The organism is Gordonia jacobaea (genome assembly GCF_965344965.1).
In the GTDB taxonomy this organism is placed as follows: Bacteria; Actinomycetota; Actinomycetes; order Mycobacteriales; family Mycobacteriaceae; genus Gordonia; species Gordonia jacobaea.
Genome location: NZ_CBDRLS010000002.1, coordinates 860,198 through 917,407, shown reverse-complemented (window position 1 = coordinate 917,407; position 57,210 = coordinate 860,198). Strand labels below are relative to the sequence as shown.

At 65.3% G+C, this 57,210-nt stretch carries 51 protein-coding genes and 1 tRNA gene (2 of these 52 only partly in view); 29 read left to right on the top strand and 23 right to left on the bottom strand.

The features are described 5' to 3' along the window. Window positions 1-164: the 3' end of an acyl-CoA dehydrogenase family protein gene (locus tag ACRVY7_RS10295; RefSeq protein ID WP_431816980.1), read on the top strand. It extends 1,054 nt beyond the left edge of the window; only the last 164 of its 1,218 coding nucleotides appear in the window; the start codon falls outside the window, past its left edge; its stop codon occupies window positions 162-164. Continuing rightward, complete coding sequence (locus tag ACRVY7_RS10290; RefSeq protein WP_049700381.1) at window positions 161-403, top strand: hypothetical protein; 243 nt, start codon at window positions 161-163, stop codon at window positions 401-403. Before ACRVY7_RS10295 ends, ACRVY7_RS10290 begins: the two co-directional genes overlap by 4 nt. Before the next feature lie 216 nt (window positions 404-619). Here the strand turns inward: ACRVY7_RS10290 and ACRVY7_RS10285 are convergent, their stop codons facing one another. Then, window positions 620-2,539, bottom strand: a complete 1,920-nt coding sequence (locus tag ACRVY7_RS10285) for an ABC transporter ATP-binding protein (RefSeq protein WP_431816979.1) — start codon at window positions 2,537-2,539, stop codon at window positions 620-622. A gap of 123 nt (window positions 2,540-2,662) precedes the next feature. On the opposite strand from ACRVY7_RS10285, the gene ACRVY7_RS10280 reads away from it, so the two are divergent. Next, entirely contained in the window at window positions 2,663-3,178 is a 516-nt protein-coding gene (locus tag ACRVY7_RS10280; protein WP_431816978.1) for a hypothetical protein, read from the top strand. A 127-nt stretch (window positions 3,179-3,305) separates the two neighbouring features. Then, window positions 3,306-4,328 (top strand): glucose-6-phosphate dehydrogenase (coenzyme-F420), encoded by a 1,023-nt coding sequence (fgd, locus tag ACRVY7_RS10275; RefSeq protein WP_431816977.1) that lies wholly within the window; start codon window positions 3,306-3,308, stop codon window positions 4,326-4,328. Window positions 4,329-4,429: 101 nt separating this feature from the next. Here the strand turns inward: fgd and ACRVY7_RS10270 are convergent, their stop codons facing one another. After that, entirely contained in the window at window positions 4,430-5,350 is a 921-nt protein-coding gene (locus tag ACRVY7_RS10270; RefSeq protein WP_431816976.1) for a LysR family transcriptional regulator, read from the bottom strand. A gap of 74 nt (window positions 5,351-5,424) precedes the next feature. On the opposite strand from ACRVY7_RS10270, the gene ACRVY7_RS10265 reads away from it, so the two are divergent. Then, a complete protein-coding gene (locus ACRVY7_RS10265; RefSeq protein WP_431816975.1) occupies window positions 5,425-6,450 on the top strand; it encodes a DMT family transporter in 1,026 nt (341 codons plus the stop codon). Here the strand turns inward: ACRVY7_RS10265 and ACRVY7_RS10260 are convergent. Continuing rightward, window positions 6,352-6,912, bottom strand: a complete 561-nt coding sequence (locus ACRVY7_RS10260; protein ID WP_431816974.1) for a GNAT family N-acetyltransferase — start codon at window positions 6,910-6,912, stop codon at window positions 6,352-6,354. The two genes, ACRVY7_RS10265 and ACRVY7_RS10260, sit on opposite strands and share 99 nt — an antisense overlap. Window positions 6,913-7,023: 111 nt before the next feature. Between ACRVY7_RS10260 and ACRVY7_RS10255 the strand changes: the two genes are divergently transcribed. From ACRVY7_RS10255 to ACRVY7_RS10245, 3 genes are read left to right on the top strand one after another with little or no spacing between them, the layout of a single operon-like run. Then, the gene (locus ACRVY7_RS10255) at window positions 7,024-7,572 is read left to right on the top strand and encodes a TetR/AcrR family transcriptional regulator (protein WP_049700388.1); all 549 of its coding nucleotides are present in this window, start codon (window positions 7,024-7,026) and stop codon (window positions 7,570-7,572) included. 54 nt (window positions 7,573-7,626) lie between these two features. Beyond that, window positions 7,627-9,729 carry a phosphate acetyltransferase gene (gene pta, locus ACRVY7_RS10250; protein ID WP_431816973.1) on the top strand — a complete coding sequence of 701 codons (2,103 nt, stop codon included), beginning with the start codon at window positions 7,627-7,629 and terminating at the stop codon, window positions 9,727-9,729. Then, window positions 9,726-10,943, top strand: coding sequence for an acetate kinase (locus ACRVY7_RS10245; RefSeq protein ID WP_431816972.1), 1,218 nt, complete (start codon window positions 9,726-9,728; stop codon window positions 10,941-10,943). The genes pta and ACRVY7_RS10245 overlap by 4 nt, the downstream gene beginning before the upstream one ends. Window positions 10,944-10,984: 41 nt before the next feature. Here the strand turns inward: ACRVY7_RS10245 and ACRVY7_RS10240 are convergent, their stop codons facing one another. From ACRVY7_RS10240 to ACRVY7_RS10230, 3 genes are read right to left on the bottom strand one after another with little or no spacing between them, the layout of a single operon-like run. Beyond that, window positions 10,985-13,495 carry a serine/threonine-protein kinase gene (locus tag ACRVY7_RS10240; protein ID WP_431816971.1) on the bottom strand — a complete coding sequence of 837 codons (2,511 nt, stop codon included), beginning with the start codon at window positions 13,493-13,495 and terminating at the stop codon, window positions 10,985-10,987. An 11-nt stretch (window positions 13,496-13,506) separates the two neighbouring features. Further along, on the bottom strand, window positions 13,507-14,562 hold the full coding sequence (locus ACRVY7_RS10235) for a glutamate ABC transporter substrate-binding protein (RefSeq protein WP_431816970.1): 1,056 nt from the start codon (window positions 14,560-14,562) through the stop codon (window positions 13,507-13,509). Further along, the gene (locus ACRVY7_RS10230) at window positions 14,559-16,001 is read right to left on the bottom strand and encodes a GlnX family signal transduction membrane protein (protein ID WP_064866150.1); all 1,443 of its coding nucleotides are present in this window, start codon (window positions 15,999-16,001) and stop codon (window positions 14,559-14,561) included. Before ACRVY7_RS10230 ends, ACRVY7_RS10235 begins: the two co-directional genes overlap by 4 nt. A gap of 248 nt (window positions 16,002-16,249) precedes the next feature. Here ACRVY7_RS10230 and ACRVY7_RS10225 point away from each other — a divergent pair, with 248 nt between their 5' ends. Further along, on the top strand, window positions 16,250-16,729 hold the full coding sequence (locus ACRVY7_RS10225; RefSeq protein WP_049700394.1) for an NUDIX hydrolase: 480 nt from the start codon (window positions 16,250-16,252) through the stop codon (window positions 16,727-16,729). Window positions 16,730-16,777: 48 nt separating this feature from the next. On the opposite strand, the gene ACRVY7_RS10220 is transcribed toward ACRVY7_RS10225, so the two are convergent. After that, complete coding sequence (locus tag ACRVY7_RS10220) at window positions 16,778-17,161, bottom strand: hypothetical protein (protein WP_049700395.1); 384 nt, start codon at window positions 17,159-17,161, stop codon at window positions 16,778-16,780. Window positions 17,162-17,472: 311 nt separating this feature from the next. Continuing rightward, window positions 17,473-18,165, bottom strand: coding sequence for a thiamine phosphate synthase (gene thiE, locus ACRVY7_RS10215; RefSeq protein ID WP_431816969.1), 693 nt, complete (start codon window positions 18,163-18,165; stop codon window positions 17,473-17,475). Window positions 18,166-18,346: 181 nt separating this feature from the next. On the opposite strand from thiE, the gene ACRVY7_RS10210 reads away from it, so the two are divergent. The 7 genes from ACRVY7_RS10210 to ACRVY7_RS10180 all read left to right on the top strand — a co-directional run bounded on the left by ACRVY7_RS10210 (window position 18,347) and on the right by ACRVY7_RS10180 (window position 26,155). Beyond that, a complete protein-coding gene (locus ACRVY7_RS10210; protein WP_431816968.1) occupies window positions 18,347-19,483 on the top strand; it encodes an FAD-dependent oxidoreductase in 1,137 nt (378 codons plus the stop codon). Continuing rightward, a complete protein-coding gene (gene thiS, locus ACRVY7_RS10205; RefSeq protein ID WP_431816967.1) occupies window positions 19,480-19,677 on the top strand; it encodes a sulfur carrier protein ThiS in 198 nt (65 codons plus the stop codon). Before ACRVY7_RS10210 ends, thiS begins: the two co-directional genes overlap by 4 nt. Window position 19,678: 1 nt before the next feature. Beyond that, entirely contained in the window at window positions 19,679-20,485 is an 807-nt protein-coding gene (locus ACRVY7_RS10200; RefSeq protein ID WP_431816966.1) for a thiazole synthase, read from the top strand. A 274-nt stretch (window positions 20,486-20,759) separates the two neighbouring features. Then, entirely contained in the window at window positions 20,760-21,677 is a 918-nt protein-coding gene (locus ACRVY7_RS10195; protein ID WP_064866243.1) for an ABC transporter ATP-binding protein, read from the top strand. Then, entirely contained in the window at window positions 21,677-22,465 is a 789-nt protein-coding gene (locus tag ACRVY7_RS10190) for an ABC-2 transporter permease (protein WP_431816965.1), read from the top strand. The genes ACRVY7_RS10195 and ACRVY7_RS10190 overlap by 1 nt, the downstream gene beginning before the upstream one ends. A 98-nt stretch (window positions 22,466-22,563) precedes the next feature. Continuing rightward, complete coding sequence (locus ACRVY7_RS10185) at window positions 22,564-25,179, top strand: helix-turn-helix transcriptional regulator (protein ID WP_431816964.1); 2,616 nt, start codon at window positions 22,564-22,566, stop codon at window positions 25,177-25,179. A 10-nt stretch (window positions 25,180-25,189) separates the two neighbouring features. Next, entirely contained in the window at window positions 25,190-26,155 is a 966-nt protein-coding gene (locus tag ACRVY7_RS10180; RefSeq protein ID WP_431816963.1) for a hypothetical protein, read from the top strand. Here ACRVY7_RS10180 and ACRVY7_RS10175 read toward each other — a convergent pair. Then, window positions 26,143-27,384, bottom strand: coding sequence for an EamA/RhaT family transporter (locus ACRVY7_RS10175; RefSeq protein ID WP_431816962.1), 1,242 nt, complete (start codon window positions 27,382-27,384; stop codon window positions 26,143-26,145). The genes ACRVY7_RS10180 and ACRVY7_RS10175 overlap by 13 nt on opposite strands. Window positions 27,385-27,657: 273 nt before the next feature. On the opposite strand from ACRVY7_RS10175, the gene ACRVY7_RS10170 reads away from it, so the two are divergent. Continuing rightward, window positions 27,658-28,824: an ATP-grasp domain-containing protein gene (locus tag ACRVY7_RS10170; protein ID WP_431816961.1), complete on the top strand. Its 1,167-nt coding sequence runs from the start codon at window positions 27,658-27,660 to the stop codon at window positions 28,822-28,824. A 34-nt stretch (window positions 28,825-28,858) separates the two neighbouring features. Here the strand turns inward: ACRVY7_RS10170 and ACRVY7_RS10165 are convergent, their stop codons facing one another. From ACRVY7_RS10165 to ACRVY7_RS10145, 5 genes are all read right to left on the bottom strand, one after another. Next, complete coding sequence (locus ACRVY7_RS10165) at window positions 28,859-30,256, bottom strand: amidohydrolase family protein (protein WP_431817074.1); 1,398 nt, start codon at window positions 30,254-30,256, stop codon at window positions 28,859-28,861. 115 nt (window positions 30,257-30,371) lie between these two features. Next, window positions 30,372-32,492, bottom strand: coding sequence for a neutral/alkaline ceramidase (locus tag ACRVY7_RS10160; protein ID WP_431816960.1), 2,121 nt, complete (start codon window positions 32,490-32,492; stop codon window positions 30,372-30,374). 110 nt (window positions 32,493-32,602) lie between these two features. Beyond that, window positions 32,603-33,883, bottom strand: coding sequence for an MFS transporter (locus ACRVY7_RS10155; RefSeq protein WP_431817073.1), 1,281 nt, complete (start codon window positions 33,881-33,883; stop codon window positions 32,603-32,605). Beyond that, complete coding sequence (locus ACRVY7_RS10150; RefSeq protein WP_431816959.1) at window positions 33,880-34,551, bottom strand: TetR/AcrR family transcriptional regulator; 672 nt, start codon at window positions 34,549-34,551, stop codon at window positions 33,880-33,882. Before ACRVY7_RS10150 ends, ACRVY7_RS10155 begins: the two co-directional genes overlap by 4 nt. A gap of 135 nt (window positions 34,552-34,686) precedes the next feature. Beyond that, window positions 34,687-36,312: a DUF222 domain-containing protein gene (locus ACRVY7_RS10145; RefSeq protein WP_431816958.1), complete on the bottom strand. Its 1,626-nt coding sequence runs from the start codon at window positions 36,310-36,312 to the stop codon at window positions 34,687-34,689. Window positions 36,313-36,473: 161 nt separating this feature from the next. Here ACRVY7_RS10145 and ACRVY7_RS10140 point away from each other — a divergent pair, with 161 nt between their 5' ends. Continuing rightward, entirely contained in the window at window positions 36,474-37,355 is an 882-nt protein-coding gene (locus ACRVY7_RS10140; RefSeq protein WP_431816957.1) for an SCO6745 family protein, read from the top strand. A 37-nt stretch (window positions 37,356-37,392) separates the two neighbouring features. On the opposite strand, the gene ACRVY7_RS10135 is transcribed toward ACRVY7_RS10140, so the two are convergent. Continuing rightward, the gene (locus tag ACRVY7_RS10135) at window positions 37,393-38,013 is read right to left on the bottom strand and encodes an acyl-CoA-like ligand-binding transcription factor (RefSeq protein WP_431816956.1); all 621 of its coding nucleotides are present in this window, start codon (window positions 38,011-38,013) and stop codon (window positions 37,393-37,395) included. 156 nt (window positions 38,014-38,169) lie between these two features. Here ACRVY7_RS10135 and ACRVY7_RS10130 point away from each other — a divergent pair, with 156 nt between their 5' ends. Further along, on the top strand, window positions 38,170-39,291 hold the full coding sequence (locus ACRVY7_RS10130; RefSeq protein WP_064866126.1) for an NDMA-dependent alcohol dehydrogenase: 1,122 nt from the start codon (window positions 38,170-38,172) through the stop codon (window positions 39,289-39,291). A gap of 102 nt (window positions 39,292-39,393) precedes the next feature. On the opposite strand, the gene ACRVY7_RS10125 is transcribed toward ACRVY7_RS10130, so the two are convergent. Continuing rightward, window positions 39,394-40,362 carry an ABC transporter substrate-binding protein gene (locus ACRVY7_RS10125; RefSeq protein ID WP_431816955.1) on the bottom strand — a complete coding sequence of 323 codons (969 nt, stop codon included), beginning with the start codon at window positions 40,360-40,362 and terminating at the stop codon, window positions 39,394-39,396. A 100-nt stretch (window positions 40,363-40,462) separates the two neighbouring features. On the opposite strand from ACRVY7_RS10125, the gene ACRVY7_RS10120 reads away from it, so the two are divergent. Beyond that, window positions 40,463-40,924 (top strand): nuclear transport factor 2 family protein, encoded by a 462-nt coding sequence (locus ACRVY7_RS10120; RefSeq protein ID WP_431816954.1) that lies wholly within the window; start codon window positions 40,463-40,465, stop codon window positions 40,922-40,924. Between the two features lie 16 nt (window positions 40,925-40,940). Further along, entirely contained in the window at window positions 40,941-41,606 is a 666-nt protein-coding gene (locus tag ACRVY7_RS10115) for a phosphoribosyltransferase (protein WP_431816953.1), read from the top strand. A 30-nt stretch (window positions 41,607-41,636) separates the two neighbouring features. Here ACRVY7_RS10115 and ACRVY7_RS10110 read toward each other — a convergent pair whose 3' ends face one another. Next, window positions 41,637-42,317 carry a YoaK family protein gene (locus tag ACRVY7_RS10110; RefSeq protein WP_049700409.1) on the bottom strand — a complete coding sequence of 227 codons (681 nt, stop codon included), beginning with the start codon at window positions 42,315-42,317 and terminating at the stop codon, window positions 41,637-41,639. A 237-nt stretch (window positions 42,318-42,554) separates the two neighbouring features. Between ACRVY7_RS10110 and ACRVY7_RS10105 the strand changes: the two genes are divergently transcribed. From ACRVY7_RS10105 to ACRVY7_RS10095, 3 genes are all read left to right on the top strand, one after another. Then, on the top strand, window positions 42,555-43,949 hold the full coding sequence (locus tag ACRVY7_RS10105; RefSeq protein WP_431816952.1) for a carotenoid oxygenase family protein: 1,395 nt from the start codon (window positions 42,555-42,557) through the stop codon (window positions 43,947-43,949). A gap of 120 nt (window positions 43,950-44,069) precedes the next feature. After that, on the top strand, window positions 44,070-46,694 hold the full coding sequence (gene mgtA / locus ACRVY7_RS10100) for a magnesium-translocating P-type ATPase (protein WP_431816951.1): 2,625 nt from the start codon (window positions 44,070-44,072) through the stop codon (window positions 46,692-46,694). 160 nt (window positions 46,695-46,854) lie between these two features. Next, window positions 46,855-49,032: an FUSC family protein gene (locus tag ACRVY7_RS10095; protein ID WP_431816950.1), complete on the top strand. Its 2,178-nt coding sequence runs from the start codon at window positions 46,855-46,857 to the stop codon at window positions 49,030-49,032. Window positions 49,033-49,041: 9 nt separating this feature from the next. Here ACRVY7_RS10095 and ACRVY7_RS10090 read toward each other — a convergent pair whose 3' ends face one another. The 4 genes from ACRVY7_RS10090 to ACRVY7_RS10075 form a co-directional block, all read right to left on the bottom strand. Beyond that, on the bottom strand, window positions 49,042-49,347 hold the full coding sequence (locus tag ACRVY7_RS10090) for a hypothetical protein (protein WP_431816949.1): 306 nt from the start codon (window positions 49,345-49,347) through the stop codon (window positions 49,042-49,044). 200 nt (window positions 49,348-49,547) lie between these two features. After that, window positions 49,548-49,976 carry a VOC family protein gene (locus tag ACRVY7_RS10085; protein WP_431816948.1) on the bottom strand — a complete coding sequence of 143 codons (429 nt, stop codon included), beginning with the start codon at window positions 49,974-49,976 and terminating at the stop codon, window positions 49,548-49,550. Between the two features lie 271 nt (window positions 49,977-50,247). Next, window positions 50,248-50,601 (bottom strand): VOC family protein, encoded by a 354-nt coding sequence (locus ACRVY7_RS10080; RefSeq protein WP_431816947.1) that lies wholly within the window; start codon window positions 50,599-50,601, stop codon window positions 50,248-50,250. A gap of 232 nt (window positions 50,602-50,833) precedes the next feature. Then, on the bottom strand, window positions 50,834-51,358 hold the full coding sequence (locus ACRVY7_RS10075) for an ester cyclase (protein WP_431816946.1): 525 nt from the start codon (window positions 51,356-51,358) through the stop codon (window positions 50,834-50,836). 59 nt (window positions 51,359-51,417) lie between these two features. On the opposite strand from ACRVY7_RS10075, the gene ACRVY7_RS10070 reads away from it, so the two are divergent. Beyond that, complete coding sequence (locus ACRVY7_RS10070) at window positions 51,418-52,056, top strand: TetR/AcrR family transcriptional regulator (RefSeq protein ID WP_431816945.1); 639 nt, start codon at window positions 51,418-51,420, stop codon at window positions 52,054-52,056. Window positions 52,057-52,097: 41 nt separating this feature from the next. Here ACRVY7_RS10070 and ACRVY7_RS10065 read toward each other — a convergent pair. After that, a tRNA-Gly gene (locus ACRVY7_RS10065) sits at window positions 52,098-52,168 on the bottom strand. A 168-nt stretch (window positions 52,169-52,336) separates the two neighbouring features. Here ACRVY7_RS10065 and ACRVY7_RS10060 point away from each other — a divergent pair. The 3 genes from ACRVY7_RS10060 (at window position 52,337) to dcd (ending at window position 54,410) form a co-directional block, all read left to right on the top strand. Next, a complete protein-coding gene (locus ACRVY7_RS10060) occupies window positions 52,337-53,107 on the top strand; it encodes an SDR family NAD(P)-dependent oxidoreductase (protein ID WP_431816944.1) in 771 nt (256 codons plus the stop codon). A 54-nt stretch (window positions 53,108-53,161) separates the two neighbouring features. Continuing rightward, window positions 53,162-53,731, top strand: coding sequence for a hypothetical protein (locus ACRVY7_RS10055; RefSeq protein WP_431816943.1), 570 nt, complete (start codon window positions 53,162-53,164; stop codon window positions 53,729-53,731). 100 nt (window positions 53,732-53,831) lie between these two features. Next, window positions 53,832-54,410, top strand: a complete 579-nt coding sequence (dcd, locus tag ACRVY7_RS10050; protein WP_431816942.1) for a dCTP deaminase — start codon at window positions 53,832-53,834, stop codon at window positions 54,408-54,410. Window positions 54,411-54,414: 4 nt separating this feature from the next. On the opposite strand, the gene ACRVY7_RS10045 is transcribed toward dcd, so the two are convergent. After that, a complete protein-coding gene (locus ACRVY7_RS10045) occupies window positions 54,415-55,701 on the bottom strand; it encodes a M20 metallopeptidase family protein (protein WP_431816941.1) in 1,287 nt (428 codons plus the stop codon). Window positions 55,702-55,923: 222 nt separating this feature from the next. Between ACRVY7_RS10045 and ACRVY7_RS10040 the strand changes: the two genes are divergently transcribed. Beyond that, window positions 55,924-57,210: the 5' portion of a UDP-glucose dehydrogenase family protein gene (locus ACRVY7_RS10040; protein ID WP_431816940.1), read on the top strand. The gene runs 135 nt beyond the window's last position; 1,287 of the gene's 1,422 nt are visible here — the first part of the coding sequence; the start codon lies at window positions 55,924-55,926; its stop codon lies beyond the right edge, outside the window.

Here is a 57,210-nt window from a genome sequence, read left to right as displayed (position 1 = left end):
CCCGCGAGTGTCGAACGCTGTTGGGCGCCAACGGAATCACACTCGAATACCCGGTGATGCGGCACGCCAACAACCTCGAATCCGTGCTCACCTATGAAGGCACAAGCGAGATGCATCAACTGATGATCGGCAAGGCGCTCACCGGACAGGATGCCTTCCGGTGACCAATCCCCAATTCCAGCGCGCCGCACAGGGTTTCTCCCGCGGCATGGTGATCTTCGGTTCCGTCGTACTGATGGTGTGCGTCGGGCTGCTTGTCGTCAACTGGTGGAACAACCAGCAGTGGCTGTGGGTCGTGCTCGGCATCGGGATCATCGTCGTGAACATCGCGATGGTCGGGCTGACGTTCCGCAAAGCCAAACTCGCCCCGCCCATTCCGGACCGCCACGACGACGAGGACTAGCCGCCGGCTGATCCACCCCGCTGGTTGAGCAGCCGTGTCGAAACCACTACGCGCCCAACCCGTTCACCCCGCTGGTCGCCATCCGGCTCGCTGTTGAGCGAGCTCACCCCGCTTGGCAGCCCGTCCCAGCCCGCTCGCCAGCCACCCCACCGGCAGGCCGTCCCCTCCCGCTGGTTGAGCAGGCCGCGAGCGCAGCGAGCAGCCGTGTCGAAACCACTACGCGCTCAACGTCTCCGGGCGGCACTCCGCCTGCTGCTCGGAGCTCGCGTCGGCGAACTGTGTGCGATAGAGCTGCGCGTATCGTCCGTTGGCCGCCAACAGCGTTCGGTGGTCACCACGTTCGACGACGCGCCCTGCTTCGATCACCACAATCTGGTCGGCGGCACGGATCGTCGACAACCGGTGCGCGATAACGATCGACGTGCGCCCCTCCAGCGCTTCGGCCAACGCTTCCTGAACCGCCGCTTCCGATGTCGAGTCCAGGTGCGCGGTCGCCTCGTCGAGGATCACGACGGCGGGGTGTGCCAACAGAAGTCGCGCGATGGTCATGCGTTGACGTTCGCCGCCCGACAATCGATACCCGCGTTCGCCGACGATCGTGTCCAGGCCGTCGGGCAGGCTCGCGACCAACTCGTCGAGCCGCGCTCTGCGCAGAGCGTCCCAGATGGCGTCATCGGATGCATCTGGTTGAGCCAGAACGAGATTCGCGCGGACGCTGTCGTGGAATAGGTGTCCGTCCTGGGTCACCAATCCGACATTCCGGTGCACCGATTCGCTGCGCAGGTCGCGCACGTCGACGCCGTTGAGGCGGATGGCGCCCTCGTCGACGTCGTACAGGCGGGTGGCAAGACTCGCGATCGTCGACTTGCCCGCGCCGGAACTCCCCACCAGCGCGACCATCGAGCCCGCTGGGACGTCGATGTCGACGTCGTGCAGCACCTGAGTCCCGCCCCGACTGTCCAGTTGCGCAACCTCTTCCAGCGAGGCCAGGGAGACCTTGTCGGCCGATGGATAGCCGAACGAAACGTGGTCGAATCGGACGCTCACACCGTCGTCGGCGTCGGGAACGTCGGTGGCGTCGGGCTTGTCGTCGATCAGGGGCGCGAGGTCGAGTACCTCGAAGACCCGCTCGAAACTGACCAGCGCACTCATGATTTCGACTCGCGCGTTCGCGAGCGCGGTGAGTGGCGCGTACATGCGGGTCAGCAAGAGTGCCAGTGCCACAACGGCTCCCGCGGAGAGATGTTGATATACCGCGAGCCAGCCGCCGAGTCCGTAGACGAGCGCGAGTGCCAACGCCGACACCAACGTCAGTGCGGTGATGAAGACGCCCTGCAGCATGGCGCGTCGCACACCGATGTCGCGGACTCGGTCTGCGCGCGTGGCGAATTCACGACTCTCCAACGTCGGACTGCCGAACAGCTTGACCAAGGTCGCGCCAGGTGCCGAGAAGCGTTCCGTCATCTGTGTCGACATCCGCGCGTTGTGCTCGGCTGCCTCATGGGAGAGGGCGGCCATCCGTCGAGCCATGCGTCGTGCGGGAATCACGAAGACAGGCAACAGAACCAACGCCAACAGAGTGATCTGCCAGCTGATCGCGAACATCACGCCGAGCGTCAACGCCAACGTCACGATGTTCGACACCACACCCGAGAGCGTGTCGCTGAACGCGCGTTGCGCGCCGATGACGTCGTTGTTGAGCCGGCTCACCAGCGCGCCGGTTCGGGTACGCGTGAAGAACGCGACGGGCATCTTCTGGACGTGGTCGAAGACCGAGCGTCGCAGATCCAGGATCAGCCCCTCACCGATGTGCGCCGACAACCAGCGCGTGCCGATTCCCGCAGCTGCCTCGGCGACGGCGATCAGCGCGATCAACACCGCGAGTCCGACGATCGTCCCGCCCGATCCGCCGTCGCTGATCAGATTGACCACACGCCCTGCCAGGATCGGGGTCACCACCGTCAGCACCGCGGTGCACACCGACAGCGCGAGGAACACCCCGATACGGGCGCGGTGTGGGCGCGCGAAGGTCATGATGCGACGCAGCGTGCTGCGCCGATCACCGCGCAGCCGCTTGCGCGACGGCGAGTTCGACGACTTGTACATCATGTCCCAGGCGACGGACTGCATACTCATGAGTTCAAGGGTAGAAGCTCAAGTAAGGTTTAAGTCCAGCCGTGCGTTGCGCTCGTAGCGGACGGGCCAAGTCGGCCCATCGCAGAGTGCTGCGTGTCATACCCACAGTCGAGAATGTGAGTCATGGCCAAGATTTATCCGATCAACGACTGGGACTCGATGCTTGCGTGGGTCGCCGAATCGCTCGATGACCAACCGCCCGGCCTCGAGTTCAGCCTCGGCCCCAACGATGTCCGATTGGCAGATGATTGGGACGAGCTGGAAGCCGAGGTCGAAGAGGACGATCTCGACATCGACGACGAGGCCGACTTCGCCGCGCCGGACGCCATCTGTGTGCAGGTCTACGTCCTCAATGACGGCATACTCCTGGTGCGGAGGTCGCGCACCGCTCTGCGGACACTGCGCTTCGTCGACCACGACGCATCATCGATGCCCGTAGACATCTGGCAGGACGACGATCCGTTCGACGACTGCACCGACGGGTACCTCTACACGCGCGACCGGCTACTCGCTGCGGAGGCGTGCATCAGTTGGTTTCGTGACAACTCCGACGCGCCTGATCGGACCGACCTCGGCTGTCACTACAGCTACGCCGTCGAACTTCCTCGCGGGCGATCCGCCGACGCGATCAACCCGTGAGCCTCGCGGGCCGAGTTGCGTGGGACGCACGGGTACAAAAATGCACCCCTGGATCCCACGCAACTGTCGGCCCTGCTGCCTGAGTACGTTGGATCACATAGACGGTCGTCGGCAGTGAGGTGAAGGCATGGCACAGCAACTCAAGCTCGGATACAAGGCCTCGGCGGAGCAGTTCGCGCCGCGTGAACTGGTGGAGATCGCCGTCGCGGCCGACGAGCACGGCATGGACTCGGTGGCCGTCAGCGACCACTTCCAACCGTGGCGGCACAACGGTGGCCACGCGCCGTTCTCGTTGTCGTGGATGGCCGCGGTCGGGGAGCGCACCAACCGCGTACAGATCGGCACGTCTGTCCTGACCCCGACCTTCCGCTACAACCCCGCGGTCATCGCGCAGGCGTTCGCGACGATGGGCTGCCTGTATCCCGACCGCATCATGCTCGGTGTCGGCACGGGCGAGGCGCTCAACGAGTACGCCACCGGATTCCAGGGCGAGTGGCCCGACTTCAAGGAGCGCTTCGCTCGTCTGCGCGAGGCCATCAAGCTCATGCGCGAGCTGTGGACCGGCGAGGAGGTGACCTTCGAGGGGGAGTACTACCACACCAAGGGCGCCTACATGTACGACCTGCCCGAGCATCAGATCCCGGTGTATGTGGCCGCGGGCGGACCGGTCGTCGCACGGTATGCGGGCCGCTCGGGCGACGGCTTCATCTGTACGTCCGGCAAGGGGCCCGAGCTCTACACCGAGAAGCTCATCCCGGCCGTTCGGGAGGGTGCGGAGAAGGTCGACCGGAACTTCGCCGAGATCGACCGCATGATCGAGATCAAGATCTCGTACGACCCCGATCCTGAACTCGCACTGGAGAATTGCCGCTTCTGGGCGCCGCTGTCGCTGACCGCCGACCAGAAGAACAGCGTCAACAGCTCGACCGAGATGGAACGCCTTGCCGACGAACTGCCCATCGAGCAGGTCGCCAAGCGGTGGATCGTCGCATCCGACCCCGACGAGGCCGTCGAGAAGGTCAAGTTCTACACCGACGCCGGCCTGAACCACCTGGTCTTCCACGCGCCCGGCCACGATCAGCAGCGCTTCCTCGACAACTTCGAGAAGGACCTCGCCCCGCGGCTGCGTAAGCTGTCCGTCGCCGACTAGAAAGCCTCCGCGCAGAAACCTACGCGCCCTGGGCCGTTGACCTGTACCGGTACACGTCAACGGCCCAGGGCGTGTACTTTTCTGCGCCCCGGGGCCGCGCCTCACACCCCGACCAGCGCGCCGTGCGTCCGGCGCGCCTGCTCCCGCACCAGTTCGACGACGCGGTCGGCGGCGCGGTGCTCGCGGATCGTGTGGCGGCGTCGAATCGAAATCGCCCGGCGCGGAGTCGGTTCGGCGATCGGCACCACGCGGACCGAGTCCGGAACGTCGACGAGCGCCAGCGCGGGCACCACGGTGAGCCCGACCCCGGCGGCGACGAAGTTGATCGCGGTCAGGTAGTCGTGCGTCTCCACGCCGAAGCACGGGCTGAAACCCGCTGCGGTGCAGGCGCGCAGCAGCGCTGCGCGGCAGGGGCCGCGCGCGATGTCGTTGTCGATCCAGACCTCGTCGGCAAGCTCGCGCAGCAACACGTGATCCCTTGTCGCAAAAGGGGAGTCGGGTGTGACCACCACGTGGTAGGCATCCGAGACGAGTGGCATGACTTCGAAATCGTTCGACGACGAACTGCCGATCACGGGCGTCGGGTCGTCGATGCCGATCTCCACATCCGGTGGCGCGACGAGGGGATCGGTGATCTCGAGGAGTCGAAGGTCGAGCCGCAGCGCGGGGAATTCGCGCCGGATCTGCGCCACGACCGTCGGCATCCACGCCGCCCCGGCGGACCCGAAGTAGGTGACACGCAGCGTGCCCGCCCGGCCCTGCCGCAAATCGGCGACGAGCCCCTCGAGCCGCGCGAAGTGGTCGAAGATGCCCTCGGACTCGGCCGCCAACGTTCGACCCGCTTCGGTCGCGACGATCCCGCGACCATCGCGCTCGACAAGCGTGAGTCCTGTCTCGCGCTGCAGCGTCGCCAGATGCTGGCTCACCGCAGACGGGGTGTAGCCGAGAGCCGACGCCGCGCCGCCGACGGAGCCCTCCGCGACGACAGCTCGGAACACTCTCAGACGATGTGGATCGATCATGCCCTTGAATATACAGCCGTACTCAAGAGTCGTGAAGAAATATGAACTTGTGCTGAATTATTCTCGGGCAGATCATGAAAGGCATGACGCGTCGAACCCCCGACCTTGCCGCCATCGCAGCCACGGTCACCGTGATCCTGTGGGCGTCGGCCTTCATCGCCATCCGGTCGGCGGGCGAGTCGTTCTCGCCCGGTGCGCTGGCATTCGGCCGACTGGCGACCGCCCTGGTCGCCCTCGTGCCGATCGTGGTGGTGATGCGACGCCGCAACGGGCTCGGGCGCGGACTGCCGCCGCTCCCGCGCGGCCGGGGACTGGTGCTGGTCCTCGTGTACGGCGTCGCGTGGTTCGCGCTCTACACCGTGACGCTCAACTGGGCCGAGCAGCATCTCGACGCCGGCACTGCGGCACTTCTCGTCAACTTCGCACCGATCCTTGTCGCGGTGTTCGCCGGGCTGTTCCTCGGTGAGGGATTCTCACGCCGACTGCTCGTCGGCATCGGGGTGGCATTCGCAGGCGTCGTGCTGATCACGGCCGGCGGCTCGGGGCCGCATGCGGACTGGCTCGGTATCGCGCTCGGAGTGGCGGCCGCGGTGCTCTATGCCACGGGCGTGCTCGTGCAGAAGGTGGCGCTCAGCCACATCGACGCCCTCTCGGCGACGTTCTGGGGAGTCATGGCCGGTGTGCTCGCGACGGTGCCGTTCGCTCCCGCCGCCGCGCGGGAGGTTGCCGCGGCACCTGCCTCCGACATTGCCGCGATGATCTTCCTCGGCGTCGGCCCAACCGCCATAGCCTTCACAACCTGGGCGTATGCGCTCTCGCGTACGAGTGCAGGTGCACTGGCGGCGACGTCACTCGTCGTGCCCGCTCTGGTGATCGTGCTGTCGTGGCTGGTCCTCAGCGAGGTGCCGACGCCGCTGCGGATCGTCGGAGGTGTCCTCTGCCTCGCGGGCGTGGCGATGACGCGCGGGTTGATCCGCCTTCCGCGGCGCAGGGCGCGCGCCTCAGCCGTGCGCGTCGCGAGCGGCCCCGTCATCCAGAGCAGGCCCGTCCAGAGCAGGCCCGTCGAGAGTGAGCTGGAGAAGTGCGAGGTCAAGCCATGAGCCGAACTTCGTTCCGACCTGCGGCAGCAGCCCGACGCGCGTGAAGCCGAGCCGCTCGTGAATGCGGATCGACCCCTCGTTGGCGGCGTCGATCGCAGCGACCATCACATGGAATCCCTCGCTGCGTGCGCGGTCGATCAGTGCGTGCATCAGCGCCTGCCCGGTACCCTTTCCGCGCTGGTCGGAACGCACGTACACCGAATGTTCGACGGTGTGCCGGTAGCCGTCGTGCGGACGCCACGGCCCGTACGTCGCGTAGCCGACGACCGACCCATCCGCCGACGAGTCCTCGACCGCGACGAGCACCGGGAAACCAGCCTCCTGGCGCTGCGTCAACCACGTGAGCCGGTTCGCGTCGTCGACGATCTGTTCGTTCCAGATGGCGGTGGTGTTCTCGACGGCGTCGTTGTAGATGGGCGTGATGCCGGGGACGTCGCCTGCGCGCGCGTCGCGAATCTCCATGGGCGCCGAGCCTAGGGCATGAGGTCACGTGCCACCTCGCGCACTGCGCCGTGCAGCGAAAGTGACCGGTACCCTGCGCCGACGTCTGCCCGATTCGCTAACTTCTCAAGCATGGAATCGGATCGTCTTGTGGATGTGGGCGTCGCGCTGGTGTCGCGTTTCGGTGCGAAGGCACTCAGCCTGACGTCCGTGGCCCGTCACGCGGGGGTGGCTCGAGCGACGGCCTACCGCATGTTCGGCGGACGTGACGCTCTCGTCGCTGCCATGCTCGACCGCGAGATCGCGCTCCTGCGGGTGAAACTACGCGAATGGTCCGACACCGCACCCGACGCCGCGGGCAAGGTGCGGGCACAGGTGCTCGGCGTGCTGCCCCACATCCGCGAGCACGAGGCGCTGCAGTATGTCCTCCGTCAGGAGCCCGAGGAGATCGTGCGCGCGCTGGTCGCGACCAACGACGACGACGGACCCGACCTGATCGAGAAGATCGTCGATGCCACGCTGCCCGACGTCGCACCGCAGGTGCAGGCCGAACTGTTCCCCGATGCGCGTGGCGCCGCCGAGTTCATGGTCCGGACCATCTACTCGCTGATGCTGATTCCCGACAGCAGCCTCACCGATGAGCAGATCGCCGACCTGATCGTTCGGGCAATCGTGACCTGACCGGGGCCACCTCACCCGCGACGCGCAGTCGGAGCACCAACTACGCTGACCACTATGTCGCCCGACGCTGTGAGCGCAACGAAGATCTATATCGTGTCCGCGGAAGCGGAGACCGGAAAATCGGCGGTGGCGCTCGGTGTGCTGTCGCTGCTGACGGCAACCGGAGGCAGGGTCGGCGTGTTCCGGCCCATCTCGCGGGCCGCACACAATGAGCGTGACTACCTCCTCGAACTCCTGCTCGAACACACCTCGGCGGACATCAGCTACGACGACGCCATCGGCGTCACGTACGACCAGGTACACGCAGACCCGAGCGGCTCCATCGCCGACATCGTCGCGCGCTTCCACGCCGTCGAATCACAGTGCGACGCCGTCGTCATCGTCGGTTCGGACTACACCGACGTCGGTAACCCGTCGGAACTCACGTACAACGCGCGCATCGCGGCCAACCTCTCGGCCCCGATCATCTTGGCGCTCAAGGCACTCGACCGAACACCCACCGAGATACGCGACCTCGCCGAGCACCTGCGCACCGAGATCGCAGCGATGCATGCGACCACTGCGGCCATAGTCGCGAACCGCTGCGATCCCGAGCACATCGACGAGATCGGCGCCGCTCTGGCCAAACTCGATGTCCCGTGCTGGTGCCTGCCAGAACTGCCCGTGCTGTTCGCACCGACGATGGCCGAGCTCAAGAAGTCGTTGGGCGCCGAGATGTACAGCGGCGACCCGGAACTCCTCGACCGCGAGGCGCTACGGGTGATGGTCGGCGGCATGACCGCGGAGCACATCCTCGAGCGACTCACCGAGGGCATGGTGGTGATCACCCCAGCCGATCGCTCCGACGTGCTGCTCTCGTTGGTGAATGCAAATGCCGCACAAGGCTTTCCGCGACTCACCGGCATCATCCTCAACGGCGGTCTCAAACCGCATCCGATGATCGACGCCCTCGTCAGCGGACTGAAGTCCAAGCTTCCGGTCATCACCTGTGAACAGGGCACCTACGACACCGCACGCATCGCCGCCGACACCCGCGGACGTATCGCGATCGGGTCGGCACGCAAGATCGACGCGGCGCTCGGACTCATGGAGCAGTACGTGGAGCCCGAGGAGCTGATCAAGGTGCTCGACGTCAAGCCGTCGGAGGTCGTCACCCCGCAGATGTTCGAGTACGGGTTGATCACCCGTGCGCGGTCGGATCTCAAGCGCATCGTGCTTCCCGAGGGCAGCGACGACCGAATCCTACGTGCCGCAGGACAATTGCTGCGTCGCGGAGTCGTGGAGCTGATCATCCTCGGCGACCCGGAATCGGTGACCGCCCGTGCGAACGAGCTCGGGGTCGACCTCGACGGCGTCGAACTCATCGATCCGGCGAACTCCGAGCTGACAGACGAATTCGCGCGCATCTACGCAGAACTCCGCAAGCACAAGGGAATGGATTTCGAACACGCCCAGGAGCGGATGCGCGACGTCTCGTACTTCGGCACGATGCTCGTGCACACGGGACGCGCCGACGGAATGGTCTCCGGCGCAGCGCATACCACCGCGCACACGATCCGACCGGCGTTCGAGATCATCAAGACGGTCCCCGGGGTCTCGACGGTGTCGAGCGTGTTCTTCATGTGCCTACCCGACAAGGTGCTCACCTACGGCGACTGTGCCATTGTCCCCGATCCGACCGCCACAGAGCTCGCCGACATCGCGATCTCCTCGGCCGCAACGGCATCCGCGTTCGGTATCTCCCCGCGGGTCGCGATGCTCTCGTACTCGACGGGCCGCTCGGGAACCGGCGCCGACGTCGACAAGGTGCGCGTCGCAACCGATCTCGTCCAGGAACGGGCTCCGGAGCTCTCCGTCGAGGGTCCCATCCAGTACGACGCCGCGGTGGAACCGAGCGTCGCTGCGACAAAGATGCCCGACTCCGAGGTCGCCGGTCGCGCGACGGTACTGATCTTCCCCGACCTCAACACCGGTAACAACACCTACAAGGCCGTGCAGCGCAGTGCGGGTGCTGTCGCGATCGGCCCTGTGCTGCAGGGACTTCGACGCCCCATCAACGACCTCTCCCGCGGCGCGCTGGTCTCCGACATCGTCAACACCGTCGCCATCACCGCCATCCAGGCTCAGAACATCGACGCACAGGAGTCAGGCCGATGAGTACATCCACCGAGGGTGCCGTGCTGGTCCTCAACGCCGGGTCGTCGTCGTTGAAATATCAACTACTGCATCCGGATACGGCAGAGGTGATCGCCGAGGGGATAGCCGAGCGAATCGGTGAGGACGAGTCGTCGATCACCCACGAGCAGAACGGCGAGAAGTCGACGCGCACCGAGCCGCTCCACGACATCTCGGCTGCACTCGACGCCGCGTCGGAGATGTTCGCGCAGTCGGGAACCGACCTGGCGACAGCGGGATTGAGCGCCGTCGGACATCGCGTCGTGCACGGCGGGCGCAGCTTCTTTCATCCGACGCTAGTCACCGACGAGGTGGTATCGGAGATCTCGCGGATCTCAACCCTCGCACCCCTGCACAACAAGGCGAACCTCGCTGGTATCGAGGTGGCGCGCAAGAAGCTTCCCGACGTCCCGTCGGTCGCCGTGTTCGACACCGCGTTCTTCCACGATCTGCCCGACGAGGCCGCGACCTATGCCATCGACCGCGGTGTGGCACACCTGCATGCGGTGCGGCGCTACGGTTTTCACGGCACGAGTCATCAGTACGTCTCGGGTAAGGCCGCGGATTTCCTCGGCCGCGACTACGCGGATCTGAACCAGATCGTGCTGCATCTGGGCAACGGTGCGTCGGCGTCGGCGATCGCACACGGCGAACCGATCGACACCAGCATGGGCATGACGCCCCTTGAAGGTTTGGTGATGGGCACCCGAAGCGGCGACATCGACCCCGGCGTACTGCTGCACCTGAGCCGCGTCGCCAAGCTCTCCAACGATCAGCTCGACACCCTGCTCAACAAGAACTCCGGACTCAAGGGTTTGTGCGGCGACAACGACTTTCGCACCATCGCCTCGCGGATGGACAGCGGCGACGAGAACGCCAAGCGTGCGTACAAGGTCTACATCCACCGCCTGCGCCGCTACATCGGGGCGTACATGATCGAATTGGGCAAGGTCGACGCGATCACCTTCACCGCGGGTGTCGGCGAAAACGCCGACAACGTGCGCCGCGACGCGCTGGCTGGTCTGGAGACCTACGGGATCGTCATCGACGACGAGCGAAACTCCGTGCGCGGCAAGCAGGCTCGACGCATCTCGGCCGACTCGAGCGCCATCGACGTGCTCGTGGTGCCGACCAACGAAGAACTGGCCATCGCACGCCAGGCCGCAGCCGTGGCCCGCGGGGAGCAGCCCGAATAGGGCTGCTCGCTCAAACAGGGACAGCTCAGAACAGCGACAGCTCAGAACAGCGACCAGGGCCGCACGTAGTTCGCGAGGTCGACGAGTAGGAACCGGTGGTCGCGGTTGGTGCGCGTCTGCCGTGCGAGGTAGCGCAGCGACTTCTCGGTTCCGGTGCGCAGACCCTCTTCGGTGAACGGAAACCCCAAGAGCAGTGCGGGTTCTCCCGCCTCGTCGGGATGGCCGTGCACCCAGCCGAGCGCGGTGCCGAGGACGATCAGTTTCAGGCGCTGCTTGCGGGGCTCGCTGTCGGGCATGGCCTCCATCCGCTTGGCGGCCTCGACGAGCTGATCCTTGCGCAACTGCGACGGGTCTCGTCCGTGGACGAGGGCGATGACCGCCGTCGCGCGAGCGGTGTTGAAATGGCGGCTCGTCGCGGGTACCTCGTCGAGGGGCTCGATCGCGGCGTCGTAATCACCGCGGGCGACGGCAAGGCGTGCCATGCCGAACGCTGCCGTGACGATGCTGTGGTCGGTGAGCCACAAGTCGTGATAGTTCTGCGCCGCAACGTGATACATGTCGGTGATGCGGTCCATGGAGCCCTCGGACGGTTCGTTCTCGTCCGAGAGCCAGCGCCCGATGAGCTCGGCCGTACCCGCGACCGCGAGCTTCGGGGCGACCTCGCCCGGCATCGCCTGCAGCACTGCATCGAACCAGCCGTACGCCAGTTCCGGCTCGTCGTTCATCAGCGAGCAGATTCCCATGTACCACTGCACGCGCCACGAATCACCATGTTGCACAGACACATCACGCAGCAGTTCGAGCGCTGTGTCGACGTCGTCGAGTTCGAGGTGCGCCCGCGCCTCGGCGAGATCGATCTCCAGTGACGGATGCGCCGCAGACGTCGGTTGTCCGAGCAGCGAGCGGAATCCCTCCGCCCGCGCCGCGTGAATGGAATCGAGCGTCTGCCTCGGATCGCTCAGTGCTGCCGAATTGAGTAGTCCTGCAGCGGGATCGGTGGGATCGACGAGGGGGACCGGCAGTGCGCGTGCCATGTCGACGGGATCGTAGAAGGCTGCGAGGTCGGGATCGAAGAAGCCATCGACGGGGGCGAGCATCAACTCGGTGCCGAATGTCGAGCGCTGCGGCGTGAACACCGTCGACAGCGACGGCCGTGGCACACCCGTGTGCACGGCGACGGTCTCACGCAGCACGTTGAGCAACTGCGTCGTCATCTCCTCCGCAGAGGAGAAGCGGTCGTCGGGATCGGGCGCCGTCGCACGTTGCAGGAGCTTGTAGAACGACGGGTTGTCGCGGAACACGGGGGTGTCGTCGGGATCGGGGAGACCGTCGACGTACCGGCCGTCCTTCATCGGCATCTCGACGGTCAGCGCCGCCAGGGTGCGTCCGATGCTGTAGATGTCCGTGACGACCTGTGGTCCGGTCTGCACGATCTCCGGGGCCTGGAAACCCGGTGTCCCGTAGAGATGTCCGTAGCCGTTGACCGGCGAGACGGCGCCGAGGTCGATGAGCTTTACCTCGTCGCTGCCGACCATGATGTTGTCGGGTTTGACGTCGTTGTAGACCAATCCGACCGAATGCAGATACCCGACGGCGGGAAGCACCTCGAGCATGTACGCGATGGCCTGCTCGACGGTCAGCAGATGGTCGGAGCCGTCCGCGTCGCCCTCGTCGCCCTCGCCGGTGATCTGCTTGAGCGTCCGGCCGCCGATGTACTCCATCACGATGTAGCCGAACCGCTCGCCGAAGTCGGTGACGTGCTCGACGAAGTTGTAGATCTTGACGATGCCGGGGTGGTTCACCGAAGCGAGGAACTGTCGCTCGGCCAGTGCGACCTGCTGCGCCTCGGAGTCAGACGAGTTGAGCAAGCCCTTGAGGACGACGGGTCGGTCGGAGACGTTGCGGTCGATCGCGAGGTAGATCCAGCCGAGTCCACCGTGGGCGATGGCCCCGGCGATCTCGTACTGGCCCGCGACGAGCGTGCCCTTCGCGAGTCCCGGAACGAACGAGTAGCGCGCACCGCAGTGGGGACACTCTCCGGTCAGTTCCCCTGCACCGGCTCCGGACGAGCGGCCGACGGGACGTCCGCAGCGCCAGCAATTGCGCTTGCCCTCGGCGATGACCGGAGAATCGAGCACAGCATCCTGCGGCTCGGTATCGGTGACCTTGGGCAGTTCGACCAGTCCCGACCCGAGTCGACGGTCGTGTACGCGTGGCCGTCGCCGCGGCACGAGTCTGCGCGTCTGCCCGACCGAGACCAGCGCTTCGTTGGGATCAAGGGCGCGCGCGGAGGTGACCGGGCCGGTCGACTCGTCGCGCATCCCCATGCTCGGTGTCGCCTGCGTCGCTGCGAAATCGGCCCGCTGGGTCCCGACGTCGAGTGCTGCCAGGTCGGCACGCTGGGTCCCGACGTCGAGGTCGGGGAGGTCGGCGCGCTGGGTTCCGACGTCGAGATCGGCAGCCCGGTCAGCGCTGCCGTTGGTGGCGTCGGTCGTGGCGTCACGCTCGACCTCCGCGGCCGGCGTTGCGCTGTGCTTGTCACTTCGTGGCATGTCGCGTCGCCTCAATCGCGGTACGTGGGTTGGGGCGGTCCGTACCCGGGGCCGAGGATGGACAGCCACTTGTCGTACATCGCCTGCCATCTGCCGGACGCGCGCATCTCGGCGATCGTGCCGTTGACGAATCGCACCATGTCGTCGTGTCCAACGGGTATGCCGACTCCGTAGCTCTCCTGACCGAGGCTCGGGCCGACGACCTGCGCCCACGGATCCTGAGTCGCCAGGCCGGCCAGAACCGCGTCGTCGGTGGTCACGGCGTCGACCTGCGACTGCTGCAGCATGACGAGGCAATCGGCCCAGGTAGTGGTGGTCACCATCTTCGCACGGGGTTCTATCTGCTGCATGCGGCCGATCGACGTGGTCCCGCGCGCGGCACACACCCTCTTGTCCGCAAGCTGCTCCGGCCCGGTGATCCCCGACCCGCGTAGCGACAGAATGCGTTGCGATGCAATGTAATACGGGGTCGAGAAGCTGATATCACGCAGGCGGTCGCACGTGATGCTCATGGTCTTGATGACGAGGTCGACCTCTTGATTACGCAGGGCGTCCATGCGTTCGCCCGAACTCAACACCCGGAACTCGATGCGGTTGGGGTCGTTGAAGATCGCGCGGGAGATCTCATGTGCGAGGTCGACGTCGAATCCCTGGATGTCGCCGGTGATCGGATCGCGGAAACTGAACAGATTGGAGCCGATGTCGGTGCCGACGATCAGCCTGCCGCGTCGGAAAATGGCGTCCATGGTGCTTCCCGGCGGCATCTGGGCGGGCTCGGGTTGTTGCGCCGCCGGGCGCAGGCTCTGCGTGGCGTCACACGACGACGAGTTGGGTGGCGCTTCCTTGGCGACGTCGAACTGTGCCCCGAGTGGTTCGGGTACCTGCGCCGTGGCACTCGGCCCGGGCGACTCGGGTGCGGGAAAACTGACGCACCCGGCGAGCACCACGGTGGCGAGCGCGATCGTGACGAACGCGATCGCGGTCCTCACCGAGGTTCTGTGTTGAGCGGGGGCGTTCAGTTGAGTCGGGATATTCAGAGTCGGGATATTCAGAGTCGGGATATTCATCGGTACTCCCGGATACGCGGGATCATCCCGAGGATCAGCGCGACGGTCGCGAAGATCGACAGCGCGAGGATGCCGTTACCGGTGAAGCCGAGTACTCGCTGTGCGGTGTTGATGTCGTCGCGAAACGACGACCGCGTGGTCGTGATCGCGTTCACCAGGGCAGAGTCGACGGCGTTGTAGCTGGTCTCCGAGCTCTGCGGCGACGAACCGACCGTCATGATCCTTGCCTGGGTGAAGTCTCCGGAGGTCATCGAGTCACGCACCTGCGCGTCGGTCTTCTTCCATTGGTCGAGCGCGGCGCGCAGTGACGTGATCTGGTCGCCGCTCAACGATCCCGACGACCCGTCGGAATCGTCGAGGCTGTCCAACACCATCCCGATCCGGGTGGTCGCCTGCTCGAACGTGTCCTGTAGCCCGGCCTGATCGCCGCGTCGAAGCAACGACAGCGTCTCCGCCGAGCGTGCCTGCTGGGTGAGGATGCGGGCCTCGGTCAGTTCACGCAACGGCGTCGCGCCGTCGTCCTTGGCCGAACTGGTTGCCGCCACCGACAGCAATCCCGACGTGAGCAACCAGATCAGTCCGCCGATGATCGCGACCATTGCCGCCACGATCCCGACGTTGAAGCGGCGTCGGGTCCGTCGTGCCAGATAGCGCGACGTTCCGATCAGGAGGAGCGCCAAGATCAGCAGCGCGGCGTAGACACCCCACGGCGGAGTCGTCAGTGCGCTCTGGGGATCGGCTATGGCGAGCGCGCGCCGCTCGTACACCCGCTGGGCCGCGGGCAGAATCCGGTCCTGCATCAGCGCCGACGCCTGACCGAGGTACGCCGATCCGACAGGATTGCCCAGCCGGTTGTTGGTACGCGCGGTCTCGACCAGCCCGCTGTAGACCGGGATGGTCGTCGTGAGTACCTCGAGGTCGGAGTTGAGTGCCCTGGTCTGCGCGGTCGCATCCGCGCCGGGACCGCTATCGCTGCCCGCGGTCACCAGCAGAGACGACGACGCCGTTGCCAGGGCATCGGAGTATCGCTGACGTAGTTGTGGGTTCTCCGGCCCGCCGGAGATGAACGCAGAGTTGGCCGCGGCGTCGGCGATCGAGAGCGAGCTGTAGAGAACCTGCGCTGCTTCCGACAGCGGCTCGGAGCGGTCGATCATCGTCTGCAACTGATGTGTTCGGTTGTTCAGCGTCGTCGACGCGTACCAGCCGGTTCCGAGTGCGGTGACCGCGACGACGAAGCACAGGAGGATCAGCTTCCCCGGCGTCGTCTTGGAATAGTGCCGCAACGACGAGAACGGTGATTGCGCCGCCGCACGTGCCGACGCGACCAATTCACGACGATCACTGAGTACCTCACGAAGCGGAGGCGACGTCGTTGCCGGGCGTACGGTCCGCCCTGCGCGGGTCAGCACAGCCCGCACGGGGGATGCATCGCCGGTCACCGTCTCACTCCCCTCTGCATCGGTCTGTAGCGGGTGTTACCTGCTCTCTCTGGGTATGTCGCACGCCACGTCGAGTCCGTTTCCACCCTAGTCCGAGACGCCGGGGCTGCGGGGGTATGACGGGTGCGAGTCGGAGGTGACGGCGAGGGAGTGTCACCGTGATCGGAGTTCACCTAAGTTGGAGGTACGGGGCTTTCGGAGAGTATTTCCAGATCATTTCCAGGGCGTGGGGACGAGCAGGAGGCGCGGTGCGCGGCGACGGTGACGGTTGGGTTCTCGACGACGGTGCGAGGTACTGGGGGCTGCACGGCGCGGCAGGGCTGCTGCTGCGGGCACCGCTTCCCGACGGTGAGGTCGGGATACTTCTCCAACACCGCGCGGCGTGGTCGCATCAGGGTGGCACCTGGGGTCTGCCCGGCGGTGCACGCGACTCGCACGAGACCGCAGTAGACACCGCGATCCGCGAAGCGGGCGAGGAAGCGGGCATCGCACCCGGCGACGTGTCGGTCGTGGCAGCGTTGGTCACGCACCGCACCATCGGCGGATGGACCTACACGACGGTTATCGCCGACGCGCAGCGTCCGGTCATCACGACCGCCAACGGAGAATCGGCCGAACTGCGTTGGGTTCCCGAGGCGCATGTGGCGACGCTGCCGCTGCATCCCGCCTTCGGCAGCGCGTGGCCACAACTTCGTGAGCGCCTCGCGTCGCTGGACTCGACGACCTGAGCCAGACGCCCTGAGTCAGACGACCTGAGCCAAGGGCCCGAGTACAGCTCAGGCGTGCAGGTCGCTGCCTTCGAGCAGTCGGTTGGCCCCCGCGATGAGTGCGTTGATGTTCGCGTCGGCGGTGGTATCGCCGTCGCCGGTCGCCCAGCACTGCCGACGATCGTGTTCGCACAGCAGGAACGAGACGTTTCGGTCGTCGAGCCGACGCTGGTGCAGTCGGACGATCTGCACCGAGACTCCCAGGTCGTGAAGAATTGAGGTCATCGCGCCAACCGGCCCGGCCGCCGTCGCGGTCATCGACATGATCCGGTCGTCGTAGGCGATGGTTGCTCGGCATTCGACCATGTCGCCGGGTGCCGGGGCGACGCTCCACGAGCCGAGGCGGATCGCACCGTTGGTTGTGTACTCGTCGACGAACTGCTGCCAAGTCATTCCAGCTGCCTCCTGACGGATTCCGTTGGGGAGTGCGTGGCCGGTCCGCTGCCAGAGAGGATCTGCGCCATTGCTGTCACAGCATCGCTGGGAAAAGTGAAGGTTGTGCATCGTTGAAGGTCTTTTCGGTCAAAGAGTCGATGACCGACGAGCGCACGACGACCCCGCAGCGGGGGGTCGGTCGAATCTAGACCCCGCTGCGGCGGGGTACGAGGAGGCTCGGTGCGCACAACATGGTGACGTTCACCTTATCGCTGCCCACCCCACATGACGCAAGCGGGTTTTGCCTGGGCTCAGCGCCCGGGGGTGAGTCAGGCGAGCCCGGCGCGCAATCGCGACGCCGCTTCGGACGGTTCGGACGCCGCGGTGATCGCACGCACGACGACGATCCGCCGCGCACCCGCCTCGGTGACCTGCGGGAGTCGTTCGGCGTCGACGCCGCCGATCGCAAACCACGGCTTGCGGCGGCGCGGGTTCTCGGCGGATTCACTTGCCGCGACCGCGCGCACCAGGTCGAGACCGGGCGCCGGACGCCCCGGTTTGGTCGGCGTCGGCCAGCACGGACCCACACAGAAATAGTCGACGTCGTCATCTGCTTCGGCGGCCGCGGCCTGATCGACATCGTGAGTCGACTTGCCGACGAGCACATCCTTGCCGACGATCCGACGCGCCGCGGCAGTTGGAAGATCGTCCTGGCCGACATGCAGGACGTCTGCCCCTGCGAGCGTCGCGATGTCGGCGCGGTCGTTGACGGACAGCAGTGCATTGCGTGACTGGGTGATCTCGCGCAGCACCGCAAGGATCTCCAACTCCTCGCGAGCCTCGAGCGCTCCGAAGCGCTTCTCGCCCGCAGATCCCTTGTCGCGCAACTGAACAATGTCAACGCCGCCTGCGAGCGCGGCGTCGACGAACTCGGCAAGGTCGCCGTGCTCGCGCCGGGCGTCGGTGCACAGATAGAGGGTCGCGGACTCCAGTCGCTTGGTGCGTGCGTGGTGGGCGGTCACGATCGCCAGCGTAGCCGTGCGCCCTGCGGCGCGGTTGGGTCGCCGCCTGATAAACGGGTCGCAGTAAGGTGGACTCGAAAGACACGGGAGTCCGCGGATCGGCGGGCTGAGAGTGTGGGACGCCCCCGCTGACCGTCGTACCTGATCCGGGTCATGCCGGCGAAGGAAGGATCTCGAGAAGTTGACGGCTGTAATCGACACCCCCGACCTCGCTGTCGTCGGCGGCGGAGTCATCGGACTGACCAGTGCACTTGCCGCGGCAGACGCGGGCATGCGCGTGGTGGTTCACGACGCCGGACCACAGCAACGCGCCTCGCACGTCGCAGGCGGCATGCTCGGTTCGCTCGGCGAGGGATTGCCGGGTGAGGAAGCGCTGCTCGCCGCGACGTCGGCGTCGGTTGCGCAGTGGCCGACGCTGCTGGCACGTCTCGGCGACGGGTCCGTTCAGGGCTCCGGCGCGGAAGGCTCCGGCGCAGAAGACACCGGCGAGACGATCGCGACGGCTGCCGACTCGCTGTTCGTCGCGACGACCGCCACCGATCTCGAACACCTCACGCGCCTGGCCGACAAGGTGTGGGCGCCCGCGCTCGGTGCCGGGCGTGAGATCCGAGCGATCGGCCCCGCCGACATCCGCGAGTTGGAGGGCGCGCTGACCTCGAGACTGCGCGGCGGATTTCTCGCGACGGGCGAGGGTGCAGTCGACAACCGCTTGCTGCTCGCCCGGCTGCGCGGTGCGCTGCGGGATGCCGGCGCGCACCTGCGGAACGACACGATCACCGATCTCGATGCTGTGGCGGGTCGACAGGTACTTCTCGCCGCAGGGGCCGGTGTGCCGGAGCTCTGGTCGAGTGCGCGCATTCATCGTGCCAAGGGCGAGATCCTGCGGCTGTCTCGCACACGCTGGTCGGTGCCGCCGCCGAGTCACGTCGTGCGTGCCAGGGTCGACGGCCGGATGGTGTATCTGGTTCCGCGCGCGGACGGAATCGTCGTCGGCGCAACACAATACGAATCCGACGAGCCGGGTGCAGAGGTTGCGGGCGTTCGCGACCTGCTCGACGACGCGCTCACGGTAATGCCCGGACTCGCGAGCTACACACTCGCCGAGGTCGGTGTGGGGTACCGGCCGTGTTCGGCAGACGGACTACCGCTGATCCGTCGTATCGACGAGCGGGTGGTCGTTGCGGTGGGACATGGCCGCAACGGGATCGTCCTCGCGCCGTACACCGCACAGCGGGTACTGGAAATACTGCAGCACAACGATGTTCAGCAAGAAGTCGGTCGCGAAGACGACGTGTACGGATACGAGGAGGCACGGTGAGCTTCACTGTGAACGGAGAGCGTCAGGAGTGGGACGCACAGCCGACCGTCGACGCGCTTGTCCGACGTCTCGGATTGCCCGACGGCGGCGTCGCGGTCGCCGTCGACGGGGCCGTCGTGCCGCGTGGACGATGGGACACGGTTGTTCCGTCCGACGCCGTCGTCGAGGTCGTCACGGCTGTGCAGGGTGGTTGAGATGAGTTCAGCAGAAACCGAAACGCCGACACAGGATCTGGGCGGACTGCGAATTGCCGACCGCCACTTCGGTTCCCGACTCATCATGGGCACCGGCGGGGCGGCGAACCTCGCGGTGCTCGAGCGCGCGCTGGTCGCCTCGGGCACCGAACTGACCACCGTCGCGATGCGTCGGATCGATGCGGGATCGACGACCGGAGTGCTGGATCTACTGCGGCGCTTGAAGATCGACGTGTTACCCAATACCGCAGGCAGCCACACCGCCGCGGAGGCGGTGTTGACTGCACAACTCGCTCGCGAGGCCGTCGAAACGTCGTGGGTGAAACTCGAAGTGGTCGCCGACGACCGCACGCTCCTGCCCGACCCCATCGAACTCGTCGACGCCGCACGACGACTCGTCGACGACGGCTTCACGGTGCTCGTCTACACCAACGACGACCCGGTTCTCGCGGCACGACTCGCCGACCTCGGCGTCGCAGCGGTGATGCCGCTCGGGTCGCCGATCGGAACCGGTCTCGGGATCTCCAATCCGCACAATATCGAGATGATCGTCGAATCGGCGCAGGTGCCGATCATCCTCGACGCCGGCATCGGTACCGCGAGCGACGCCGCGCGTGCAATGGAACTCGGTTGCGACGGGGTTCTGCTCGCGTCGGCCGTGACCCGCGCTGACGACCCGGAACGCATGGCGAATGCGATGCGCCACGCGGTGATCGCAGGCCGCCTCGCCGCCGGGGCGGGCCGCATCCCGACGCGCTTCTGGGCGCAGGCGTCGTCGCCAGGGCGGGTGGTCCTTTCCGCTGATTGAGCCGGCCGCGAGCGTAGCGAGCAGCCGAGTCGAAATCACCAGCGGTGGTCTCGACAAGCTCGACCGGCGGATAGCGCTCGACCGGCGGATAGCGCTCGACCGGCGGATAGCGCTCGACCGGCGGATAGCGCTCGACCAGCGGATAGCGCTCGGCCAGCGGTGGTCTCGACAAGCTCGACCAGCGGATAGCGCTCGACCAGCGGGTAAGGCTCGACCAGCGAGCAGCCGAGTCGAAATCACCAGCGCGCAGAACTCGATTGCTATGGTCGAATCAATGCTTGCCGCGGCCGATCTGACCAAGACCTTCGGGGGCGTGACCGCCGTCGACCACCTGAGTTTCACCGTCGCGCCGGGGCGCGTGACCGGATTCCTCGGGCCCAACGGGGCGGGGAAATCCACGACGATGCGCATGATCCTCGGCCTCGACCGGCCGACGTCGGGAACAGCAACTGTCGGGGGTCGGCTCTATCGCGAACTCGACCATCCACTGCGTCAGGTGGGCGCGCTGCTCGACGCCAAGTGGGTGCACCCAAACCGGAGCGCGCGCAATCATCTGCGGTGGATGGCCGCGACCAACGACATCCCGGTCGGCAGAGTCGACGAAGTGCTCGAGATGGTCGGCCTGACGTCCGTCGCAGACCAACGGGCAGGCGGATTTTCGCTCGGTATGTCGCAGCGACTCGGGCTCGCGGGCGCACTGCTCGGCGATCCGCACACACTCGTCTTCGACGAACCGGTCAACGGACTCGACCCGGAAGGCATCGTCTGGGTCCGCAACTTCATGCGGGCGCTGGCAGCAGAGGGCAGGACGGTGTTCGTGTCGAGCCATCTGCTCACCGAGATGTCGTTGACGGCCGACCACGTGGTCGTCATCGGGCGGGGCAGGCTGATCGCCGACTGCTCGATCTCCGAGTTCACCGCGCGGGCGCGCCCGGTGGCCCGGGTACGTACCCCGCAACCGGCGGAACTCCACCGGGCGCTCGAGGCCGCTGGACTGGCGGTGACCCCGGTCGCCGGACAGGACGGCCGGGTGTATCTCACCGTCCCAGACGCCACCACCGACCAGGTCGGCGATGTCGCGGCGGCCGCGGGAATCGGGTTACACGAGTTGGTGTCCGACACCCCGTCGCTCGAAGAGGTCTTCATGGCAGCCACAGCCGAGTCGATCGACTACCGGGGAGGGCAGCACTGATGGGCGTGGTCCGGTCCGAACGGATCAAGCTGACCAGTACCCGTGCGCCGTGGTGGTGCATTGCGGCGGTCGTCGTACTCGGTCTCGGTATCGCGGGACTGATCGCGCTCGTGACTCGCGGTGCAGGGGCGATCGCCGACCAACCCGATGGTGTCGGGACCGACGGATCCGTCGACCAGAGCAGCGCGGCGTCGGTCTATCTGATCGGGGTGAATTTCTTCGGAGTCGTCATCTTGATGATCATGGCGGTACTCGGAGTGACCACCGAGTTCCGCTTCGGCACCATCCGTACGTCGTTCCTGGCGACCCCTCGTCGCCAGAATGTGTTGTGCGCGAAGGCATTGGTGTACATCGCGTTGACGTTTATCGTCGTCGTGCCGTTGTCGTTGTGCAGTGTTCTGCTCGTGAAGGCGGTGAACGGTTCGGCTGGTCTCGACCTCGGCAGCGAACACGTGATCAGGCAGATCTGGGGTACCGCGGTCTGGGCGGCACTGTGCGTCGTCGTCGGGATCGGTGTCGGTGCCATCGTGCGACAGACCGCTGGTGCGGTCTCGGTGGTTCTGGTGTGGATGCTGGTCCTCGAGAACGTTGCCGCTGCGCTGCCGGTCGTCGGACGTCGAATCGGGCCATTTCTCCCGTTCCGCAACGGCTCTCGATTCCTCGACGGCGACTTTCCCGGCGATGGCTACCACTGGAATTCGTGGGTCTCGCTGGTCTACTTCGGGATCTTCGCCGCGATCGTCTTCGCTGTCGGTGTGCTCCTGGTGAATCGACGCGACGCCGGGTAGCCGGACCCGGAGCCAGACGCGTTGAGTAGTCCGTTCAGGGGACAGCCCTTTCTCGTGGGAGTCGGAGAGCTGCGGGTCGAGGATTAGACTCGAAACCCATGCAGGGCACGTGGCCACTGATCGAGCGGGAGCAGGAATTCCGCACGATCCAGTCTGCGCTGAATCCGGGCGGTTCGGTGTGCGGGGTGGTGCTGACAGGCGATTCGGGCGTCGGTAAGACGACGTTGGCGCGGCTGGTCACATCGGGTACCGAGACGGGTGTCCGCTGGGTCGCGGGTACCGAGTCGGCTCGATCCATACCGCTCGGGGTATTCGCGCATCTCGTCGGTCCCGCGGTGTCGAGCGACCCGGTGACCTATCTGTCAGCGGCGCGTGAAAGCCTTCTGGCACAGGGCGATACGATCATCGGCGTCGACGACGCGCATCTCCTCGACGAGTTGTCGGCGACGTTGCTCCATCAACTCGCAATTGATCGAGCCGTGCAGATCGTCGCAACCGTGCGCAGCGGTGAGGCCGTGCCCGACGCCGTCACCTCGCTCTGGAAAGACAACCACCTCATCCGAATCACGTTGTCGCCGTTCACCAAAGAGCAGAGCGTCGATCTCATCGAGTCCGTCCTCGGCGGACAACTCGAGGAGCATTCCGCAGACCGTATGTGGGAAGCCTCCGGCGGCAACGCCCTGTTTCTGCGACATCTCGTCGAGGGCGCACGGGCAGCGCGCACCCTGCGGCAGGTCAACGGTGTGTGGCAGCTCCGCGGACGCGCTGCGATCACCTCCGAGCTCGCCTCGCTTCTCGCCGGCCGCGTCGAACAACTGCAGCCCGATGTCCTTGCCGCTCTGAAGTACCTGAGCCTGTGCGAACCTCTCGACATCGATGTGCTGTCGGATCTCACCAGCGAGGAGGCCGTCGAACAAGCCGAGATCGACGGCCTCGTCCGCATTGCCCGAGATGGCCGCAGCCTCAACGTCTCCTTTCACCATCCCCTGTTCGGAGAGGTCATCCGGCACGGTCTCGGGCTCGCGTCGTCGCGTCGACTCCGCGGTGCGCTCGTCAGGGCACTCGACTCGCGTCCGAAAGACACTCCCGCGGCGCGAATTCGACTCGCCGACCTGGCACTTGAAAGCGACGTCGGCGCCATCGACCCGTCGCTGCTCGGTTCGGCGGCCCGCGACGCACTCAACCTTGCGCAGGTTCCGATGGGTGAGCGGTTCGCGCGCGCGGCAATTGCCGACGGGGGTGGGCCGGATGAGGCGGAGCTGCTGGCCCGCGCGTTGATGTGGCAGGCCCGGCCGGATCAGGCGGAGCAGCTACTCGCGCAGTACCGGCTCGCCGATCTCGACGAGGTCAGAGCCACTCGCATCGGCGTCCTGCGCGTCGGAAACATGTTCTGGGCCATGGGCGATTCGAAACGCGCCGACGAGTTGCTCGATGAAGTGCGCGCGTGCGTCACCGAACCCTTGCTCACGCCGATCGTCGACGCGATCGGGTCGGCGTGTGCACTTTTCGAGAACGATCTCGCACACGCGGTCGAGCTTTCCGACGATGTGCTCGCGGCGTCGTCTCCGCTGCCCTGGGCAGTCGAGTGGGCGGCGTTCGGCGGCATGCTCGCCCGCGCGCTACAGGGGCATGGCGACGACGTCGCACCCCTTGCTGCCCAGGCACGTGACGCCGAGGCGAAAACCGATGGGATGCTGCGCTTTCCGGCAGGCATCGGCGAGGTACTGTCACTGACGCTCACCGGCCATCTCGACGAGGCGCAGGTCGCGGCACAGCGGTACGCCACCTTCGCCGACACCGCGCAGTACCTCGGTTGGGCGATGGCCGGAGAACTCGTTGCCGCTGTCGACCTCGCGCGCGGTAGGTGCACCGCCGTCACACGACGCATCGAACAGACCCTCGCGACGCTCGACACCGACGAATACTCGGCAACCTGGAACTTCCCGGCCTACCTGTTCCTCATCGAGTCACTGTCGGCAATGGGATTGGCCGACGACGCCGACGTCGCGCTCGCCCGAGCACGCGAGCACTACGGCAGGCAGGTCGCGGTGTTCGGGCCGATGCTCGGTGTCGCTGCCGCCTGGCAGGCCGCGTCCACGGGGATGATCACCACCGCGATCGCCCTCGCGAATGACGCGGCGCAGCAGGCGCGTGAGGCAGGGCAGCTCGCCGTCGAAGCCGAATCACTGCACACCGCTGCACGTTTCGGCGATACAACGGTGGCGGACAGGCTCGCCGAACTCAGCGGCGTCGTCGACGGGCCGCTCGTTGGCCTCTATGCACGCCACGCGCGGGCCAGCGCCGACGGCGACGGCGTCGAACTCGATCTGTGTGCCGCCGATTTCGAGAAGCTGGGCTACCTGCTCTCGGCGGCCGACTCGGCCGCGCAGGCAAGTGTGCTGCACGACAACGCTTCACACCGTTCGGCGACGGTCGCGTCGGCGGCGATGGCCGACCGCATCTCGGCGTCGTGCGGCGGTCTGCGGACACCCGCTTTGGTGCGTGCGGCACAACCGTTGCCGCTCACCACGCGCGAACGGGAGATCGCCAACCTGGTGGCCGCAGGACTCTCGAACAAGCAGATCGCCGAGCGCCTCGTGGTCTCCGTTCGCACCGTCGAGGGGCACATCTACCGTGCCTGCGTGAAGCTCGACGTGACCGACCGCGCCGACATCGCGGCGATCCTCACGCAACAACGGGCCGTCAGTCCTTAACCTGTTGGACGTGGGCAACACACGGCCCGGCGCCGAGAGCGACCGCACGCGGTGGGGAAGTGGACTGCGACAACTGACGACCGCCGAATGGCAGGTCATCCGTGGTCGCGACCCCGACCTCGACGCCGTCGAGATAACGGAGTTCTCCGGTCCACTTCTCGCCGGTGGACTCGTCATCGCGATCGTCGGAGTCCTGCCGCTCGTCGGGACACGTTTGTCAGAGAACGCCGACAGCTTGTTCGGACCGCTGATCGGCTCCTTCGCGCTGGCGGCCGTGTGCACTACGACGGTTGCGTGGCTGCTGAGCGCGCTGATCTCCGGACTCGTCGTGCTGGTCGTCTACGACGTCAGTCCGAAGGTGGCGAGCGCAGCGACCGAGGGTGCGCTGCGCGGCTCATTCGGCCGGATCGAGGGCGCCGCCAGCTCGGTGACGCTGGTCGCGTTGATTTCGGGATTGATCTCGTTGGCAATCGGATTGCCGAATATGGCGTCGAGCGACGACGAATCCTCGGTGATAGAGGAACTGCTCTCCGCGCAGGTCGCGTGCCTGCTCCTGGTGCTGATGTTGGGCTTTGCCGCCGAGTCGATCAGGACATCTGCGGAGATCCTGGGCTCGCAGGTCAAAGTCATCGGGTGGCTCGGGTCGTTGGTGATCGTGCTGATCTCGTTCTATCTCGCATCGAGCGCCGGTCCGTTCGCGCCGGTCAAGCTCACGCGCAACATCCTCGAGGCGTGGCTGCCCGCCGACATCGACGGCGTGCCACGAGCGCAGGTGATCTCTGACGTCATGCCCAACAACAGCTACCTGTGGTCGATGCTGATCATCGCGCCGTTCGTGACGGTCACGTGGTTTGTCACCGCGTGGCGACTCGGTGCCATACGCAACCTCCGCGCCGCCGTCCGGGCCGCTGCGGGTCAAGGAGAAGGTCAAGGAGAAGACGGACTAGAGGTCGAGGGCACCGATCAGCACGAGTAGCGGCGCGAGGGCTGCCGGTCGTCGAGGTCGGCGTCGGTGAAGTCGATGTCCGACCTCGACGACGAGCCGTCAACACCGTGGTCCTCGGCGCGGCTGTGGTCCTCACCAACGCTGCGACTCTCACTACCGCTGCGACTCCCATTACTGCTGCGGCCCTCGTCGTCATCGTCATCGTCGTCGAAGTCGGCGGGCGCGAATCCGAAGGAGTCGATCTCGTCGGAAGCGGTCATATCGGAGCGCAGTTCCCCGCTCTCGAATTGCCCGCTCTCGAATTCGCTGTCGTCGTAGTCGTCGAACTCATCGTCTTCACGTCCGCGACGCCACCCGCCCTTCATCGGGGGTGCCTCACCGAAGTGGTCGGGATCTCCGGAGCCGTACCAGGCGACCAGTACGGCGCCGACGACGGCTCCGAGGAAGCCGACCAGAGCGAGCCATCCGAGGCCCGGCTTGGCTTGATCGCCGAGGAACATGACGCCGATGAGGCTCGGACCTGCCGTTTCGCCGACAACGAGCACTGCGGTGACGCCGTTGACAGCGCCGAGCTGCAGCGCGACGGTCTGCACGAAGAATCCGACGGCACCCGCGATCGCGATGGTCCATGCTGCGGGATCGAGGAGCAGTCGCACGGGGTCGAACGGGTGGATGCCGTCGAGGATGCGCACCGCGATGGCGATGACACCGAACAGCAGGCCTGCGGCAGCACCACCCGCGATCGCTCCGTGTCGGCCGAGTCGGTACACCGACAGCAACGCCAGCCCGCTCAAGACGATGGTGGCGAAGAACAGCAGCCAGTGGAACGAGTGGTCGCCGGAATCACCCGTCTGATGCGACGACGACATGCCGAGAAGGCACAGCGAGAACACCACGAGCCAGATGGCGATCCAGTCGCGTGTATGCAGCGCGATGTTGAGCATGATGGTGCCGAGCAGTGCGGTGATCACCAGGTTGGCCGAGACGATGGTCTGCGACAAGAACAGCGGCAGGTAGCGCGCCGCGACGGCGCCGCCGGCGAAACCGACGGTCACCAGCACCGTTCCCAGGATGAACGCCGGGTCGACGAAGGTCGACGCCGTCGAGCGAAGCGTCGGACCCCCGGCGGCGTTGGTGGTCTCGATGCCCTCATCACGGTCGATCTGCGCGGCACGACGAGCCCCGAGGGCGCGCAGCACCGTCGACATCCCGTAAGCCACCGCGGCGAGGCTCGCCGCGATGACGCCTATGAGGAACATGCGACCCGCCTCTCTGCTATTCGTCGTCTATTCGTGTTATCCACCTGGTCCACCGGAGTCGGCCCCGGTGGACGGGAGCCGAGGAATCGTCCGGCCCTAGTGGTCGTGCAATGAAGACTCCCCCTACAACCACAACTCATCGGTCAACGGTCGGCAAGCGAGTTATTATTCCACTCTCAGTATTCACCGAGGTACTGACAATCCCGTCGCCGCCCGTCTCAGGCCGTCCCCGCCCGCCTCGGGCGGATGCGGACCACTGACTAGACTCGCGATGTGGCGACATCCCCGAAGAAGCACGTACTGATCACCTTCGGCCGCTCTTTCCTCACGCTGAACCTGGCGAGGCTGATGTCGGCGGCAGGTCATCGGGTGACCGTCGTCGACAGCATCCCGATCGGTGTCAGCCGCTTCTCCAACTCGGTCGACGCATTTCACAAGGTGCCTCCACCGAAGTTCGAGCCCCGCGACTACTGCCGCGAACTCGCTCGCATCGTCGTCGACGAAAAAGTCGACATGGTCATTCCCATCCACGAGGAAACCGACATCCTGTCGATGATGGTCGGACTGTTCCCCGCGGAGTGCGAGGTGTTTTTGTCCGATTTCGACACCGAGAACAAGCTGCACAACAAGTACGACTTCCAGCGCGAATTGGTCTCACTGGGCATTCCCACGCTGAAGTTCGCCGTCGTCGAAGGACCCGACGACGCCGCAGCGCTCGACTTCGACGTCCCGTTCGCGCTCAAGCAGTGCTATTCGCGCGGGTCGCAGAAAGTACACAAGATCACTCCCGGCGAGAACCTCGACTGGGTCGAATACGATCCGACGAATCCGTGGCTTGCCCAGGAGTGGATGGAAGGCAAGCGGTACTGCACCTACTCGGTCTGCCGCGACGGCAAGGTCAACGCACACGCGACCTACCCCGTCAGCTACGCGATCGGCGGCAGCTCATGCCTGTCGTTCACCTCTATCGAACACCAACCGATCCTCGACTGGATCACCGAATTTGTTGCAGCGCAGAGGTTTACCGGCCAGGCCGGTTTCGACTTCATCGAGGGTGCCGACGGCAGCCTCTACTGCATCGAGTGCAACCCCCGATCGACGAGCGGGATCATGATTTTCCGCCCCCACAACGACGTACCCGCGGCGTTCTTCGGCCACAACGACGATCTCATCGTTCCCGACTCCGACGTCGACCGCATGATCGGACTCGGCATGCTGCTCTACGGCTGGACGAAGGCATCACGCCAGGGACGGTCGATGCGCCAGTTCTGGAAGGACTTCCGCTCGTACGAGGACGTGATCTTCGAGCGCGGCGACATGAAGCCCGGGGTCATGCTGCCGGTCGCATACGCGTCGATTCTGCGCGACTGCCGTCGCTACCACGTCGGCCTGGCCGAGGGCTTCATGCACGACCACGAATGGGACGGCCACCCGATCTGAGCCACTGAGCTACTGTGTCGGGCCGCGAAAGCCCTCATACCGCGTCGACGTCGACCTTGTCGCCGCCGACGTAGACCTCGGCGATCGCCGGTTCGCGCATGCCCATCAGGAGTGCGAAAAGTGTTTGGTCGCGCGCTCTTTGCGGGTCGTCGTCGCGAACTCCGTTGCGCAGCATCCGTTCCAGCGGCGGCCATCGCTGCGGGTCGATCACCAGGAAGTCGGCCTCCTTGCCGACGTCGAAGTTGCCGAAGCGTGATTCGGCGTCGAGAGCTCGTGCGCCCGCGAGGGTTCCGCTGAACAGCATCTGGGCCGGATGCATGGCGACGCTCGCCTCGCCCGCTTCGGAGATGTGCACCTTGTAGGCGTCACCGGCAACCTTCGAGATGAGCCACTCGTCGCCTCCCCCGCAGTCGCTACCCAGCGCGATGGTCACCCCCGCGTCGACGGTGCGGTTCCACGGCATGGTGCCGGAGCCGAGGAACAACTGGGACGTCGGGCAGTGCGCGATCGACGTGCCGGTCTCCGCCATCCGGGCCAGTTCGGCGTCGGTGCAGTGGACGCAGTGGGCAAGAATGGTGCGCCTGCCGAGCAGGCTTTCGCCGCCGACGGCCGAACCCGGGAGAAACTTGCCGTCGTAGGTGTCGAGATAGCACTCCACGTCGAAGAGTTGCTTGACCAGGTCGACCTCGCCGGTGCCGGGCCGGTTGTTCTCGTTGAGGTGCGTGTGGACGTAGACGCCGCGGTCGCGCACCTGCGCGTAGAGCTCACCGAGCGCCGCGAGGGTCTGCGTTGTCACCGACAGTGTGAAGCGGGGCACGATCGCGGTGAGTAGTCGAGCGGTATCGGGGTTTCCGGTGTCAGCCGCGTGCCACCGATCGATCTCGGCGGTGGTCAATGCGATCGCGTCGGCCTCCGAGGTCATCAGCGGGGCAGCCGAATCCGGACCCTGGGTCTGGATGCCGCGACCGCTGACGATGCGCAGTCCGGCGCGCTGTGTCGCCTCGAATAGTTCGTCCTGTGCCACGGGGAAGGCCGAACCGAACACCATCGCGGCTGTGGTGCCCGCGGCGATCCTGGCGCGGGTGAAGTCGCGCGCGATCGTGCGGGCGAACACCGGGTCGGCCAGTCGCGACTCCGCGGGAAAGATGCAGTTGTTCAGCCATTCCAGCAGCTGGCCGCCGCCGTACGCGTTGAGCTCGTAGGTCTGCGGAAAGTGCACATGGGCGTCGACGAAGCCCGGCAGCAGGAATGCGCCGCCATGGTCGACGACGACATCGCCGGGCTGCGCGGGCAGTTCGTCGAAGGGGCCGCAGAAGTCGATCAGCCCATCAGCGGTGATGGCCAGCGCACCGTCTCCGATGTCGACGAGTGCTGAGTCGGCGTCGGAGACCGTCGGCGAGCCTGCGATGTGCATGATGCTTCCCCGATGGATACGACGCTGTGCTGAGGTGCCAGGATTCGCTGCGGTGCCGGGGCTTGTCACGTCGGGGGCATTCACGCGCACAACCCAACCACAGGTTCGACGGTTCGGCCTGTCGGGACCGGCATCACTTCACGTCGAAGGCGGGACTCGTCCCGACGAACGACGACAGCGCGCCATTGGTGTGCTTGACGTCGCCGAAGTACCGAATGCGGTGACGCCCCGAGACTCCCGGGCCGGTCGTCCAACTGATGGTCACGCTCGACGCCGTCGAACTGCCCGACGGCCGCTTCCAGGCGAGCTCGGTGCCCCAGGTGTTGTCGTCGGCGGCCGCGACCCAGCGACCCGACTCGTACCGTTCGACGACGAAGTAGCCATCCTTGGCTGCGGTGCTTCCCGGCCGCACCCTGTGAACCTTGTTCGAGGGGTGCGCGCCGCAGAACTCGACCGACACGGTGTCACCCGACCGATACGAGGTCTTCGGTCCACGCACGACATCGCCGAAGCGACGACCGCTGATGGGGGTGTCGGCGGGTACCGGAGTCAGCAGATCGGGTTGGGGGCCGCGCTGATCCGGTGGCTTGGGGCCGCGTGACGACGACTTCCCGGCTGCCATTTCGCGTGCGAGCTTGTCGAATTCCTGCATGTACGCGCACAGTGTGTATCGCCCGAAGAGAGTTTCGCCGCCCTCGTACTGCTGCGACAGGTACTCCTCGGGAGTGGTGACGTACTGGCTGTAGCCGTTCGAGTATCCCTGTAGCAGAACGTTTTCCAGTGGCAATGAGAATGCGGCTGCCACGATCCGACGCACGCGCAGTCCCGCGGTGATGGTGAACTCGGCCGGTGCTGCGGCGAGTACCAGATCGCCGATACGGATCAGTTGAATCGGCAGAACCTGCTGAATCCACGGGTGCGGCGGCATATAGCCCAGGGGGAACAGCGGTAGCTTCGGCGCCTGGACCTGCTGAACCCATTCCGGCGGAGTGACTTTCGACGTCGCTCCGAGTGCTGCCGCGAAGGGCAGTACCGTGCCCTCCTTGAGAAACGAGAGCTGGCTGCGTGTGTTGTCCTCGGTGCTCGTCGCCGCGGCTGCCGCACCCATGATCGCGGGACTCGTGCGCGCGGGACGGCCATCCGGCGTGTATGCGCCGTCGATCGCGATGTCGGAGAGGTTCAGGAACCGATACGCATAAGACAGTCCGCCGGACAGCGAACGCGCAGAGGCGAATGCCCGCTGGCCGGCTTTGAACTGCCGCTGACCGATGATCGTGCAGTTGGCGCGGTGATCTTCGGTAGGTCCGGACGGATGTAGTTTGCGCACAGCGAGATTCGGTGTCATGTCGCCTGCGTTGGTCTGCGGGAACGATGCGACGACGTCGGGGTTGCTCTGCTCGGCGAGGTACGACGCGTAGCCCTTGTTGTCGATCGAGATCAATGTGTTGGCGTCGGTCAGCGACGTGCCGTGTGTGGCGAACCAGGTGATCTCGCCGATCACGTTGCCGCCCTGTCGAAGTCGCAGCGAGGTGACCTGCGGATCGATGTACTCGGGGAAGTGTCGACGATCGGGGGTTGGATTGTTGACGAACGCCTGCAGTGATCGGTTGGCGCTGGCGTCGTGTAGCTCGGAATGTCCGAGCTCGAGAGTTCCCGGCGCCAGCGAGTGGTGGGCCGCCACGATTGCGTCGACGAGGCCGGCCACCTCTGCGCGGTACGAGTTCTCCCGATGTCCGAGTGCTGCAAGGACATACGCGTAGTCCCAGGCCGTTCCGCCGCACGAGTTGTGATTGTGGGTGGCGTTGAGATTGACGTTCTCTTCGGTGTAGAGGTTGCCGAATCGCTGGCGCAATTCGTTCATCACGCCGACGTGGTGGGACTCGAAGAGGCAGGCAAGATCGGCGTTGACGAAGACGATTCGCTTACCCGATGCGGCGTCGGCGATGATGTAGGCGCGCGCCCACACGCGTTGCAACAGACCGGTGGCCACCTGGCTGAGGTCGGAGTAGCCCATCATTCCCTGGCCCGCGATGGCGCCGGTGAGATCACCCTTGCCCGCCCCCACGAGGTAGCCCGACGACGGTGCGGCCGTTGCAGTTCCGGCTCCGAGCGCGCCTGTCATGGCGATCCCGACCACGCCCGCTCCGACGGCTCCCGCGGAGGCGCCGAGGAACCCGCGTCGGGTCACTCCGTTCGGAGCTGCGCCGTCGTGTGATGTGTGATGCGGTGTTCCGTGGGATGCGTTGGTGCTCATCTCAACCCCCTGGTGAAATGTGGACGTTCGAATGCATAAATGAATGGGATGCGTTGTGGGTCAGTGAATTACGTTTCGGGTGAACGGGTATGACGGCAGGTCTCGTTTGCTCAACGCACGCTGCGCACCAGTAGAACCGACACGCCGCCGAGGATTCCGAAGATCGCTGAGGCGACGAACAATCCGGTGAAACCGCCGGTCGCTTCGACGATCGCGGCGCCGACCAGAGGTCCGAGTGCCTGCGGGACGGCCATCGCGATGTTCATGATTCCCAGGTCCTGACCGTTGTGCTCGGCGTCGGGGAGGACCTGGGTCGCCAGTGCCTGGTCGACACCGAGGAAGGCGCCGAAGCCGGCGCCGAGCAGCGCTGCCGCGACCATCGTCATGGGGAGGTTGGCGACCACAGCGATGCAGACCGCCGCCGCGCCCTGCGAGACACCTGCGGCGAGGACGAATGGCTTTCGTCTCCCGACGACGTCGCTCAGCTTGCCCGACACCAGTGCACTGATGACGACGAACACCATGTAAACCGCTGTCACCAGCAAGATGTCATTGTCGGCGTCGGTGGAGTGGATACCGAACTTCAGGAAGAAGAAGAGCAGCGAAGTACCAAGGGCGTTACCAAGATTCACCAACACACGGCCGAGTAGTGTCCATCCGAAATCGGGATGCTCACGCGGCGAGATCCACAACTCGGATACGACGGCCCGAATACTGATCCGGCCCTTGTCGTGTCGCGGGTTGGGCGGATCGTTCAGGTACAGCACGAACGGGGCGACACAGGCGATCAGCAAGACCGCGAAGAGTGCGTACGACGGGAGAAATCCGAGGCCGAACGCCGACACCAGCGCGATACCGATGATCACGCCGATCGCTTGCGGGGCCGACACCCAACTCGACACGACACCGCGTTGGAAGACCGGAACCTGATCGCTGATCAAAGCGGTCAGCGCCGCCGACACGGCGCTGAAGCCTGTCAGCGTCGCACACCATCCGATGGTGATCGCAATGATGTTGTTGGAGAAGCCAAGTGCGATGAGTCCCGCCGCGAACAACGCCGTACCGCCGACGATCCATGGTCGACGTCGTCCGTATCGGCTCGTCGTGCGATCCGACAGTGAACCGGTGAGGGGAAATGCCACGAGCGCGAACACCGCAGAGATTCCCGATACCACGCCGAACGTGAGAACGCTTTGCTTCCAATTGCTTTCGTCGACATTGGTGCCGATATCCAGCCAGTCGTTGATCTGGTTGGGAAGGGTGAGCTGGAACGGTGCGAGTTGCGCGAGCCAGATGCCGAGCCAGGAGAGTCCGAAGAGGCCGATCCACTTCGACGAAACGCGTTGCCACGGAGTCGTCGGACTGTGGTGGGCGTCGTGGTCGAGGGTCACCGTGCGTCGGTTTCCGGCGACGTCGGTGTTGTTGCTGTTGCCGGTGTCGGGGTCGGGGTCGGTGATGATGTCGGGTCCGCCGTCGGCGCGGCGAGTGTGACGATTGCGGTCGCGAGTACGTCGATGTTTCGACGCGCAGCCTCGGTGTCCCGGTCGGTCAACCACGACAGCGTAAGACCGTCGATCGCGGAGGTCACCAGGTGAGCGACCTGCGTCAGCGGTAGCTCCCACGTGATCGACATGCGTTCGGCCAGATAACTCAGCGCGTCGGCGACGGCGCTGCGGTAGGTCTGCCACTGCTTGTTCACGGCCGCGCGGTCGTGGCGGATCGCGTGTGTCGCCACCTCGAGGAGTGCGAGCTCACGCGCGGGATCGTCCTCGAGCATGCGCAGGTAGCCGAGCATGGCCTCGCTGAGTACCTCGTGGAGGCTCGCGTCGTCAGCGACCATGTCGGCAGACAACACCGCGGTGAGGCGCTCCTGCTCGGTGATGTGCGTGATGACCTCGGTGATCAGCGCATCGCGGGACGAGAAGATGTAGAAGAGCGCGCCCTGAGGCATTCCCGCCTCGCCGACGATCGCCCTGGTCGTCGCAGCGGCCAGCCCATCTCGTGCGATGACGCGGACTGCGGCATCGACCAGCGCTTGCCGCCGGTCCTCGAAAGTCATTCGACGCAACGAATCCCCCTGGTCATCTGTCGTGGCGAGTTGACCATACGATCAACTGTCGACAAATGTGCGGGATTCGCTCGAAATCCGCAACAGGAGCGCGGCGATTTAACCGCGCCGCAATCGGCGCCGCCGTCAGGCGGGTTCGAGTTCGCCGATGGCGATCAGGGTGCCGTCGTGCAGCATGCGCACGATCTCGTCGGCGACGTCCTCGGGGTAGGTGTAGTCGTCGATGGGTTGCGGATTTGCAGGCGGTGGAGTTGGGGATTCATCTACCGCGGCTGCCGGCGTCAGCTCGGCTCGCCACTGCTCGAGCTTGTCGTCGATGATCGCGTCGAGATCGTGAATGTTGTTGGTGCGCAGCGCAGTAGGCTTCCCGGGGAATGCCGGGTCCGGGTTGGAGCGCCAACCGTATCTCCCGCGGTTGGGGCCGTCGGGGATCTTCTCTGTGGTGAACTGCCCGGGACCGTCGCCGACCGCGCGGTTGTGGGGTCCGCAGGCCGGTGCGAGCTCGTCGATGTCGGTGCGTCCGCCCTTCGCCCAATCCTGTTCGGCGTGGTGGATTTCGCAGTGGCTGAAGGGGCGGGGGCAGTCGGGCATGGAGCATCCACCGTAGTTCGCGAACAGCATGAACCGCTGTGACTCGTTCGCGAGGCGGTTGGCCGTGCCGAAGTAGAGGGGTGCACCGGTGTGCTCGGAGAACACCGCCAGGTGCATGACCGATTGTGCGGCCAAACGGATCAGGTCGGGCATCGGGATGTCGGCGCCGGTGGTGGTCTGTCCGAAGCCCGCGTACTCGCGGAGCTGAGTGTCGGAGATGCGTACGACGAGGTGTGGCGGAAGTCCGCGATGGCTGGCGCCGAGCAGCCCGCCGTCGAGGACGGCCCTGAGAATCGCGGAGAGCGCGTCGTGGTTGCGTTGCGACTGGGTGCGAGTGTCGCGGGCCGCTGCCTCCTTGAGCGCGTCCACATCGGCGAACTCGTTGCTGCCGGTGGGCGAGGCCTCGTCGTCGGGATTGTTCATTCCGGGTGCTGCCCATGCTGCGAGTGCTGTATCGAGCATCGCGCGGGTCGTGGGATCGAGGGTGCCGAGGATGCGTGACATCGACTGTGTGTCTTGATTGTCGACGGTGAGTCGGCGCTGACGCTTGCGGTCGTTGTCGTCGGTGATCGTGCCGTCCGGGTCGAGGTAGGCGAGTAAACGGTTACCTGCGGCGAGAATCTGGCGTGGCGCTAGCTTCTGTGCGAACTCGGCGACTTCCGCTTCGGCGCGGGTCAGTTGCTCCGCATCGATGCCCTCCGGAATCTTGTTCAGCACGGTGAGTGCTGCGGTGAGGTGATCGGCACCGAGCGTGCCGCTGCGCAGTGCGTCGGCGAGCAGCGGGTAGAGCGGGGGCATCGTGTCGCCGGTGATCGTGAAGGTCTCGTTGAGTGCCAGGATCTGCCGCCTGCGCTTGGTTGCGTCGTGCAGGCGCAACGCGCCCATCATGAAGTCCGACAACGAGTGTGTGCCGACAGCGCGATACGCCGCACGATTGGACACATCCATGATTCGACTGTTGCCGATCGAGATCATCCTGCGCGCCGCACGCTCGTGCTCGATCGCCATGGCCGCCACCTCGGCTTCCGTTGCACCGCTGGTGTCGACGTCGTCGATCTGATCGAGCAATGCGTGCAATTGCTCATACAGCGCAACGGGATTCGGCGCAGCAGCCTCGCCGGCCAGGTGCCCCTCGTGGATGTCTGAACTATCGGTCCCCATGCCCGCCCCCGCCTCCGGTGTCGAACTGACGTTCTATTTCCAACGTACCCGTCGAATCGGACATGTCAAGGAGAATCTTTCCGCCTGTTGAGTACTGCCCGGGCCGGCCCCGTCGACTTCATTCTTGACTCGACGCCTTCCCGACCGCGAGGGTGGAGCACATGGTCACAGTCGACGACACCGCAGCCGCCCGCGCCAGGCTGGCGTACGAAACACTCGAACCGTTCCACGTCCTCGCCTACTTCAACCCGGGACTCGCTGAGGCACAGAGTGATCTGAGCCTCGACCCGCACGCCTTCTACGTAGGAGCGCGAGGGGCTCCGCTCGGAGATTGCGCAGCCCCGGTCGTCGTCTCGTCGTTCTACAACTTCGCGCCCGAACTCATCACCAACGCGTGGGAGTCGGCGCGCAAGGTCGGTCTCGACAAGGTTGCCGCGCGTCGAGAGCAGATGCTCGACGCCCAGTTCCGCGAAATACTGGGCGAGCGGGTCGTCGAACCTGAACTTGCTTCTCTCGCAGAGCGTTACCAAGAGATCGCATCGAGTCTCCCGATGGGAGGTAGGCCATTGGCCTCGGCGTGGGCGGCGCTGACACCGCCGGATTCTCCGCACCTCGCGCTCTGGCACGCGCTGTCCGTACTGCGAGAGTGGCGGGGAGACAACCACATTGCGGTCCTCGTCCAGAACGGTCTCGACGGAATCGACGCGGCGACCTTCCACGAGGCAGGACTGCCCGACCCGACGATTCGACGTCGAGCATTGGGTCGACGACTCGCTCAGTTGACCCGCGGCTGGTCGGACGAGGCGTGGGAGGCTTCGGTCGCCAGGCTCGTCGAGCGCGGGCTTGCCACCAGGATCGACGACGATGGGCACGAGTTGACCCCGGCCGGTCTCGATCTCTACCGCGCGATCGAAGCCGAGACAGACGCCATCACCGGTTCGGCATGGGCGAGTGAGGATGTCGACGAACTGCTCGAGTGTTCCCGGCCGTTCGTGAAGGCCGTGATCGACGCGGGCGTTCTTCCCGGAACTAAGAAGAAGTAGCACCCCGCAGGCGCTCGGAACCTGTCTCTCGAGCGTCCTATCGGTCGTGGGGTTCGAGGGCGTCGAACAGTATTCGCATGCACTCGCTGATCGACAGCTTGGTGTGTGTGAGCCAATGCTCATGTGCCGCAATCGAAGCGGCAACCGCGGCATGGCCGGCAGCACGCGCGTAGGCGCTCTCGTCGCTCTTGTCGGTGCGCGTGGCGACGAACCGTGTGACAGTGATGCGCCACCGTCGGAAGACCTGGTTGGCCTGCGCCTGCACCGCGGGCTCGTACAGAATCAACCGGGCGCGGTGTCTGGCCCAGTCGTCTTCTGCGCGTCCGTGGTCGAGTGTGGCGATGTACGCCGCGGTGACGGCGGCCCACGGTGAGATGTCGGGCGAAGCGTCGTCGAGTAGTTGCTCGAACAGGGCGTGTTCATTCTCCGACTCCACCCAGATCACGTCGGCTTTTGTGGGGAAGTAGCGAAAGAAGGTTCGACGGCTGACGCCGACGGTCGCGGCGATCTCCTCCACGCTCGTCTGGTCGAAGCCGTTCTCGATGAACAGGCGTTGTGCCTGGGCCGCGAGTTCGTGCGGGCTGGTCATGGCGGGGCGACCGCCGCGATCGACGGGTGAATCGACGGGGTCGAGCGTGCGCCGTTCATCGGAACCCATGACCACCATCATGGCGCATCGGCGTCGTTCGGCCTTGTCGGCGGCGCCCGCTTGCCGATTTCGGCGAAATCGAACCGGTTTTGTCACCCTGTGTCATATCTCTCCTCACTGAGAGGCAGATCACATCGTCGAACGGTGTGGATGAAGGAGGAAGAAATGAGAACACGAGCCGCTGTCCTGCGTGAGGCGCCGGGTGAATGGTCGGTCGAGGAGCTCGAACTCGACGAACCGAAAGAAGGTGAGCTGCTCGTCGAGATGGTCGCAACTGGCTTGTGCCACAGCGACGATCACATTTCGCACGGTGATATCACCGCTGGGCACCTACCCGTCGTCGGCGGGCACGAGGGTTCGGGAATCGTTCGCAAGGTGGGTCCGAGCGTCACGGGATTCGAGGTGGGGGACCACGTTCTCACGTCGTTCATCCCCTCGTGCGGCCGATGCCGCTGGTGCGCGGCCGGCATGCAGAACCTCTGTGACAACGGTGCGCTGATCATGATCGGGCACCAGATGGACGGCACCTACCGGATGCACTCCGACGACGGCCACGACGTCGCGACGATGGGCCTTCTCGGAACGTTCTCCGAGTGGCAGGTCTACGACCAGATGTCGCTGGTCAAGATCGACAAGGACGTGCCGCTTGAGGTCGCGTGCCTGGTTGCCTGTGGCGTGCAGACCGGATTCGGTTCTGCGGCAACGGCAGGAAACGTGCAGCGCGGCGACACGGTGGTGATCGCTGGTGTAGGCGGCGTCGGGATGAACGCCGTACAGGGTGCGCGCGAGAGCGGTGCGTCGCACATCATCGCGGTCGATCCGGTGGCCGACAAGCAGAAGTGGGCAACGGATTTCGGCGCCACCGACGCCTTCGGCTCGATCGACGAGGCGATGCCGCGTGTGGCCGAGTTGACCAACGGCCAGGGTGCGGATGTGGTCGTCCTGACCGCCAGCATCGTGACCAACGAGTTGATCGGTCAGGGCCTTGCCGCCACACGCAAGGCCGGAACCGTCGTCGTGACCGGCATCAGTTCGGAGAGCGAGGAAGGTTCGGTCCCCGGACTGAACGCGAACAATCTCGCGATGATGCAGAAGCGGATTCAGGGTGCGCTCTACGGCATGAAGTCACCGCGTGAGGCAATGCCCAACCTGCTCAACATGTATCGCGCGGGAAACCTCAAACTCGACGAGTTGATCACGCGCACGTACACGCTCGACCAGATCAACAGCGCATACGACGACATGCGCGAGGGCCGCAACATCCGTGGCGTGATCCGATTCTCCTGACCTGATCCCGTCGGCGCCGCATCGGGCGGCGCCGACGGACAGGCTCACGCGAATCGTCTGTGCGGCAGAGTCTCTGGCTTAGATGTCACTGAATCTTGCATGTCACTGAATCTTGGCCAGTGCGGGTTCGACCTTCTTGATCGCCCACGGCACGGAGTAGATCGACGGGCTGCTGAAGGCTGCCGCGTTGTTGTTGTCCAGGTACACAGTGCTGCCGCGCTGTACTGCGGGTAGCGACGTGAAGCCCGGAACCTTCTCGAAGACCTCGGGTCCTCCCGTCAGTGGCCAGAGAATCAGCAGGTCCGAGCGGAGCACGTCGATTCGCTCAGGGGAAACGAGAGTGCGATCGCCGTTGGGGGACAACGACTTCACCGCTGGGTCGAGGACCAGACCCATCTGATCCATCAGCTTCGACGCCGCATCACTGTCGGAGGTGATCACGCCGAGCTGATTCTCCTGAGTGAACTGTGCGAACGAGAATGTCTTGCCCTGGGCCTTCGGATACGTCGACTTGACTTGCGCCAGTTGATCATTGACCTCTGCGACAGCATCGGCGGCTTGCGTGCGCTTGTCAAAGATCTCGCCTGCCGTGGTGGTCACGTCCTCCCAGCTGTCCACCTGGGTGCCCTGCTCGAGCACGGGGATCGTGGGCGCGATCTGCTGCAGGCGTTCCCACGACGCCTTGTCGGGAAGGAAGCCGGCCAGGATCACGTCCGGCTTGTACTTCGCGAGGGTCGCGATATCGGGGGTCGCGGTGTAGGGCACGACGGTCGACGAATGCTCGGGCGTCCACTCGAACCGGTTGTTCTCGCCCGAGTAGCCCTCCAGGACGAACTCTGCGGTGATCGGAACGTCGAGCTTGATCAGAGAGTCTGCCCAGGTCCAGTTCAACGTGACAGGACGCTTGGGCGTGCTGGGGATCTCGGTGGTGCCGTACTGGTGTGTGATCGTCACCGGCCCGGCCGGGGACGACGATGACGAATCGGAATCGGAATCGGCGCTCGAACAGGCTCCGACTACCAGTGACACTGCCGCGAGCACTACCGCGAGATGGCCGAACTTGAATCTCATTAGGCAAAGCTAACTTATGTCCGGTTTGTGCGATAGGCCTGACGCGAGCGGTTGTGCCCAAACGCCCCCGCCGACCGGCGGCGCGGAGTAGACGTTGGGCATGGACGATCTCGAGCAAGTGAAGGCGCTCAAGTACCGCTACCTGCGGGCACTCGACACCAAGGATTGGGATGCATTCGCCGCGACGCTTACCGAGGACGTCACCGGCGATTACGGAGAGAAGCTGTCCTTCGGTGACAGAGATGAACTCGTCGGGTACATGCGCAGCTCCGTCGGACCGGGTGTCATCACCGAGCATCGCGTCGACCATCCCGAGATCATCGTCGACGGCGATTCCGCTACCGGTCGGTGGTATCTACAGGATCGTGTCATCGTGTCGGAGTTCTCTTTCATGATGATCGGAGCGGCGTTCTACGCGGATACTTACCGCCGAACCGACGACGGCTGGCGCATCTGCGCGACGGGCTACGACCGGACGTACGAGGCGACCGTCGATCTGAAGGACCTACCGAGCTTCTCCGTCACGGTTGGCCGGGCGATCACTCTCGCCACTTCCTCGTGAGTCCGGGGGACCGGTTATGTCGTACCTGTTCGCAGATCGAGCCGACGCCGGGCGAATGTTGGCCGAGCGCATCAGGGTCACCGGAGGTCTCTTGCCGGGTTCGTCTGCAGAACAACCACTTCCGTTGATCGTCGGCCTCGCACGAGGTGGTGTGCCTGTCGCCCGTGAGGTCGCCGAGACTTTCGACGCTCCGCTCGAGGTGCTGGTTGTGCGCAAACTCGGCGCTCCCGGTCAGCCGGAGTACGCGATGGGTGCTATCGCGGCGGGGCAGGTGTTCGTGGCCGACGACGTGCCGCGGCGACTAGGGGTGTCGGATCGGCAATTGCATGAGATCGTGATGCGCGAAGACGCGCTGCGTATCGAGCGAGAAACGAAATATCGCCAAGAGCGGCAACCGTATTCGTTTGACGGAAGATTCGTCGTCCTCGTCGATGACGGTATCGCGACGGGTGCCACGATGGCAGTGGCAGCGCGCGCCGTTCGTGCGGCGGGCGCTGCTGGGATCATGATCGCCGTGCCGACCGCTCCGCGCGATGCCCTGCGCAGATTCGCAGACGATCCCGACATCGACCGGGTGGTGGCCGTCGACGTTCCAGAACCCTTTAGTGCCGTTGGGTTTTCGTACCGCGATTTCGGTCAGGTCCCCGATGATGACGTGGTGAGTTGTCTACGTGATCGATGATGCGGGGCTGCAGCTAGGGGTGCTCCAGGGTCAGGCGGCTGGCCGGGTCCGCACCTGCGCGATGAAGACGGCGAGGCCGATTGCCTCGAGAAGCACCGCTCCCCAGAGCGCCGGGCCGATCGTCTGCGCAACGCCTGCACCGCACAGTGCGCCAACGAGGAAAGCGAGCACCACGATAGCGGTGGCGACAGCGGCGCGGACCTGCGCCGACGACCTTCCGCGTACGAGGTCTGCTGCCGCGGCGACGAACCGCATCAGGTTGCCCGTTGTCGCGATACTCACGAACGAGATTCCGCCCGCGGTGCGGAACAGTTCGAGCCGTACCCCGCCCACGAACGACAAGGGGATCACGAACAGTGCGGCAGGAGCGCTCGACGGCAGACATGCCAGCACGGTGAAGACGACGAGTTGGAAGACGAGCACCGAGCCGAGAGCGCGCGCCGGGAGCGTCGGGACCAGTGTGCGAAGCACCTGGGCGGCAACGAGACCCGCAAGGTAGGCCAGCAACGGCCAGGCGAACTTTGCCCATTCGTCACCCTTGACCAACCCGACCGCCAAGAACACGACGTTGCCGGTCTGTGCGAATCCGAACACCTGGTGTCGCAGATAGAGGAACGCGTCGACGTACCCGCCGACGACGGTCATCAGCACGGCACTGATGAGTCCGACTTCGCCCCGAGTCGGCGGAAGGAACGCCCGTGTTGCTGCCATCGCCGAAACCTTCCAAATGTCTTGCGTACTCGTGGCGGGTCACCGAAACCTCGCACAGGGACGTGTGTGGTGACCGTGTGTGGTGACACAGTAGCCGCGCTGGCCCTTATCGGTGTTGGCGGTGAACGTCATTGTGTGAATCGGCACCGCCAGACAGTGGCGGGAGAAGTCGCGTATGACGCTCGGCGAGCGGACTCGCGACTTATCCTGTAGGTGGCTCGACAGAGAGTGGACACCATGACCGTCACACCGACCCGACCAGCGCCTGTGCAACTCACCCACCACAATCATCTCGCCGGGATCTTTGCGCCACAGCGAACCGAGGTCGACGTCGCCGACCTGCCGGTGACAGGCGAACTGCCCGAGTCGCTGACCGGCAGCTACCTGCGCAATGGACCCAACCCGCGGTTCGATCCGATCGGGTCCTATGTGTACCCCCTCGACGGCGATGCCATGGTGCACCGCGTCAGCATCGAGAACGGGCGGGCGTCGTACATGAATCGCTTCGTCCGGACACCGATGGTGGTAGCGGAAGAGGCTGCCGGACATGCGATCTGGTCGGGTATCACCGACGGGTACACGCCACCGGCGGAGGACGTGGGAGACAAGCTTGCCGGGACCGTCCGTGAGCTCCCGGACATCAACATCGTCTCGCATGCCGGCAAGCTGATGGCGATGGCCGAGGCCGATCAGCCGTATCTGCTCAACGCCAAAGACCTTGCGACACTGGGACGCACCGACTGCTCCGGCGCAATGCGGGTCGGTAGCACCGCACATCCGAAGCTGGACCCGTCGAACGGCGAGCTCGTGTTGTTCAACTACACGCTCGAGGCTCCATACCTCACGTGGTCGGTCATCAACGCCGATGGCACCACGAAGGTGGAGCCGACGCCCGTCGACGGTCTCACCGACGCGGTGATGATTCATGACATGGCCCTCACGAGCACTTACATCGTATTGTTTCTGTGCCCCTTGATCTTTGACCTGGAAGCGGCGATGACCGGTGGCTCGTTGCTGTCGTGGCGTCCGGATGATGGCACTCGCATCGCGCTGATTCCCCGGGACGGTGGTGCGGTGCGGTGGATCATGACCGATCCGTTCTGGGTGTGGCACTTCGCCAACGCCTTCGACAACCCCGACGGCTCGGTGACCGTCGACTACGTGGAGTGGAGCTATCCCGGCGGTTTCGCGACGGAGTCGAGCCCGTCGTCGTCGACCTTGAACAGGGTCGTGGTGTCCCCGGACGGACGACTCTCGCGCACAGCGCTCAGTCGAAAAGACACCAATATGGAGTTCCCACGTGTCGATGACCGACTGCTGACCCGTGATCATCGCCGCGTCGCCACCGTGGCCAAGGGACCAGGTGACGTTGGCGATCAGGACAGTCTGTGGTTCCACGACCTGTCCGCGGATACCGAAACCTGCTGGACCCCCGGCGTTGCGATCGGCGAGCCGATCTTCATCCCCGGCGCCGAGGGCGATTTCTGGGGCGCGATCGGCACCGACCCAGCGGACATGAGCTCGCGGTTCTATCTGCTTTCGGCCGACGATCCGGCGTCCGGTGCGATCGCGACCATCGACCTGCCGCAGCGCGTACCGGCGGGCCTGCATGGGGCGTGGCTGGCTGGGTGAGCATCGTGCCGGTCGGCGGGCAAAGTGCGATCTGCGGCATGTCCGCGACCACTGCGACCTTGGACCCCGATTGGCTGTCCCCGGTATCGGAGGCGGCGATGAAATAGCAGAATCAGCGGCATGAGTGGTCCGTCGACCGACAGCCCCCGCAGCGGAGCATCGTCGGACATCGTCGCGCACGCCTGGGCGGCGACGACCAGCGATGTCACGAGCGCGCTCGAGACCGGCCCGGGTGGCCTGACCTCGGCGGAAGCCGCGACCCGACTCATGAGAGACGGTCCGAACGCTCTGCACACCGTGCATGTCCGGCCGCTGCACATCCTGGTCAACCAGTTCCGCAGCGCCCTGATGGTGCTACTGATCGCGACGGCCGTCCTCGCCTTTGCGCTCGGCGACCGCAACGACGCTGTGGTGATCGGCATCATCCTCGCGGCGAGCGTCCTGGGTGGATTCGTCAACGAATACCGGGCCGCGAAGGCCACCGAAGCGCTGCACGACCGGGTGCACCACAGCACAACTGTGATCCGTGACGGCACCGCGCAGACAATAGACGTCACCGGACTCGTGGTCGGTGACGTCGTCCGTCTGGTGCTCGGGCAACTCGTGCCCGCCGACATCCGGCTGACCGAGGTCACCGATCTGGATTGCAACGAGGGCGTGCTCACCGGCGAATCCACGGCCGCCGCCAAACAGATCGACCCGCTGCCCGCCGATACGCCATTGGCCGACCGCACCAATTGCGCATACATGGGGACGGTGGTGCAGTCGGGCACCGCTACCGGGATCGTCGTTGCGACCGGAGCACACGCGGAATTCGGTGCCGTCGCAGCAGGTCTCGGTGACGATCCTCCGCAGACCGCGTTCCAGAAGGGCCTGTCCCGGTTCTCGGTGCTGCTGCTGCAGGTGGCGATCGTCCTGACGGTGTTCATCATCGCTGCGAACCTCATCCTGGGCCGGCCACTCGTCGAGTCGTTGCTCTTCGCCCTCGCGATCGCGGTCGGAATCACCCCGCAACTGCTGCCCGCTGTCGTCACCACCGCCCTTGCCGCCGGCTCCCGACGACTTGCCGCGGCAAAGGTGCTGGTCAAACGTCTGGTGGCGATCGAGGACCTCGGCGACATCGACATCCTGCTGACCGACAAGACAGGCACCCTCACCGAGGGACAGATATCGCTGATCGGCGCGCAGGCACCCGACGGCCGACCCGACGACGACGTGCTGCTCACCGGACTGCTGGCCACCGACGCCGCCGACACGCAGTCGTCGAGCGGCAACGAACTCGATACGGCGCTATGGCGCGGCGCCGGGCCGGTCGAGGACCGGGTGGCTGCCTACTACCGGATCGCCACACGGCCATTCGATCACGTCAGGCAGATGGCGTCGGCGATCTCCGCAGGACCCGACGGCCGGCACACCCTGGCCGTCAAGGGCGCGCCGGAGCGAATCCTCGAGCGCTGCACTGGAACCGGGCCGGGGGCCGAGGAGACGCTCGACCGGCTGTTCGCGCAGGGCTCGCGAGTGGTGGCGCTGGCCACTCGGGAGATGCCCGCCACTCAGACCACGATCGGCGACGACGACGAGCGCGAGTTGACCCTTGTCGGTTTCCTCGTGTTCCTGGACCAGCCGAAAAAGTCGGCGGCACAATCACTCCGCGATCTCGACAACCTGCACATCACGGTCAAGGTGGCCACCGGTGACAACGTGGTGGTGGCCGACAAAGTCGTCGCCGACCTCGGTATGACGTCGGGTGGCAGCATCACCGGGGCCGAACTCGACCGTCTCGACGACGAGGAGTTCACCCGGGCGGCCCGGGAGCGCACAGTATTCGCTCGGGTCACACCGGAACAGAAGGCACGGATCGTCAGCGCGCTGCAGACGCACGGACAGTCGGTCGCCTTCCTCGGCGACGGGGTCAACGACGCCCTGGCCCTGCACCGCGCCGACGTCGGCATCTCGGTCGACAGCGCCACCGACGTCGCGAAGGATTCCGCGGATGTGGTTCTGCTGGAGAAGGACCTCGGGGTGCTTGCGCGGGGTGTTGCCGAGGGACGACGCACCTTCGCCAACACGATCAAGTACGTACAGATGAGCGCGTCGAGCAACTTCGGCAACATGTTCAGCGCGGCGGGTGCCTCCGCGGTGCTGCCGTTCCTGCCGATGCTGCCCAGCCAGATCCTGCTGAACAATCTGCTCTACGACTCGAGCCAGCTCGCGATCCCGAGCGACCGGGTCGACGCCGAAGCCCTGCGGTCGCCGTCGCACTGGGATATCGCCGCGATTCGGCGGTTCATGGTGTTCTTCGGTCCGATCAGTTCGCTGTTCGACTTCCTGACCTTTGCCGCGCTGATCAAGATCTTCCATGCTCAGGCCACCGAGTTCCACACCGCATGGTTCGTGGAATCGTTGGCGACTCAGATACTGATCGTGTTCGCGATCCGCACTCGTCGTATCCCTTTCTTCCGCAGCCGACCGTCGGCGCTGTTGATCGCGGCGGTCGGAATAGTGCTGGTGATCGGGGTGGTGCTGCCGTTCACTCCGTTGGCCGGGCCACTTGGCTTCGTCGCGCTGCCAGTGTCGTTCTATGTGTTCCTGCTCGTGATGGTGATCGGTTATCTGGTCGTCGTGGAACTCGCGAAACACGTGTATTACTCGACCGCGACGTTCCGGCCACAGCTACCGCCGCGCTGGCGTGGGCTTCAGCACCGCCTGGAACGCCGTTCCTCACCCTTCACCGCTGTGGCGTGACCGAGAGTGGGTGTGACCGGGAGTGGCACCTCGAAAGCACTTGCGAAAGAATGCCATTCGGCGCGGCCCCCGGTTCCCGCAACATAGAATCCGAGAGCAAAAACAGGACCTCGGAGTGGATGTGCACAACTCACAATCTTCGATAATCAGATCACTCCGGGTGTACGACCCGGGCCACACCTGGCTGATCTATGCCACGTCGACGACGATCGCGACGGCGTTGGGGATTCTGGTTGCCCACTTCGTCATCGTGGCCACCCACGGACCCGACATTCTGCTGGTGACAGGCGGAATCATCGGCATGGTCGCGTTCGGAGCGACCGGTGACGTCACGGCGAAAGCCCGCTGGCTGACGTCGGTGACCGTCGTTGTCCCGGGGCTGGCCGCAGCGGCGCTGGGTGTCGTGCTGACGCATCATTCTCCTGCTGAGATCGTCGTGTCGATACCAATGGCCGGATTCTGTATCTGGGTACGACGATTCGGTTGGCGCGGCCTGGCGGTGGGCGGTGTGACTTTCTTTGCCTACCTGATGGCGATCTTGGCCATGCGAGAGCCCGGGGCGAACCTGCGGCAGATTCTTCTGGTCGTCGGAGGCGCACTCATCTGCGGTGTGCTGCTGCGGACGGTGATGCTGATCGAGTTCCCGGCACGCCGACTCAGGTTGCACCTGCGGCAGTTTCGGGCGTCGTGCGCCGAAGCGCTCGAGCGGTCCCAACGACCCGGAACCGACGCAGAGATCCTGGTGCCGGTGAATCACCTGCCCGACCTCACCCTTGCCATGGCCGGGTGGCTACAACAGTTCGACGTCGCGTCGCTCGGAGTGGACCCGAACACGCTGCGCCGCAGAATGTTCGACGCGCAGAGTGCAACTGAGCTGGCATGCGAACAATTGCAGTCTCTGACGAAATCGGGTGTCGATCCGCATTCGGATCCCACGCTCTCCGGTGTCCTTGGTGCGCTGATGACCGTCGTTCGCGGCAAGCCGTCGAGCCACGACGCCGCGGCCGCGGAACTCACGGCACGCTCGGCGATCACCACGGTCGACCCGTCGAATCCACTTGGCCTGGCAACGCTTTTCGTCTCCCGTGCGCTGCTGGCCCAACTCGACCTCGACGACGCCGCGCGCGGCGATTCCAACCTTGAGAACCCCGGCCCGCCCGAACCCGATGTGGTTGCCGCCGATGTGTCTGATGCCGATGTCTCCACTACCGATGGGGCCACCACCGACGACCACGTCACCAATAACACTGCGGCCGTGGTGCGTTGGTGGGACCACCTGCGGCCAACCTCGCGGATGGCGATTCAGGTGATGGTGGCGACCGCCATCGCAGCGGGTGTGGGACAGGCGATCGCAGCGGGGCGTTGGTACTGGGCGGTGATGACGACGTTCATTGTCTTCATGACCGCCGCCACCCGTGCCGACGTGCTGACCAAGTCGTCGTGGCGCGTTGTCGGGACTCTGGTGGGGGTGGCGTTCGGTGCGGTGGTGGCAATCCTGCTCGTCGGTCACCCGCTCCCGCTGTCCATCCTGTTCTTGGTCTGCGTGTTCTTCGGCTACTACTACCAGGGCGCCAACAATGGCATGCCCACCATCTTTTTCACGATCCAGTTCGCTGTCATCTACGCCCTCCTGGGCTTCCACAACTGGACGCTCGCCTTTGTTCGACTCGACGAAACCATCGCGGGTGCGATCGTCGGCGTGGTGTGCGCTTACATCGTCACGTCGCAGCGATCCGACGGTGCTGTGGCCGCCGGCGTCGACAAATACTTTGCGGCACTTGATCATCTGATCGTGTCCTGCGGTGAGGCGCAGACGTCCGCGCATCAGTCGAAGCCCGTCGTCGACGCGGCGATCGCACTCGACAACGCGCATCAGGGGGTTCGGTCGACCCTGTCGAACATGGCGGCGGCGATGCTCGTCGGTCTCGGTGCACGACGCCGCGCTCGTTCACTACAACTCGGACGCCTCACTCGAAGTGCACACGTGCTGGCGCAGACTTCGAGTGCGCTGTCTGCCGACCCATCACTGGTGTACACCGGGCACGACGCCGAGGTGGTGAGAGCTGCCGTCACTCGACTGCGAGCCGACGCCGAGGACCTTCATCAGATCTTTCTGGAACAGCCCGTGGCACACGCCGAACGAGGTGAATCGTTGGCGCAGTTGCTCAGTGGCGTCGACGCCCGACCGGATACCGCCCGCGGCGCAGGTGTCGCTGCGTCCGTGCGCCTGGACCATCTCCTCCGCACGCTTCCGGATACCGTTGCCGCTCCCGTCGCGTCTACCGCCCGAGCCGACAATGACAGCACCCAGGCGACGGCGCACAAAGGGCCACGTTAAACAGAGCGGTTACGTCGGCGGCGGCAGTGTGACCACTGGACACGGATACGTGGCGCCGGGAGGGTCACACTCGACGTAGGCGCACACACCGCCGGAATTGAACTGACTGCACAGCATGACCGGCGGCACCCCGTCGAACTCAGGGCCGCCGCCCCGCAACGTGATGGTCACCGAATCGACCGAATCAGCGTCCACATCAACGTATTTCGACAGAATCGCGTTTACTTCCAGTAACGCCTCAACGGCTGCGGATCGCAGCACGCGCACCCGCTCCAGGTCTCCCGCTGATACGGGAACGCCCTCTTCGTTCGGCATTTGCGCCGCATTCCCATCATCTCCACAACACATGATTCCTCCGATCGACGGTTCATCCGATCGCCCACATGCGGGGCTAGCAACAAGAATGGGACGCGTCGCCTGCCGGCGCCGCCTGAAAGCCGGTTTCTGTCGGTTGATCGATCGATATGGCTGATCGCCGTCGGCCGCGTGATGGTCGTGGTGAACGCCGCCGCCTCTCAAGCCTGTGCTGCGGTCTGTTCGGCGCCGGCCGCCACAGTTGCCGGGTCCATCCACATGATCTGCCAGGCGTGTCCGTCGAGGTCGTTGTAGCTGCGCCCGTACATGAAGCCGTGGTCCTCGGTGTCCCCGGCGCTCGCGCCGGCAGCGATGGCACGGTCGAAAAGATCGTCGACGCTGTCACGGCTGTCGGCGTCGAGGCAGATGATGCACTCTTTTGTGCTCGCGGCGTCGGCCGTCTGGGCGGGGTGGAACGAGCCGAAGTAGTCGCGCTCGAGCAGCATCGCGACGATGTTGTCGCCGAGTTGCAGTGACACCGCACGCTCGTCGGAGAACTGTTCGTTGACGCTGTAGCCGAGTTCGGTGAAGAACGCGCGCGAACGGGCGACGTCGGCCACGGGCAGGTTCACGAAGATCATGTTGTGCATCGGAGGTCTCCTCGTCGGGGTCATGTGCCCAAGGCCGGGCACCTTCACAGATAGAGACACCGCGGGCCGCCGAAACTCATCGGTCCGGTGGCACTGGAAGGCAAGGCTCAGCGCACAGGCCGCATGGATAGTACGGGGGATTGAACGCCAGTAGCTGTGGCGCGCCTGGAAATTCCGAAATCCGCTCTAGCTGCGGTGACATGAGAGCCGATGACGGTAGTCGAACCCGTGTAGGGAGCGATCTCGTCGCCCGGCTCGACACGCACCTGCGTCAGTAGTCGACGCGGAAGCCGCCGATGAGCCGGATGGTGTTGCCGTCAGGGTCAGAAATCTCCGACAGTCGCACACCCTTGTTTGCCTCGACGACGTCGCCGGTGGACAAGCCGCGGTCGGCCAGGTCGACCCGATGTGCGTCGAGGTCGTCGACCGCAAAGTTGAGTAGCGCGCTGCCCGCTCGATCGGGGTCGAGGTGGACCTGCACCCAACCGCCGTCGACCACCTGCCACTCAACCAGTGAGGGCATGGGGTTGTTGGTGAAGGTCGTCCCGAAAAGCCGCGTATACCAGTCGCCTGCGCGATCGATGTCGCTGACGGGAACAACGGCGAGTAGATGGGCGATGCTCATGGACTGCGTCCCTTCGTCGGTTGTGTCTGACGCATGGATAGACCGTGTGGGGCCGCAGAAGTCATCGGTGTGTGGGTGGCATTGTCGGCTCGGAGCGGTAGACACTCGAGAGTGCCTGGGCTCCCCCGCTGATCGAATAACCAGGCGAGCGCACGCCCTTCGACACGCGCACATGCTCTCTGCTCGGGGACCGCCGAGCGTAGCGAGATTCCCGAGCGCATGCGGATCTCGTTCAGCGCGAGCCGGATTCGGCGCGCTGCGCTGCGCGCTTCGCTTGGGCGCACTGCCAGAGGTAGCGAGGTGACGGGGGGAACCAGCCCAGTTGCTGTCCCATCCCGAGGTCGTCACGGTTGGCCCAGTGTTCGGCGCACAGCCCGTCGCGCATGCGGAACCAGTGGGTCTGGGTTACCGCGAAGGTCTTGCCGGTCGGCGCGAACACCTGCTCCACGCGGCCGGCAGCGTCGTAAACGACGAACGGTCCGCGGTGTGTGCCGGACATCGTCGCGTGGACGACCACCAATTCGCCGTCGACGACGGCGACATGCGGTTCATGACGCAGATCCGGGAAGGCGGCCCGCAACCAGAGCGCGGACGCCCAGAACGCTTCCGGCCCCACGCCGCGACAGTTCGGTGGCTCCGCGTGCGCCTCCCGATTCACCGCATCGGGATGCATCGTCGCGTCGAACGCTGCCCGGTCGCCGGCACCCATGTCGGTCACTGCGCGAACGGCCACCCCAGCTGGTTCCTGAATACTCATGACGACCTTCGACTTTCGATACATAAGGACTGTATTGAAAATCTAGTATTGATTACAGGGTGACTGGAGTCAATAGAAGGCGAGGCTACGACGCGTCGGGGCGACGCGACCAGGCCCGTGCCCGACGGCGCCAGATCGTTCTGTCCGCCACAGAGTTGTTCGAGCGCAACGGTTTCGGAGTCACGGTCGCCGACATCGCAGACGCCGCCGATGTTTCCCCCGAAACCATCTACAAGTCTTTCGGCGGCAAGGCCGGACTCATCAAGGTCGCCTTCGACCAGGCATTGGCTGGCGACGACCAAGAAGTCGAGGTGGCCGACCGGCCCGAGACCCGGGCCGTCGAGACCGAACCCGACCCCCGCCGCAAGCTCGAGTTGTACGTGGCGGCAGCGGTGCCGCGGATGGTCCGTGCCGGACGGCTGATGCTGGCGATCCGCGACGGAGCGCGCACCGATCCCGCACTACGCGAGCTGTGGACGACTGCGCTACAGCAGCGACTGTTCGGGATGACCAAATTCGCCGAGCACCTCGCCAACTCCGGCAGCCTGCGGGCCGGGGTCACCGTCGAACACGCACGGGACACGCTCTGGACATTGATCGCGCCGGAACTCTATGAACTGCTTGTCGTGATGCGTGGCTGGACGATCCCCGACTACCGGGACTGGATGGTCCGCGCGATGGTCGCCGAACTGGTCTGAGCCGAACCGGTTCGGACTACGTGACATCGCGGTGATATGTGAGCCGATGACGGGAATCGAACCCGCGTATTCAGCTTGGGAAGCTGATGTTCTGCCATTGAACTACATCGGCGTGCGAGGCCTGCTCGCGAACGACAGCCTAGCAAACCCAGGCCCCGATGACGGTGACCGGCCGCGACGTCGCGGCTATCCTCGCGACCAGGCTCGCGTAGGCGCCCGGTGCGACACACCGCCTGCGACACACAGCTGCGACAGACAAACGACGACGGGGAGACCACTCATGGAGTACCGCAACCGCACAGCACTCATCACCGGGGCCAGCGGAGGGATCGGCGAACAGTTTGCCCGCGCACTCGCGGCGCGTGGTGCCGACCTGATCCTGGTCGCTCGCAGCGAGGACAAGCTGGTCGCGCTCGCCGACGAGTTGGCGTCGCGACACGGCGTCCGCGCCGAGGTCATCCCCGCCGACCTTTCGATACCGGGCGCCGTCGACAAGGTTGTCGCCGACGCAGATGGCCGCGGGCTCCGCGTCGACGTGCTGGTCAACAATGCGGGCTTCGGCACGTTCGGATACCTCGCTGACGCCGACCCCTCGCGCATCCGCGACGAGGTACAGCTCAACGTCGGCGCACTCACCGACTTCACCACGATCTACATCAAGCGTATGGCCGACGCGGGCACAGGGACGATCGTGAATATCGCCAGTAATGCTGCGTTCCAACCGGTTCCGAGTATGGCGGTGTACGCGGCCACCAAGGCATACGTCCTGTCGCTGAGCGAGGCGCTCTGGTCGGAGGGCAAGCGCAAGGGCGTCCACGTCCTCGCCGTCTGTCCCGGAGCCACCGACACCGAGTTCTTCGACGTTGCTGGCGACGGCTCGGCGATGAAGTCGCGCCGCACCACCGAGCAGGTCGTCGACACCGCGTTCAAGGCGCTCGAGGCCGGCAAGCCGAGCGTCGTCGACGGTCTCGTCAATCGCATCGGTGCGTACGGTGCACGGTTTGCTCCGCGTCGGCTCGTGCTGGCTATCGCCGAGCGTGCCGTGAGCTGAGCAAGTAATCCGTTACCGGCGCCAACCAGCGGCGGACGGAGTAAACCGATTGCCATGCGATCGAGATGGGTAATGCTGGCAGCGGCGTCGGTTCTCGTCCTCGCGGGCTGCGCCACGGACTCGGGTACCGCGACGACCACCAGTCAGCACAAATCGAGTGCCTCGGCGGTCACGGTGACGGTTACCGCGTCGACGCAGACGCCCACGGTGACGACCACCGCACCGCCGGAGACACCCACGGTCGCCCCGGTCAGCGAGGGTGCCCAGTGCGGCCCGATCGGGGCAACCGCAGTATTCGCGGACGGCTCGACGGCCTACTGTTCTCGTCTCGCGGGTACCGATAACGCGGTGTGGTCCAGCGTTCAGGGCGTCGCACCCAATCCGAACCTGCCTCAAACCACCACTTCAGGGCCGTCGCTCGGCGACAACTGCATCGGCGCGGACATCGGCCGGACCGCCGTCGACGCCAATGGCAACGCCATCATCTGCACCAATTATCAGTGGCAACTCAACACAGGGCAGACGCCCGAGCATCGCTGGGCCGACGACCAGCGGGCGTGGTCGGACTGCATCCAGACCAAGACAACCGAGGAGTGCCGCGCAGAGCTCAATTCCGGGGGTTGAGGCGCCCTGCGTCGCACGGTTCCGTTCCGATAACCCGGTGTAAGACCGCAGAACGCCGTCGTCGTACCTGCACCAGACACCGTCCGATACGCTCGCAGGCGTGCTGCTCTCCGATCGCGACATCCGCTCCGAGGTCTCCGACGGCAACCTGTCGATCGACCCGTTCGACCCTGCTCTCGTGCAGCCGTCGAGCGTCGACGTCCGGCTCGACAACCTGTTCCGGGTCTTCAACAACACCCGCTACACCCACATCGACCCCGCACAGCGGCAGGACGAGCTGACAACGCTCGTCGAACCCGCAGACGGCGAGCCGTTCGTGCTGCATCCGGGCGAGTTCGTCCTCGGCTCGACGCTGGAGATCTGCAGCCTGCCCGACTACCTGGCAGGCCGACTGGAGGGCAAGTCGTCGCTCGGCAGGCTCGGACTGCTGACACATTCGACGGCGGGCTTCATCGATCCCGGTTTCTCCGGCCACATCACGCTCGAACTGTCGAACGTCGCCAACCTGCCGATCACGCTCTGGCCCGGCATGAAGATCGGGCAGCTCTGCCTGTTCCGGCTCAGCAGCCCGTCGGAGAATCCCTACGGCAGCGCCGCGGTCGGGTCGAAGTACCAGGGCCAGCGCGGCCCGACGCCGTCGAAGGCGTATCTGAACTTCATCCGCGACGCCGGCAAGTAACCCGTCAGCTCGACTCCGCCAGGTGTGCGTAGGCGACGTGCACGAAGATCCGCAGATAGTCGAGCAGCGAGTCGTCGTCGGCGTAGAAATCCGGTGAGTGATTCGACGCCAAGCCCCGGCCACCCGGCGTCGGAGTCAGTCCCTTGCCGCTGACCTGAGCGTCCTGGACACCGTAGGTGAAGTAGGCGCCGCCGAAGTCGCGCACGAACACCGACACGTCGTCATATCCGAGCGCTCCGGGCACGTCGACCACACGCTCCTTGCCGATGACGTCGTCGATCACAGGTCGAATCCTGTTGACCCACTCCGGTGTATTGACCACGGGCGGAACATCTTGCAGATACTCGACGGTCGCGCTCGCGCCGTACGCCGCAGCGGTGTTCTCGGCGAGACGTCGGAGTTTGTCTTGTACCGCAGTCATATCGGCGCCATCGAGGCAGCGGATGGTGCCCCAGAGCGTCACTGTCTGGCCGATGATGTTGAAGCGTCCGACGTCGTCGACGTGTCCGAACGACACCGTGATTGCGTCGTTCGCGGGCACCTGCCGGTAGATCTGCGCGCTGCCGGAAATGATCTCGGCTGCAACGGGATACGGGTCGATTCCCATCCACGGGGTCGACCCGTGGACCTGCTTACCCTCGACGGATATCTTGATCATGCACGACGCCGCGTACTGATTTCCCACGTGCACACCGACCATTCCGATCGGCAGGGGAACGACGTGCATTCCGAAGACCATGGTTGGGGTGTGGTCGGTGAAGGCGTTGTCGTCGACCATCGCCTGCGCGCCACCGCTCTCGCCGACGGGCGCTCCTTCTTCGGCAGGCTGAAAGATGAACATGACGTCGCCGGGCAACCGATCGCGAACCGAGGCCAACACATGCGCGGCAGCGAGAACCGTTGCCGTGTGGCAATCGTGGCCGCACGCATGCGCAACGGGGAACGGGCCGCCCGGATAGTCCTTGTCGACGACAGTCGACGCGAAGTCGACCCCTGAGGTTTCCTTCACGGGCAGTGCGTCGATATCCGCACGCAACGCTGCCAAGCGCTTGCCGCCGCTTCCACTGTCGCCCCCGCCGCGCAGGATGGCCACCACGCCGGTGCCCGCGATACCGCTGCGGATCTCGTCGATGCCCGCGTCGCGTAGACGTTCGACGATGAACTCCGCGGTGTGATGCTCGCGATTGGAGAGCTCGGGATGAGAATGCAGGTGGTGTCGCCAGGCGACGAGGTCGTCGAAGATATCGCGTGCTGCGGAATCGAGGGCGGAAGCGATCGTCGAGGAGGTCACATAATCGAGTGTGCCCGCGAACCCGGTCCGGCGGTGCCGAATTCGCCGGTGATGTCGGTATTCTCCTGCCGAATTCGACGAGGCGTTGTCCTGTGATTCGCCTGCCGGGTCACCTCGATTCGACTGCCGTTCAACACCTGAACACGACGTTCACACGCGCGCCTGCGACTGGTCATGTGCTCGTAGCAAGTTGGCAGATCGGCCCACGTAGTCACTTCAGGTATGAAGCTGACAGTGATCGGGTGTGGATACCTGGGGGCGACACACGCAGCGTGTATGGCCGAACTCGGGCACGACGTGCTCGGCGTCGACGTCAATCCGGATAAGGTGGCTCGCCTGTCGTCGGGCGAGGTTCCGTTCTTCGAACCAGGACTCGCAGACATTCTGCGCCGCAACATCTCTGCGGGGAGGCTCTCGTTCACCACAGAGGCCGGCGCCGCTGCCGCGCACGGTTCGGTGCACTTCATCGGGGTGGGTACACCGCAGCGTGCGCGAGGACATGCGGCCGACACGTCGTATGTCGAAGGTGCGGTGGACGCCCTGGTGCCGCACCTGCGTGGTGACCACCTGATCGTCGGCAAATCGACTGTCCCAGTGGGCACCGCAGCGTCGCTGGCTCGACGGATCAGCACGTTGACGGCACCAGACGCCACTGTTGACCTCGCGTGGAACCCCGAGTTCTTACGCGAAGGCTACGCCGTCGAGGACACGCTTCGTCCCGATCGGCTGGTTATCGGCACCGATCCGGATTCCGACGCGCGGGCCGCACGTGCGGTGCTGCGTGATGTGTACCGCGAGATCATCGACACCGGACTTCCAGTCATCGAAACCGACTGGTCCACAGCAGAGTTGGTGAAGGTCTCGGCGAATGCCTTTCTCGCGACGAAGATCTCGTTCATCAACGCGATCAGTGAACTCTGCGAGATCGTCGGCGCTGACGTCTCGACGCTCGCAGACGCGATCGGTCACGACAAGCGGATCGGGCGCCGATTCCTCAACGCGGGCCTGGGATTCGGCGGCGGCTGTCTCCCCAAGGACATTCGGGCCTTCGAGGCGCGCGCCGAAGAACTCGGGGCGCATGGAGCACTCCGATTCCTGCGCGAGGTCGACACGATCAATATGCGACGACGCTCCGCCATGGTCGACCTCATCGCACAGGTATGTCCGCGAGAGTTGTTGGGCGCCAACATCGCGGTGCTCGGCGCGGCCTTCAAGCCAGAAAGCGACGACGTGCGCGATTCGCCTGCGCTGAGTGTCGCAGGACAATTGGCACTACGCGGGGCGTCGGTCACGGTATTCGACCCGAAGGCCAACGCCAACTCCCAACGGATGTATCCGATGCTCGGCTATGCCGATTCGGCCGCCGAGGCCGCCCAGGACGCCGACGTCGTCGCAATCGCCACCGAATGGGCGCAGTTCGTGCACATGGCGCCACCGGAACTCGATCCAGTCGTGCGTTCACGCGTCATCGTCGACGGTCGTCGCTGTTTGGACCCGCAGTCGTGGCGG

What these genes read in the sequence shown, in the direction of transcription:
- ACRVY7_RS10060 (WP_431816944.1), top strand. Translation starts at nt 52,337, where the DNA reads ATGGAGTACCGCAACCGCACAGCACTCATCACCGGGGCCAGCGGAGGG.
- mgtA (WP_431816951.1), top strand. Translation starts at nt 44,070, where the DNA reads ATGAGTGGTCCGTCGACCGACAGCCCCCGCAGCGGAGCATCGTCGGAC.
- ACRVY7_RS10120 (WP_431816954.1), top strand. Translation starts at nt 40,463, where the DNA reads ATGGACGATCTCGAGCAAGTGAAGGCGCTCAAGTACCGCTACCTGCGG.
- ACRVY7_RS10130 (WP_064866126.1), top strand. Translation starts at nt 38,170, where the DNA reads ATGAGAACACGAGCCGCTGTCCTGCGTGAGGCGCCGGGTGAATGGTCG.
- ACRVY7_RS10245 (WP_431816972.1), top strand. Translation starts at nt 9,726, where the DNA reads ATGAGTACATCCACCGAGGGTGCCGTGCTGGTCCTCAACGCCGGGTCG.
- ACRVY7_RS10200 (WP_431816966.1), top strand. Translation starts at nt 19,679, where the DNA reads ATGAGTTCAGCAGAAACCGAAACGCCGACACAGGATCTGGGCGGACTG.
- ACRVY7_RS10280 (WP_431816978.1), top strand. Translation starts at nt 2,663, where the DNA reads ATGGCCAAGATTTATCCGATCAACGACTGGGACTCGATGCTTGCGTGG.
- ACRVY7_RS10080 (WP_431816947.1), bottom strand. Translation starts at nt 50,601, where the DNA reads ATGAGCATCGCCCATCTACTCGCCGTTGTTCCCGTCAGCGACATCGAT.
- ACRVY7_RS10055 (WP_431816943.1), top strand. Translation starts at nt 53,162, where the DNA reads ATGCGATCGAGATGGGTAATGCTGGCAGCGGCGTCGGTTCTCGTCCTC.
- ACRVY7_RS10135 (WP_431816956.1), bottom strand. Translation starts at nt 38,013, where the DNA reads ATGGGTTCCGATGAACGGCGCACGCTCGACCCCGTCGATTCACCCGTC.
- ACRVY7_RS10265 (WP_431816975.1), top strand. Translation starts at nt 5,425, where the DNA reads ATGAAAGGCATGACGCGTCGAACCCCCGACCTTGCCGCCATCGCAGCC.
- ACRVY7_RS10185 (WP_431816964.1), top strand. Translation starts at nt 22,564, where the DNA reads ATGCAGGGCACGTGGCCACTGATCGAGCGGGAGCAGGAATTCCGCACG.
- fgd (WP_431816977.1), top strand. Translation starts at nt 3,306, where the DNA reads ATGGCACAGCAACTCAAGCTCGGATACAAGGCCTCGGCGGAGCAGTTC.
- ACRVY7_RS10260 (WP_431816974.1), bottom strand. Translation starts at nt 6,912, where the DNA reads ATGGAGATTCGCGACGCGCGCGCAGGCGACGTCCCCGGCATCACGCCC.
- ACRVY7_RS10195 (WP_064866243.1), top strand. Translation starts at nt 20,760, where the DNA reads ATGCTTGCCGCGGCCGATCTGACCAAGACCTTCGGGGGCGTGACCGCC.
- ACRVY7_RS10220 (WP_049700395.1), bottom strand. Translation starts at nt 17,161, where the DNA reads ATGACTTGGCAGCAGTTCGTCGACGAGTACACAACCAACGGTGCGATC.
- ACRVY7_RS10240 (WP_431816971.1), bottom strand. Translation starts at nt 13,495, where the DNA reads ATGCCACGAAGTGACAAGCACAGCGCAACGCCGGCCGCGGAGGTCGAG.
- ACRVY7_RS10085 (WP_431816948.1), bottom strand. Translation starts at nt 49,976, where the DNA reads ATGCACAACATGATCTTCGTGAACCTGCCCGTGGCCGACGTCGCCCGT.
- ACRVY7_RS10150 (WP_431816959.1), bottom strand. Translation starts at nt 34,551, where the DNA reads ATGACTTTCGAGGACCGGCGGCAAGCGCTGGTCGATGCCGCAGTCCGC.
- ACRVY7_RS10285 (WP_431816979.1), bottom strand. Translation starts at nt 2,539, where the DNA reads ATGAGTATGCAGTCCGTCGCCTGGGACATGATGTACAAGTCGTCGAAC.
- ACRVY7_RS10125 (WP_431816955.1), bottom strand. Translation starts at nt 40,362, where the DNA reads ATGAGATTCAAGTTCGGCCATCTCGCGGTAGTGCTCGCGGCAGTGTCA.
- ACRVY7_RS10090 (WP_431816949.1), bottom strand. Translation starts at nt 49,347, where the DNA reads ATGCCGAACGAAGAGGGCGTTCCCGTATCAGCGGGAGACCTGGAGCGG.
- pta (WP_431816973.1), top strand. Translation starts at nt 7,627, where the DNA reads ATGTCGCCCGACGCTGTGAGCGCAACGAAGATCTATATCGTGTCCGCG.
- ACRVY7_RS10115 (WP_431816953.1), top strand. Translation starts at nt 40,941, where the DNA reads ATGTCGTACCTGTTCGCAGATCGAGCCGACGCCGGGCGAATGTTGGCC.
- ACRVY7_RS10270 (WP_431816976.1), bottom strand. Translation starts at nt 5,350, where the DNA reads ATGATCGATCCACATCGTCTGAGAGTGTTCCGAGCTGTCGTCGCGGAG.
- ACRVY7_RS10255 (WP_049700388.1), top strand. Translation starts at nt 7,024, where the DNA reads ATGGAATCGGATCGTCTTGTGGATGTGGGCGTCGCGCTGGTGTCGCGT.
- ACRVY7_RS10175 (WP_431816962.1), bottom strand. Translation starts at nt 27,384, where the DNA reads ATGTTCCTCATAGGCGTCATCGCGGCGAGCCTCGCCGCGGTGGCTTAC.
- ACRVY7_RS10140 (WP_431816957.1), top strand. Translation starts at nt 36,474, where the DNA reads ATGGTCACAGTCGACGACACCGCAGCCGCCCGCGCCAGGCTGGCGTAC.
- ACRVY7_RS10075 (WP_431816946.1), bottom strand. Translation starts at nt 51,358, where the DNA reads ATGAGTATTCAGGAACCAGCTGGGGTGGCCGTTCGCGCAGTGACCGAC.
- ACRVY7_RS10110 (WP_049700409.1), bottom strand. Translation starts at nt 42,317, where the DNA reads ATGGCAGCAACACGGGCGTTCCTTCCGCCGACTCGGGGCGAAGTCGGA.
- ACRVY7_RS10190 (WP_431816965.1), top strand. Translation starts at nt 21,677, where the DNA reads ATGGGCGTGGTCCGGTCCGAACGGATCAAGCTGACCAGTACCCGTGCG.
- ACRVY7_RS10235 (WP_431816970.1), bottom strand. Translation starts at nt 14,562, where the DNA reads ATGAATATCCCGACTCTGAATATCCCGACTCTGAATATCCCGACTCAA.
- ACRVY7_RS10160 (WP_431816960.1), bottom strand. Translation starts at nt 32,492, where the DNA reads ATGAGCACCAACGCATCCCACGGAACACCGCATCACACATCACACGAC.
- ACRVY7_RS10105 (WP_431816952.1), top strand. Translation starts at nt 42,555, where the DNA reads ATGACCGTCACACCGACCCGACCAGCGCCTGTGCAACTCACCCACCAC.
- ACRVY7_RS10145 (WP_431816958.1), bottom strand. Translation starts at nt 36,312, where the DNA reads ATGGGGACCGATAGTTCAGACATCCACGAGGGGCACCTGGCCGGCGAG.